The 57,671-nt window shown below is 73.6% G+C and carries 49 protein-coding genes (2 of these 49 only partly in view); 19 read left to right on the top strand and 30 right to left on the bottom strand.

Going from position 1 to position 57,671, the window contains the following annotated elements:
• The 4 genes from ACLQ14_RS11870 to ACLQ14_RS11855 form a co-directional block, all read right to left on the bottom strand.
• A protein-coding gene (locus ACLQ14_RS11870; RefSeq protein ID WP_425813197.1) for a xylulokinase crosses the window boundary here: on the bottom strand, positions 1-1,335 show its 5' portion. 273 nt of this gene lie to the left of the window's left edge; the window shows 1,335 of its 1,608 coding nt (coding positions 1-1,335); it begins with the start codon at positions 1,333-1,335; the stop codon falls past the left edge of the window.
• A 144-nt stretch (positions 1,336-1,479) separates the two neighbouring features.
• The gene (locus ACLQ14_RS11865) at positions 1,480-2,538 is read right to left on the bottom strand and encodes a LacI family DNA-binding transcriptional regulator (protein ID WP_425813195.1); all 1,059 of its coding nucleotides are present in this window, start codon (positions 2,536-2,538) and stop codon (positions 1,480-1,482) included.
• A 1-nt stretch (position 2,539) separates the two neighbouring features.
• Entirely contained in the window at positions 2,540-3,391 is an 852-nt protein-coding gene (proC, locus tag ACLQ14_RS11860) for a pyrroline-5-carboxylate reductase (protein ID WP_425813193.1), read from the bottom strand.
• Between the two features lie 62 nt (positions 3,392-3,453).
• The gene (locus ACLQ14_RS11855; RefSeq protein WP_425813191.1) at positions 3,454-4,101 is read right to left on the bottom strand and encodes a hypothetical protein; all 648 of its coding nucleotides are present in this window, start codon (positions 4,099-4,101) and stop codon (positions 3,454-3,456) included.
• Positions 4,102-4,207: 106 nt separating this feature from the next.
• On the opposite strand from ACLQ14_RS11855, the gene radA reads away from it, so the two are divergent.
• Positions 4,208-5,647, top strand: a complete 1,440-nt coding sequence (gene radA / locus ACLQ14_RS11850; RefSeq protein WP_425813189.1) for a DNA repair protein RadA — start codon at positions 4,208-4,210, stop codon at positions 5,645-5,647.
• Between the two features lie 71 nt (positions 5,648-5,718).
• Positions 5,719-6,801, top strand: a complete 1,083-nt coding sequence (gene disA, locus ACLQ14_RS11845) for a DNA integrity scanning diadenylate cyclase DisA (protein ID WP_425813187.1) — start codon at positions 5,719-5,721, stop codon at positions 6,799-6,801.
• 43 nt (positions 6,802-6,844) lie between these two features.
• On the opposite strand, the gene ACLQ14_RS11840 is transcribed toward disA, so the two are convergent.
• The gene (locus ACLQ14_RS11840) at positions 6,845-7,771 is read right to left on the bottom strand and encodes a hypothetical protein (protein WP_425813185.1); all 927 of its coding nucleotides are present in this window, start codon (positions 7,769-7,771) and stop codon (positions 6,845-6,847) included.
• Between the two features lie 119 nt (positions 7,772-7,890).
• Between ACLQ14_RS11840 and ACLQ14_RS11835 the strand changes: the two genes are divergently transcribed.
• Positions 7,891-8,793 (top strand): A/G-specific adenine glycosylase, encoded by a 903-nt coding sequence (locus ACLQ14_RS11835; RefSeq protein WP_425813183.1) that lies wholly within the window; start codon positions 7,891-7,893, stop codon positions 8,791-8,793.
• 52 nt (positions 8,794-8,845) lie between these two features.
• On the opposite strand, the gene ACLQ14_RS11830 is transcribed toward ACLQ14_RS11835, so the two are convergent.
• Positions 8,846-9,409, bottom strand: a complete 564-nt coding sequence (locus ACLQ14_RS11830) for an amino-acid N-acetyltransferase (RefSeq protein WP_425813181.1) — start codon at positions 9,407-9,409, stop codon at positions 8,846-8,848.
• A 69-nt stretch (positions 9,410-9,478) separates the two neighbouring features.
• Positions 9,479-10,465: a sugar-binding transcriptional regulator gene (locus ACLQ14_RS11825; protein WP_425813179.1), complete on the bottom strand. Its 987-nt coding sequence runs from the start codon at positions 10,463-10,465 to the stop codon at positions 9,479-9,481.
• A gap of 101 nt (positions 10,466-10,566) precedes the next feature.
• Between ACLQ14_RS11825 and ACLQ14_RS11820 the strand changes: the two genes are divergently transcribed.
• The 3 genes from ACLQ14_RS11820 (at position 10,567) to glpK (ending at position 14,770) form a co-directional block, all read left to right on the top strand.
• On the top strand, positions 10,567-12,345 hold the full coding sequence (locus tag ACLQ14_RS11820) for an FAD-dependent oxidoreductase (RefSeq protein WP_425813177.1): 1,779 nt from the start codon (positions 10,567-10,569) through the stop codon (positions 12,343-12,345).
• A 78-nt stretch (positions 12,346-12,423) separates the two neighbouring features.
• Positions 12,424-13,149, top strand: a complete 726-nt coding sequence (locus ACLQ14_RS11815) for an MIP/aquaporin family protein (protein ID WP_425813175.1) — start codon at positions 12,424-12,426, stop codon at positions 13,147-13,149.
• A gap of 100 nt (positions 13,150-13,249) precedes the next feature.
• Entirely contained in the window at positions 13,250-14,770 is a 1,521-nt protein-coding gene (gene glpK / locus ACLQ14_RS11810) for a glycerol kinase GlpK (RefSeq protein WP_425813173.1), read from the top strand.
• A gap of 89 nt (positions 14,771-14,859) precedes the next feature.
• Here glpK and ACLQ14_RS11805 read toward each other — a convergent pair whose 3' ends face one another.
• Together ACLQ14_RS11805 and ACLQ14_RS11800 are read right to left on the bottom strand one after the other, a co-directional pair.
• Positions 14,860-16,254 (bottom strand): uracil-xanthine permease family protein, encoded by a 1,395-nt coding sequence (locus ACLQ14_RS11805; RefSeq protein WP_425813171.1) that lies wholly within the window; start codon positions 16,252-16,254, stop codon positions 14,860-14,862.
• A gap of 40 nt (positions 16,255-16,294) precedes the next feature.
• Positions 16,295-17,659 carry an 8-oxoguanine deaminase gene (locus ACLQ14_RS11800; protein ID WP_425813169.1) on the bottom strand — a complete coding sequence of 455 codons (1,365 nt, stop codon included), beginning with the start codon at positions 17,657-17,659 and terminating at the stop codon, positions 16,295-16,297.
• 249 nt (positions 17,660-17,908) lie between these two features.
• On the opposite strand from ACLQ14_RS11800, the gene ACLQ14_RS11795 reads away from it, so the two are divergent.
• Entirely contained in the window at positions 17,909-18,697 is a 789-nt protein-coding gene (locus tag ACLQ14_RS11795) for an ABC transporter ATP-binding protein (protein WP_425813167.1), read from the top strand.
• A gap of 42 nt (positions 18,698-18,739) precedes the next feature.
• Here the strand turns inward: ACLQ14_RS11795 and ACLQ14_RS11790 are convergent, their stop codons facing one another.
• A complete protein-coding gene (locus ACLQ14_RS11790; RefSeq protein WP_425813165.1) occupies positions 18,740-20,203 on the bottom strand; it encodes a helix-turn-helix domain-containing protein in 1,464 nt (487 codons plus the stop codon).
• Between the two features lie 121 nt (positions 20,204-20,324).
• On the opposite strand from ACLQ14_RS11790, the gene ACLQ14_RS11785 reads away from it, so the two are divergent.
• The 3 genes from ACLQ14_RS11785 to ACLQ14_RS11775 all read left to right on the top strand — a co-directional run bounded on the left by ACLQ14_RS11785 (position 20,325) and on the right by ACLQ14_RS11775 (position 24,068).
• Positions 20,325-22,325: a phosphoenolpyruvate carboxykinase (GTP) gene (locus ACLQ14_RS11785; RefSeq protein ID WP_425813163.1), complete on the top strand. Its 2,001-nt coding sequence runs from the start codon at positions 20,325-20,327 to the stop codon at positions 22,323-22,325.
• A 64-nt stretch (positions 22,326-22,389) separates the two neighbouring features.
• Positions 22,390-23,454 carry a zinc-binding alcohol dehydrogenase family protein gene (locus ACLQ14_RS11780; protein WP_425813161.1) on the top strand — a complete coding sequence of 355 codons (1,065 nt, stop codon included), beginning with the start codon at positions 22,390-22,392 and terminating at the stop codon, positions 23,452-23,454.
• Between the two features lie 143 nt (positions 23,455-23,597).
• Positions 23,598-24,068: a tRNA (cytidine(34)-2'-O)-methyltransferase gene (locus tag ACLQ14_RS11775; RefSeq protein WP_425813159.1), complete on the top strand. Its 471-nt coding sequence runs from the start codon at positions 23,598-23,600 to the stop codon at positions 24,066-24,068.
• A 55-nt stretch (positions 24,069-24,123) separates the two neighbouring features.
• Here ACLQ14_RS11775 and ACLQ14_RS11770 read toward each other — a convergent pair whose 3' ends face one another.
• From ACLQ14_RS11770 to ACLQ14_RS11755, 4 genes are all read right to left on the bottom strand, one after another.
• Positions 24,124-25,194: an aldo/keto reductase gene (locus ACLQ14_RS11770; protein WP_425813963.1), complete on the bottom strand. Its 1,071-nt coding sequence runs from the start codon at positions 25,192-25,194 to the stop codon at positions 24,124-24,126.
• Positions 25,195-25,320: 126 nt separating this feature from the next.
• Entirely contained in the window at positions 25,321-26,352 is a 1,032-nt protein-coding gene (locus tag ACLQ14_RS11765; RefSeq protein WP_425813157.1) for a beta-ketoacyl-ACP synthase III, read from the bottom strand.
• Positions 26,353-26,466: 114 nt separating this feature from the next.
• On the bottom strand, positions 26,467-28,026 hold the full coding sequence (locus tag ACLQ14_RS11760; protein WP_425813155.1) for a mannitol dehydrogenase family protein: 1,560 nt from the start codon (positions 28,024-28,026) through the stop codon (positions 26,467-26,469).
• Positions 28,023-29,024, bottom strand: a complete 1,002-nt coding sequence (locus ACLQ14_RS11755) for a LacI family DNA-binding transcriptional regulator (protein ID WP_425813153.1) — start codon at positions 29,022-29,024, stop codon at positions 28,023-28,025. The genes ACLQ14_RS11760 and ACLQ14_RS11755 overlap by 4 nt, the downstream gene beginning before the upstream one ends.
• Before the next feature lie 143 nt (positions 29,025-29,167).
• Here ACLQ14_RS11755 and uxaC point away from each other — a divergent pair, with 143 nt between their 5' ends.
• The 4 genes from uxaC to ACLQ14_RS11735 are packed head-to-tail and all read left to right on the top strand — an operon-like array spanning position 29,168 to position 34,570.
• Complete coding sequence (gene uxaC, locus ACLQ14_RS11750; RefSeq protein ID WP_425813151.1) at positions 29,168-30,712, top strand: glucuronate isomerase; 1,545 nt, start codon at positions 29,168-29,170, stop codon at positions 30,710-30,712.
• Positions 30,713-30,732: 20 nt separating this feature from the next.
• Positions 30,733-31,974 carry a D-mannonate dehydratase ManD gene (gene manD, locus ACLQ14_RS11745; RefSeq protein ID WP_425813149.1) on the top strand — a complete coding sequence of 414 codons (1,242 nt, stop codon included), beginning with the start codon at positions 30,733-30,735 and terminating at the stop codon, positions 31,972-31,974.
• Positions 31,971-33,980: an alpha-glucuronidase gene (locus ACLQ14_RS11740; protein WP_425813147.1), complete on the top strand. Its 2,010-nt coding sequence runs from the start codon at positions 31,971-31,973 to the stop codon at positions 33,978-33,980. The genes manD and ACLQ14_RS11740 overlap by 4 nt, the downstream gene beginning before the upstream one ends.
• 53 nt (positions 33,981-34,033) lie before the next feature.
• Positions 34,034-34,570 carry an endonuclease V gene (locus tag ACLQ14_RS11735; RefSeq protein ID WP_425813145.1) on the top strand — a complete coding sequence of 179 codons (537 nt, stop codon included), beginning with the start codon at positions 34,034-34,036 and terminating at the stop codon, positions 34,568-34,570.
• Here the strand turns inward: ACLQ14_RS11735 and ACLQ14_RS11730 are convergent.
• The 9 genes from ACLQ14_RS11730 to ACLQ14_RS11690 form a co-directional block, all read right to left on the bottom strand.
• Entirely contained in the window at positions 34,559-34,996 is a 438-nt protein-coding gene (locus ACLQ14_RS11730; RefSeq protein ID WP_425813143.1) for a toxin-antitoxin system YwqK family antitoxin, read from the bottom strand. The genes ACLQ14_RS11735 and ACLQ14_RS11730 overlap by 12 nt on opposite strands.
• The gene (locus tag ACLQ14_RS11725) at positions 34,993-36,840 is read right to left on the bottom strand and encodes a polymorphic toxin-type HINT domain-containing protein (protein ID WP_425813141.1); all 1,848 of its coding nucleotides are present in this window, start codon (positions 36,838-36,840) and stop codon (positions 34,993-34,995) included. Before ACLQ14_RS11725 ends, ACLQ14_RS11730 begins: the two co-directional genes overlap by 4 nt.
• Positions 36,841-36,945: 105 nt before the next feature.
• Positions 36,946-38,985 (bottom strand): beta-galactosidase, encoded by a 2,040-nt coding sequence (locus ACLQ14_RS11720; RefSeq protein ID WP_425813139.1) that lies wholly within the window; start codon positions 38,983-38,985, stop codon positions 36,946-36,948.
• Between the two features lie 11 nt (positions 38,986-38,996).
• Positions 38,997-39,722 (bottom strand): DUF624 domain-containing protein, encoded by a 726-nt coding sequence (locus tag ACLQ14_RS11715; protein WP_425813137.1) that lies wholly within the window; start codon positions 39,720-39,722, stop codon positions 38,997-38,999.
• Positions 39,719-41,287: a GH39 family glycosyl hydrolase gene (locus tag ACLQ14_RS11710; RefSeq protein ID WP_425813135.1), complete on the bottom strand. Its 1,569-nt coding sequence runs from the start codon at positions 41,285-41,287 to the stop codon at positions 39,719-39,721. The genes ACLQ14_RS11715 and ACLQ14_RS11710 overlap by 4 nt, the downstream gene beginning before the upstream one ends.
• Before the next feature lie 75 nt (positions 41,288-41,362).
• Complete coding sequence (locus tag ACLQ14_RS11705; protein ID WP_425813133.1) at positions 41,363-43,030, bottom strand: extracellular solute-binding protein; 1,668 nt, start codon at positions 43,028-43,030, stop codon at positions 41,363-41,365.
• A gap of 65 nt (positions 43,031-43,095) precedes the next feature.
• Entirely contained in the window at positions 43,096-44,031 is a 936-nt protein-coding gene (locus tag ACLQ14_RS11700; protein WP_425813131.1) for a carbohydrate ABC transporter permease, read from the bottom strand.
• Complete coding sequence (locus ACLQ14_RS11695; RefSeq protein WP_425813129.1) at positions 44,025-45,080, bottom strand: ABC transporter permease; 1,056 nt, start codon at positions 45,078-45,080, stop codon at positions 44,025-44,027. Before ACLQ14_RS11695 ends, ACLQ14_RS11700 begins: the two co-directional genes overlap by 7 nt.
• A complete protein-coding gene (locus ACLQ14_RS11690; protein ID WP_425813127.1) occupies positions 45,077-47,476 on the bottom strand; it encodes a glycoside hydrolase family 3 N-terminal domain-containing protein in 2,400 nt (799 codons plus the stop codon). The genes ACLQ14_RS11695 and ACLQ14_RS11690 overlap by 4 nt, the downstream gene beginning before the upstream one ends.
• Before the next feature lie 317 nt (positions 47,477-47,793).
• Between ACLQ14_RS11690 and ACLQ14_RS11685 the strand changes: the two genes are divergently transcribed.
• The 4 genes from ACLQ14_RS11685 to ACLQ14_RS11670 all read left to right on the top strand — a co-directional run bounded on the left by ACLQ14_RS11685 (position 47,794) and on the right by ACLQ14_RS11670 (position 50,815).
• Positions 47,794-48,846 (top strand): LacI family DNA-binding transcriptional regulator, encoded by a 1,053-nt coding sequence (locus ACLQ14_RS11685; protein ID WP_425813125.1) that lies wholly within the window; start codon positions 47,794-47,796, stop codon positions 48,844-48,846.
• A gap of 261 nt (positions 48,847-49,107) precedes the next feature.
• Positions 49,108-49,449 (top strand): hypothetical protein, encoded by a 342-nt coding sequence (locus tag ACLQ14_RS11680; RefSeq protein ID WP_425813123.1) that lies wholly within the window; start codon positions 49,108-49,110, stop codon positions 49,447-49,449.
• The gene (locus ACLQ14_RS11675) at positions 49,431-50,618 is read left to right on the top strand and encodes a Gfo/Idh/MocA family protein (protein ID WP_425813121.1); all 1,188 of its coding nucleotides are present in this window, start codon (positions 49,431-49,433) and stop codon (positions 50,616-50,618) included. The genes ACLQ14_RS11680 and ACLQ14_RS11675 overlap by 19 nt, the downstream gene beginning before the upstream one ends.
• Complete coding sequence (locus ACLQ14_RS11670; protein ID WP_425813119.1) at positions 50,615-50,815, top strand: hypothetical protein; 201 nt, start codon at positions 50,615-50,617, stop codon at positions 50,813-50,815. Before ACLQ14_RS11675 ends, ACLQ14_RS11670 begins: the two co-directional genes overlap by 4 nt.
• Positions 50,816-50,857: 42 nt before the next feature.
• Here ACLQ14_RS11670 and ACLQ14_RS11665 read toward each other — a convergent pair whose 3' ends face one another.
• The 7 genes from ACLQ14_RS11665 to ACLQ14_RS11635 all read right to left on the bottom strand — a co-directional run bounded on the left by ACLQ14_RS11665 (position 50,858) and on the right by ACLQ14_RS11635 (position 57,284).
• Positions 50,858-51,778, bottom strand: coding sequence for a MurR/RpiR family transcriptional regulator (locus ACLQ14_RS11665; RefSeq protein WP_425813117.1), 921 nt, complete (start codon positions 51,776-51,778; stop codon positions 50,858-50,860).
• A complete protein-coding gene (locus ACLQ14_RS11660; RefSeq protein ID WP_425813115.1) occupies positions 51,775-52,668 on the bottom strand; it encodes a metallophosphoesterase in 894 nt (297 codons plus the stop codon). The genes ACLQ14_RS11665 and ACLQ14_RS11660 overlap by 4 nt, the downstream gene beginning before the upstream one ends.
• Before the next feature lie 5 nt (positions 52,669-52,673).
• Positions 52,674-53,618 carry a phosphonate ABC transporter, permease protein PhnE gene (gene phnE, locus ACLQ14_RS11655; RefSeq protein ID WP_425813113.1) on the bottom strand — a complete coding sequence of 315 codons (945 nt, stop codon included), beginning with the start codon at positions 53,616-53,618 and terminating at the stop codon, positions 52,674-52,676.
• Positions 53,615-54,406, bottom strand: a complete 792-nt coding sequence (gene phnE, locus ACLQ14_RS11650) for a phosphonate ABC transporter, permease protein PhnE (RefSeq protein WP_425813111.1) — start codon at positions 54,404-54,406, stop codon at positions 53,615-53,617. Before phnE (ACLQ14_RS11650) ends, phnE (ACLQ14_RS11655) begins: the two co-directional genes overlap by 4 nt.
• Positions 54,403-55,281 carry a phosphonate ABC transporter ATP-binding protein gene (gene phnC / locus ACLQ14_RS11645; protein WP_425813109.1) on the bottom strand — a complete coding sequence of 293 codons (879 nt, stop codon included), beginning with the start codon at positions 55,279-55,281 and terminating at the stop codon, positions 54,403-54,405. The genes phnE (ACLQ14_RS11650) and phnC overlap by 4 nt, the downstream gene beginning before the upstream one ends.
• 94 nt (positions 55,282-55,375) lie before the next feature.
• On the bottom strand, positions 55,376-56,416 hold the full coding sequence (gene phnD, locus ACLQ14_RS11640; protein WP_425813107.1) for a phosphate/phosphite/phosphonate ABC transporter substrate-binding protein: 1,041 nt from the start codon (positions 56,414-56,416) through the stop codon (positions 55,376-55,378).
• 79 nt (positions 56,417-56,495) lie between these two features.
• Positions 56,496-57,284, bottom strand: a complete 789-nt coding sequence (locus ACLQ14_RS11635) for an HAD family hydrolase (RefSeq protein WP_425813105.1) — start codon at positions 57,282-57,284, stop codon at positions 56,496-56,498.
• A gap of 100 nt (positions 57,285-57,384) precedes the next feature.
• Here ACLQ14_RS11635 and ACLQ14_RS11630 point away from each other — a divergent pair, with 100 nt between their 5' ends.
• Positions 57,385-57,671 carry the start of a uridine kinase family protein gene (locus ACLQ14_RS11630; protein ID WP_425813103.1) on the top strand. The gene runs 364 nt beyond the window's last position, so only the first 287 of its 651 coding nucleotides appear in the window; the start codon lies at positions 57,385-57,387; its stop codon lies off the right edge, out of view.

Below are 57,671 nucleotides of genomic sequence, written 5' to 3'. Positions count from 1 at the left end.
CACGCCCTGCGTCCGGAACAGGCCGCCGTGCGCGACCATCGTGTCGAGCCCGACGCCCTCGGCGTCGAGCACGCGCATCCCGAGGCTCAGCGCGCCGAACGCCGCATAGACCTGAGCCCGCACGAGGTTGGCGAGCGTGAAGGCGCTGTCTGGCCCGCGCACGAGCAGCGGACGCCCCTCGGTCAGGCCCGTGACGGGCTCGCCGGACAGGTAGTTGTAGGCGGTCAGGCCGCCCGCGTCGGCGTCGCCCTCGAGCGCCTCGCGCAGCAGCGTGGCGAACACGGCGTCGGCGTCGGGCGCCGCGCCGTCGGGGGCCACGAGCTCCGCGAACCGCCCGAAGAGACCGGCCCAGGCGCCGAGCTCGCTCGCGCCGTTGTTGCAGTGGACCATCGCAACGAGGTCGCCGGCGGGCGTCGTCACGAGGTCGAGCTCGGGATGGACGGTGTCGAGCGGCTTCTCGAGCACGACCATCGCGAAGATGCTCGTGCCGACGCTGACGTTCCCCGTCCGGGGCGCGACGGCGTGCGTGGCGACCATGCCCGTGCCCGCGTCGCCCTCGGGCGGGCAGAGCGGCACGCCGGGCCGCAGCGCGCCCGTGGGGTCGAGCAGCGCCGCGCCGTCGGCGGTGAGCGTGCCGGCCTCGTGCCCGGCGAGCAGGACCTCGGGCAGCAGCTCCTCGAGCGCGCGCACCGGGAGGCCGGGCCGGCGGTCGGCGACGAGCCGGTCGAACTGGTCGAGCATGCGGCGGTCGTACGTCTTGGCGGCCGGGTCGACCGGGAACATCCCCGACGCGTCGCCGATCCCGAGGACGTTGCGGCCGGTGAGGCGCCGGTGCACGTACCCGGCGAGCGTCGTGAGCGAGCGGACCTGCGGGACGTGGGGCTCGTCGTCGAGCACCGCCTGGTAGAGGTGAGCGACGGACCAGCGCAGCGGGACGTTGTGGCCGAAGAGTTCGGTGAGCTCCTCGGCGGCGCGCTCGGTGGTCGTGTCGCGCCAGGTCCGGAACGGGACGAGCAGCTCGCCCTCGGCGTCGAACGCGAGGTAGCCGTGCATCATCGCGGACACGCCGAGAGCCCGGTAGCTCGTGGGGCGGACGCCGTGACGACGCTCCGCGTCCTCGACGAGCGACGCGTAGCACTCCCGGAGCCCGGCCCAGACCGCGTCCAGGCCGTAGGTCCAGTGCCCGTCCTCGAGGCGGTTCTCCCAGGCGTGGTCGCCCGAGGCGAGCGGCGTCCCGTCGGGCGCGACGAGGCACGCCTTGATGCGCGTGGAGCCGAGCTCGATACCGAGCGTGGCGCCTCCGGCGGCGATTGTGTCGCGCGCTAGCTGGGCCATCCGAGCGTCCTCCTCGACTCTCCCCGGCTCCGGCACCGGGCTCTGCTGATGCTGCACTGGCGCCGACCGCGCCTGTTAGCGCTCACATTTCATCGGCGTGGCGATGTTAGCGCTCACACCCGCGGTGCTGTCAACCCGCGCGCCTCACGCGGAACGCGGCGGCCCGCTGCTCGCCCGCAGCACCAGCATCGGCTCGATCAGGAGGCGGCGCCCGACCTCCGCGCCCTCGATCGCCTCGGCGAGCGCCTGCAGGCACCGGCGCCCGAGCGACACGAACGGCTGGCTCACGGTCGTCAGCGACGGGACGAAGTACGCGGCGCCGTCGATGTCGTCGAAGCCGACGACCGACAGGTCGCCGGGCACGTCCACGCCCTGCTCCCACAGGGCCCGCAGGACGCCGAGCGCGAGCTGGTCGTTCGCCGCGAACACCGCGGTGGGCCCGCCGCCCGCGCGGACCCGCCGTCCCAGCCGCCGCGCCGCCTCGTAGCCCGAGCGCGCGGACCAGTCGCACCGGACGACGTCGGGCACCTCGCGCCCCCGCTCCTCGAGCGCCTCGCGCCAGCCGCGCTCGCGCTGGCGGGCGTCGAACCAGTCCACGGGACCGCCGAGGTGGACGACCGTGTCGTGCCCCAGGTCGAGCAGGTGCTGCGTGGCCCGGTAGGCGCCCAGGCGGTGGTCGACGGCGATCGCGATCGTCCCCGAGCGCGCCGGCTCGGAGTCGAGCGCCGCGATCATGACCACCGGGAGGCCGGTCTCGATGGACTCGACCGCCGCGGCGACGTCGTCCTGCGGGGCGATCACGACGATGCCCTCGACGCCCTGGCTCATGAAGTGGTCGAGCGCCTCGCGCAGCCGCGCGCGCTCGAAGCTGCGCACCGACGCCAGCGAGACGAAGTACCCCCGCTCGCGCGCGGCCTCCTCGACCGCGACCGCAGTGCTCGCAGGTCCGTAGAGGGCGGACCCGGTCGTGAGGATGCCGATCGTCCGGGTGCGGCGGGTCACGAGCGCGCGGGCGGCGCTGTTGCGGCGGTAGCCGAGCTGGGTGATCGCCTCGAGAACCCGCGTCCGGGTCTCCTCCCGCACGCTGGGGTGGTCGTTGAGGACACGCGAGACCGTCTGGTGCGAGACGCCGGCGACCTGCGCGACGTCGGTCATCGACGGCAGGCGACCCTCGACGCGCCCCTTCCCGGCCGTCTCGGTCACGTCAGCCCTCCGCGCGCGGGGCGTACGCGGCGGCGATCTCGGCGGAGCGGGCGTGCGCGGCCTCGAGCGCGTCGAGGAAGGCCGCGCGGACGCCGCCCGCGTCGAGCCGGCGCAGGGCGCGGATGGTCGTCCCGCCCGGCGACGACACCTTCTCCCTCAGGATCGCGGGGTGCTCGCCGGTCTCGTCGAGCAGGCGGCCCGCGCCGAGCACGGTCTGCGTGGCGATCTGCAGCGCGACCTGCCGGGTGAGCCCGAGGAGCACGCCCGCCTCGGCCAGCGCGTCGACGACGTAGAAGACGTAGGCGGGCCCAGAGCCGGAGACGGCGGAGACCGCGTCCTGGTCCTTCTCGGCGACCCGCACCACGAGGCCCGTCCCGGCGAGCAGCCGCTCGACGAGCGCGAGGTGCTCGTCGGTCGCGTGGGCGCCCGGGCTGATCGCCGTCACGCCCGCTCCCACCTGCGCCGGCGTGTTGGGCATCGTGCGGACGACGGGCGTGCCGGGCGGGAGCGCCGCCTCGAACGCCGCCGCCGGCAGCCCGGCGACCACGCTCACGACGACGGCGCCCGGGTCGAGCGCGCCGCCCACCTCGCGCAGCAGCGTGGTGACGTCCTTCGGCTTCACCGCCACGAGCACGACCCCGGCACCGCGGACCGCCTCGAGGTTGTCGGTCGTCGTGGCCACGCCGTGCGCCCGCTCGAGCTCCGCGGCACGCTCGGGCCGCCGCACGGTCGCGACGACGTCGTCCGCGGACCACCCGCCCGCGAGCGCCCCGGCGAGCACGGCCTCCCCCATGACGCCGGTGCCGAGGACCGCGAGGCGGGGCGAGGGCTGGACGGCGGTCGGGTCGGTCACGGGTTCCTCCGGGGGTGCTGCGCTGGACGTGCGGGTCGGGCGGGTCGGATCAGGCGGCGGGGTCACATCGGGAACGCGAGGTAGAAGGATCGGACGGCATCCTCGGGGCCGTCCGCCACGAGCACGGCGGTGCCGTTGCTCCAGACGACCTCCGCGTTCCCGTCCGATCCTGGCACGACGGCGTAGGTCCCGGCCTTCTTGCCGCCCACGACGACGTCGCCGGTGTCGCTGCTCGTCCCCGACCTCGCGGAGGCCGCGGCCGCGTCGGCGGCCTGCGCCGCGGTGTCGAACTGCGCGGTGCGGAGGACGACGGTCGTGTCGGCCCCGCCGTACGGGCCCCGGTAGGTCACGGTCCAGCCCTCGATCGCGTCGCCCGCTGCGGCGGGCTTCGCGGCGGTCCGCGCCCACGGCCCCACGGTGCCGGGCGTCGCCTTGAGGAACGCGGTCGCCCCCGACGGGAGGGCGGCGGCCCGGGCGGTCGCGGTGGGGGCCGGCTGCGTGACGGTGACGGTGGCGGCCGCGCCGGCGTCGTCGTCGGAGCGCGCGAAACCCGGCCATGCGTAGGCGAGGAACAGGACCACGAGCACCGCCAGGAGCGCGGCGGCGGTCCCGACGGCGATGCGCCGCCGTCGGTACACGGCGGGGTCCACCTTGCCGTGCCGGCGGTCGAGCGAGGCCGCCCGCAGGTCGTGCTGGTCGGTGTTGGCCACGTCTCGCCCCTTCTCGGTCCGTCCGTGCCGCCGTCGTCGCGACATCGGCGTCAGCGTAGTGTCCGCGCGGGGTGGGGTGTCGGACCCCGTGGCTACCGTGGCCGCCGTGACCACCACCAGCGCCCGCGGCGCGCGATCCCAGGCCCGCTCGCAGGCCAAGGCCGTCCGTCCCGCGTACGCGTGCACGGAGTGCGGCTGGACGACGGCCAAGTGGGTGGGGCGCTGCGGCGAGTGCCAGGAGTGGGGCACGGTCGCCGAGGTGGGCGCGGCCGGTGCGGGACCGCGGACCGTCGCGGTCGCCCCGACGCGCTCCACGGCCCGCGAGATCGGGCAGATCGAGGTCGACGCGGCCCGGCACGCCCCCACCGGCGTCGGCGAGCTCGACCGGGTGCTGGGCGGCGGGATCGTCCCAGGGGCCGTCGTCCTGCTGGCCGGCGAGCCGGGGGTGGGCAAGTCGACGCTGCTGCTGGCCGTCGCCTCGAACGTGGCGCGCGGTGTGGCCGCCGGCTCCGGACGGCCCGCTCGCGTCCTGTACGTCACGGGTGAGGAGTCCGCGGGCCAGGTGCGGCTGCGGGCCGAGCGGATCGGCGCGCTCGCCCCCGGGCTGCTGCTCGTGGCCGAGACCGACCTCGCGACGGTCCTGGGGCACGTCGAGCGGGAGGACCCCGACCTGCTCGTCCTCGACTCCGTCCAGACCGTGGCCTCGGCCGAGGTCGAGGGCTCGCCGGGCGGCCCGAGCCAGGTGCGCGAGGTCGCAGGCGCCATCATCGCGGCCGCGAAGTCGCGGGACCTGCCCGTGGTGCTCGTCGGGCACGTGACCAAGGACGGCTCGGTCGCCGGTCCCCGCACGCTCGAGCACCTCGTCGACGTGGTGTGCCAGTTCGAGGGCGACCGCCACTCCCGGCTCCGGCTCGTGCGCGCGGTCAAGAACCGGTACGGGCCCACCGACGAGGTCGGCTGCTTCGACCTCTCCGAGTCCGGGATCGTCGGGCTGCCGGACCCGAGCGGCCTGTTCCTCTCGAGCGCAGGCGCCGGGGTCCCGGGCTCGTGCGTGACGGTCACGCTCGAGGGGCGCCGCCCGATGGTCCTCGAGGTCCAGGCGCTCGTCGCACCGAGCGCGCTCGCGAACCCGCGCCGCGCGACGAGCGGGATCGACTCCTCGCGCCTGGCGATGAACCTCGCGGTGCTGCACCGTCACGTCGGCCTCCGCGTCATGGACCAGGACGTCTACGTCTCGACCATCGGCGGCGCGCGGGCGAGCGAGCCGTCGGCCGACCTCGCCGTCGCGCTCGCCGTGCTCTCGGCCCACCAGGACACCGCGCTGCCGGCGGGCACCGTCGCGTTCGGCGAGGTCGGGCTCGCCGGGGACCTCCGGCCCGTCGTCGGGCTGGAGCGGCGGCTCGCCGAGGCCGCGCGCCTCGGCTACACGCGCGCCGTCGTGCCCGCCGCGGCCGCCCTGGGCGACGGCGCCCTGCCCGCGGGGATGAAGGTCGCACGCGTCGGCTCGCTGCGGGAGGCGCTCGCGTCGGCGACGGCGGAGCGGTGAGCCGGAAGTTCGCAGCGGACGCGCGGGCTCTCCTCCGACGGCTCCCAGGCGCCTCGGCGTAGGATTCGCACGTGGCGCCGACCCCTCCCTCGACCGATCTCGTCCTGCGCGAGACGCTGGCCGCCGTCGCCCCCGGGACCGACCTGCGCGACAGTCTCGAACGGATCCTGCGCGGCCGGACGGGCGCCCTCATCGTGCTGGGGCTCGACAAGACCGTCGAGGCCATGTGCTCGGGCGGCTTCGTGCTCGACGTGGGATTCTCCGCGACCCGGCTGCGCGAGCTGTCGAAGATGGACGGCGCGGTCGTCCTCGACCGCGACGCGAGCCGCATCCTGCGCGCGGCCGTCCAGCTCCTCCCGGACTCCAGCATCGAGACGAGCGAGTCCGGCACGCGGCACCGCACCGCCGAGCGCGTCGCCAAGCAGACGGGCTTCCCCGTCATCTCGGTTTCCCAGTCGATGCGGATCGTCGCCCTGTACGTGGGCAGCGTCCGGCACGTGCTCGAGGACTCCGACACCATCCTGTCGCGCGCCAACCAGGCCCTCGCGACGCTCGAGCGCTACCGCTCGCGCCTCGACGAGGTGTCGGGCACGCTCTCCGCGCTCGAGATCGAGGACCTCGTGACGGTGCGCGACGTCTGCGCCGTCGTGCAGCGGCTCGAGATGGTCAGCCGCATCGCGGACGAGATCGCCGGCTACGTCATCGAGCTCGGCACGGACGGCCGGCTCCTCGCGCTGCAGCTCGACGAGCTCGTCAGCGGGATCGGCTCGGACCGCGACTCCGTGATCCGGGACTACGTCGACCTGTCGCGCGCCCGCACCCTCGCCGCCGTCCAGCGCGAGCTGGGCGCGCTGTCGTCCAACGAGCTCCTCGACCCGTCGAGCATCAGCAAGGTCCTCGACCTGCCCGGCGCGGGCGACACCCTGGACACCGCGGTCGCCCCGCACGGGTTCCGCCTGCTGTCGAAGGTCCCCCGCCTGCCCCCGACGATCGTCGACCGGCTCGTCTCCCACTTCGGCGGCCTCCAGAAGCTCCTGGCGGCGAGCGTCGACGACCTCATGCAGGTCGACGGCGTCGGCGAGCAGCGTGCCCGCGCCGTCCGCGAGGGCCTGTCGCGCCTCGCCGAGTCCAGCATCCTCGAGCGCTACGTCTGACCCGCGGCGCGTCCGCGCGTGGACCCGCCCCGGGTCGGTGCCGTCAGTCCCGCGCGGCTGACGTGCTGTCCGCGTCGCCGCTCCGCTTCGTCGTCGTGGCGGGTTCGGTCGCCTCGGTGGTCGCCTTCGTCGTCGGCGCGGTGGTCGTGCCCGACGGCGTCCGGCCGCCGCTCGGCGTCGTCGCGCCCGACGTGGGCGTCCCGCCACCGGCCGTGGTCGGCGATCCGGTCGGCGTCGTCGTGGGCGTCGGGTCGGGCTTGGCGGCGAGCGTCACGGGCGCGGGGTCGCTCGTGACGCCGAGCAGCCGCGACGTCACGGTGTAGCCCCCCGCCGTGACCGCGGCCTTGGTCGCCGCCGTCGTCGCGCAGCGCGTCGCCGAGCGGGTGCGGTCCCACGTGACCTTCTGCGTGTCGACGTCGCCGGGCCCGAGGAGCAGGAGCCGCTGGGTGGTCGCGGCGCAGTCGGCCGACGACCAGACCTTGGTGCTGCCCTTCGACACGACCACGGCGCGCGCGGCGTCGGACCCGTCGACCACGCACGACGCGGTGCCCACGTTGCGCACCTGGACCGTGAACGTGACGCCCTTGCCCCACACGACGATCGGTGTGGTCGGCACGACGCTCGTCGCGACGTCGGCGGGCGTGCAGTCGGCGGCAGGCCCGCCGGTCGGGCTCGGCGTGGTGGAGGCGGTCGCGTCGGTCGTGCCGGCGACGACGGGCTCGTCCCCGCCCCCGAGCGCGCTCGACACGGCGGGCACGACAGCCTTGACCACCAGCACGCCCACCACGACGGCCAGCGCGACCAGGCCGAGCGCGACGACGCGCCGCAGCCAGAACACGGCCCGGGGCGGCCGCCGCGGGCCCGCCCCGCGGGGGGCGGCGGAGGGCGCCCGCCCGCCCCCGGGTGCGCGTGAGCCGCTCGACGGCGATCCCCGTCGGGGGTCCCGGCCGTTCCCCGGGGGCTTGGTCACTGCGCGTCCTCCTCGTGCTCGCCCCTAACCTAAGCGGTCGCGCGCGCGTCGCGGACGAGGCGCGCCCGGGAGCCCGCGGCCCCGGGGCCACGGCTCCGGGCGGGGCGGAGAATGGCACCGTGACGACGACCGCCGACTCCCCCGCCGACGCGCTGCGCGACGCCGTGGTCGCCTGGTTCGACGAGGCCGCGCGCGACCTGCCCTGGCGCCGGCCCGACCGGACGCCGTGGGGCGTGCTCGTGAGCGAGACGATGCTCCAGCAGACTCCCGTGGCGCGGGTCGAGCCGGTCTGGCGCGCCTGGCTCGAGCGCTGGCCGACGCCCGCCGACCTCGCCGCCGCGCCCACCGCCGACGTCCTGCGGGCCTGGGGCCGGCTCGGCTACCCGCGCCGCGCGCTGCGCCTCCAGGAGTGCGCCCGGGCCCTGGTCCGGGACCACGGCGGCGAGGTGCCCGACGACGAGACCGCGCTGCGCGCGCTGCCCGGCGTGGGCGAGTACACGGCCGCCGCGGTGCGGGCGTTCGCGTTCGGGCGCCGCGCCGTCGTCGTGGACACGAACGTGCGCCGCGTGCTGGCCCGCGCCGTGGCGGGCGAGGCCCTACCCCGCCCGACCCCGACCGCGGCCGAGCGCGCGCTCGCGGCGGGCCTCGCGCCGTCGTCGGACGCGGAGGCCGCCCGGTGGGCCGCGGCGTCGATGGAGCTCGGCGCGCTCGTGTGCACCGCGCGCGCCCCCGACTGCGTGGCGTGCCCCGTGCGCGACCGGTGCGCATGGCGCGCCGCGGGGCACCCGGCCGACGCGCACGCCGCGCGACGCCGCACCCAGCCCTGGCACGGCACGGACCGGCAGGTGCGCGGGCGGCTCATGGCCGTCCTGCGCGACGCCGCGGGGCCGGTCGAGCGGGAGCGCCTGCTCCTCGTCGCGGACGACGCGGCGCAGGTGGGTCGGTGCCTCGCGAGCCTCGTCGAGGACGGCCTGGCCGAGACCCCGCCGGGCGAGCCGGACCTGTTCGCCCTCCCGGCCTGACCCGCCCTCCGCCGAGGTAGCCGGGCGGCCCGTCTCCCTCCGCGGGCATCGGTCAGAGCTCGATGAGCATCCGCGTGTTGCCGAGGGTGTTGGGCTTGACCCGCGCCAGGTCGAGGAACTCGGCGACGCCGTCGTCGTGGGAGCGCAGGAGCTCGGTGTACACGTCGGGCGTCACGGGCGTGCCCTCGATCGCGCGGAACCCGTGCCGCTCGAAGAAGGCGACCTCGAAGGTCAGGCAGAAGACGCGGTGCAGGCCGAGCAGGCGGGCGCGCTCGAGCAGGGCCACGACGAGCTCGTGCCCGACGCCGGTCCCCTTCCGCTCCGACCCGACGGCGAGCGTCCGGATCTCGGCCAGGTCGTCCCACATGACGTGCAGCGCCCCGCACCCCACGACGTGCGCCGGCGCACCCTCGGGCGCGGCGTCGGCGACGAGGAACTCCTGGACCGACTCGAAGTAGCCCACGAGCTCCTTCGCGAGCAGGATCCGCGCATCGGCGTAGGGCTCGACGAGCGCACGGATCGCCCGGACGTCCGACGGGAGGGCGGGCCGGATGCGGACAGGCGCCGCGGGGGTGGTCTGCTCGTCGGGGACGGCGTCGGTGGTGGCGTCGGGCACGTCGCCAATCTACGCCGACCGACATGCAGTCGCCATAGTCATGCACAACCCCGCATACTTTCGACCGGCTCAGCGCCCCCGGCGCACGCCGGACACCGCGCCGTCGCCGTCGGCGAACGAGTGGGCGGTCAGCTCGTCGATCACGAGGTGCGTCACCACCCCGGCGTGCAGCGCGGCCCGGAGCGGCGCGACCTTGTTGTCGCCCGCCACCGCGCAGACGCGCCGCGGCACCCGCTGGAGCTGGGCCGGCGTCGGACCGGTCGCCCGGTCGTTGAGCGGGATGTCGGAGTACGTCCCGTCCTCGCGCAGGAAGACCGTGCACACGTCGCCCACGACGTCCTCCGCCTCGAGCGTCGACAGGTCCTCGGGGTCGAGGTACCCGGCCGAGTACACGTGGCTCGGGAGCCCGCCGGACAGCGCCCCCACCGAGAACAGCGCGATGTCGCAGCGGATCTGGGTCTCGAGCACGCGCCGGATCGACCGCTCGCGCCACATCGCGTCCTTGGTCTCCGCGTAGTCGAAGAACGCGGGCACCGGGAAGTCGTAGAAGGTCGCGTCGAACGCGCCCGCGAAGCGCTGGACGAGCTCGCCCGCGTACTCGATCCCGGACGTGCGCGTGTTCGCGGCCCCGTTGAGCTGCACGACGACGCTGCCCCGGGTCGGCTTGGCGGTGAGCTGCCGCGCGATCGCCGCGAGCGTCGTCCCCCACGCGATGCCGAGGACCATGTCCGAGTCGAACCACGAGCCCAGCAGGCGCGCCGTCGTGAGCGCGACCTGGTCGAGGCGCTCGACCTCGCTCGACGTGTCCGGCACCGGCACGACGTAGACCTCGATGCCGTACGCGCGGGCGATCTGCTGGGCGAGGCCGGGCACGCGGTGCTCGGGGGTGCGCAGCGTGATCTCGACGAGCCCGGTCTCGCGGGCCCGCTTGACCAGGCGCGAGACGGTCGAGCGGGACGTGCCGAGGTGCTTGGCGATGGCCTCCATCTTCATGTCCTGGAGGTAGTACATCGACGCCGCGCGGACGATGTCTGCGTCACGGCCGTAGGGATCCATGACCCCATTCTGCACGTTCGTGCAGTCACGTTGCGCGTTCGTTCGGCTCGTGTTCCCCTGGAGGGACCGTCGTCACCCACCAGCCGATGGAGGCACACACCATGGCATCGAGCCGACTGTCCGCCGGATCGCGTCGCCGCGCTCTCGAGGTCCTCAAGGCCAGCAGCACGGCGCACAACGAGCTGGACGTGCTCGTCATCGGCGGCGGCGTGACCGGTGCCGGCATCGCGCTCGACGCCGCCACCCGCGGTCTGCACACCGCCGTCGTCGAGGCGCAGGACTGGGCCTCCGGGACGTCGAGCCGGTCGAGCAAGCTCGTCCACGGCGGACTCCGTTACCTCCAGATGCTCGACTTCCACCTGGTCCACGAGGCCCTGACCGAGCGCGACCGCCTCATCAGCTTCGTCGCCCCGCACCTCGTGCGCCCGGTCGCGTTCCTCTACCCGCTCACCCACCACGTGTGGGAGCGGGCGTACGTCGGCTCGGGCGTCGCGCTCTACGACGCCCTCGCGAGCGTCGCGCCCGGCAAGCGGGCCCTGCCCTACCACCGCCACCTGTCCAAGGCGGGCATGACGCGGGCCTTCCCCGACCTGGCGCACGACGCCGCCGTCGGCGCGATCCGCTACTTCGACGCGTCCGTCGACGACGCGCGGCTCGTCGTGACGCTCGTCCGCACGGCGACGTCGTACGGGGCGCACGCGGCGGCCCGGACCCAGGTCGTCGACCTGCTCAAGAACTCGACCGGCGCGGTCACCGGCGCCCGGCTCGTCGATCTCGAGACGGGCGAGGAATTCGACGTCCGCGCCCGCCACGTCATCAACGCGACCGGCGTCTGGACCGAGAAGACCGAGGCCCTGTCCGGCGGCGAGGGCGGCCTGCGGGTGCTGGCGTCGAAGGGCGTGCACATCGTCGTGCCCCGCGAGCGCATCCAGGGCAAGGTCGGCCTGATCCTGCAGACCGAGAAGTCGGTCCTGTTCGTGATCCCGTGGTCCCGGTACTGGATCATCGGCACCACCGACACGCCGTGGGACCTCGACCCGCAGCACCCCGTCGCGACGGCGGCCGACATCGACTACGTGCTCGAGCACGCCAACGCGGTGCTCGCCCACCCGCTCACGCGCGAGGACATCGTCGGCACCTACGCGGGCCTGCGGCCGCTGCTGCAGCCCGGCACCAAGGAGGGCACGAGCTCCGCCAAGGTGTCCCGCGAGCACACGGTCGCGTCGCCCGTCCCGGGCCTGATCGTGATCGCCGGCGGCAAGCTCACCACCTACCGGGTGATGGCCGAGGACGCCGTGGACTTCGCGATCGGCCGGGACCGCGCGTCGGGCCTGCCGTCGATCACCGACAAGATCCAGCTCCTCGGGGCCGAGGGGCTGGAGGCCGTGCGCCGCCAGGCCCGCACCTTCGCGACCCGCTACGGCTGGTCGCCCGCGACCATCGACCACCTGCTCCACCGGTACGGGTCGATGCTGCGCGACCTGGTCGACGCCTGCGTCGACGACCCGTCGCTCGCGAAGCCCCTGGAGCACGCGCCGGCGTACCTGCGAGCGGAGATCGCCTACGCCGTCACCCACGAGGGCGCGACCCACCTCGAGGACGTCCTGCTGCACCGCACCCGGCTCAACTACGAGGTCCGCGACCGCGGCCTCGCGGCGTGCCCGGAGATCGCGGACATCATGGCTCCGCTCCTCGGCTGGGACGACGCCACCAAGACCCGCGAGATCGACGCCTACCGCCAGCGCGCGGACGCCGAGGAGAACGCCGAGCAGCAGCCCGACGACTCCTCTGCCGAGCGCGTGCGGCTCGAGGCGTCCGAGCTCGAGCCGCTCCGCCCGCTGGGCGACACCGGCGACGGGAGGGGGACGGAAGGCGCCTGACCCAGGCGCACCCCGCCGCCGCGACGCTGCGACGGTGGACCTCGACAGTGATGTCAGAACAGAAACGGAGTCAACGACATGGGCTGGGACATCTTTTGGTCCGAGACCATCGGCACGGCCACCCTGCTCCTCCTCGGTGCGGGCGTCGTCGCGAACGTCATCCTGCCGAAGACCAAGGGCTTCGCGGGTGGCTGGCTGATGATCAGCTTCGGGTGGGGCTTAGCCGTCTTCGCCGGTGTCTTCGCCGCGTGGAAGTCCGGCGCCCACCTCAACCCCGCGGTCACCGTGGGGGTCTGGGCAAGCGGTGCGAAGGAGTTCGTCCCCGGTTTCGCGGTGACGTTCCCGCACATGCTCGTCTACTTCGCGGGTGAGCTCGTCGGGGCCTTCATCGGTGCCGTGCTGGCCTTCCTCGCCTACAAGAAGCACTTCGACCAGGACGCGGACCCCGCGGTCAAGCTCGGCGTCTTCTCGACCGGCCCCGAGCTGCGGTCGTACGCGTGGAACTTCCTCACCGAGGTCATCGCGACCTTCGTCCTCGTGTACTTCGTGGTCGTGTCCGGGCAGACCAAGTCCGGGCTCGGCCCGCTCGGGGTCGCGCTCATCGTGGTCGCGATCGGCGCGTCCCTCGGTGGTCCGACCGGCTACGCCATCAACCCTGCACGTGACCTGGCTCCCCGCATCGCGCACGCGGTGCTTCCCATCAAGGGGAAGGGCTCGAGCGACTGGGCCTACTCCTGGGTGCCGGTCTTCGGCCCGCTGGTCGGCGGGCTCCTCGCCGGCTGGCTGAGCCAGGCGACGATCTGACGCCGTCGCACCGCCGCTCCGTCGACGCAGGACCCGCGAGAAGGCGGCGTCCTGCGTCGACGGGGCACCACATCGAGAACACGAAGGACTGAGAGACACCATGGCTGCTGACTACGTCCTTGCCATCGACCAGGGGACCACGAGCTCCCGCGCGATCGTCTTCGACCACTCGGGCTCGATCGTCGCCGTCGGGCAGCTCGAGCACGACCAGATCTTCCCGCGTGCCGGCTGGGTCGAGCACAACCCCGAGCAGATCTGGAACAACGTCCGCGAGGTCGTCGGCGTGGCCCTCACCCGGGCCAACATCACCAAGGAGGACCTCGCTGCGGTCGGTATCACCAACCAGCGCGAGACCGCCGTCGTCTGGGACAAGACCACCGGCAAGCCCGTCTACAACGCGATCGTCTGGCAGGACACCCGCACCCAGAAGATCGTCGACGAGCTCGGCGGCTCCGAGGGCGCGGACAAGTACAAGGCACGCGTCGGCCTGCCGCTCGCGACCTACTTCTCCGGCCCCAAGGTCAAGTGGATCCTCGACAACGTCGAGGGCGCCCGCGCGGCCGCCGACCGTGGCGACCTCGTGTTCGGCAACACGGACACCTGGACCCTGTGGAACCTCACGGGCGGGGTCGACGGCGGCGTGCACGTCACGGACGTGACCAACGCGTCCCGCACGATGCTGATGGACCTCGACACGCTGTCCTGGGACGAGGACATCGCCCGCGACATGGGCATCCCGATGTCGATGCTCCCCGAGATCCGGTCGTCGTCCGAGGTGTACGGCAAGGGCCGGGCGCACGGCATGCTCGACGGCGTGCCGATCGCCGGGATCCTGGGCGACCAGCAGGCCGCGACCTTCGGGCAGGCGTGCTTCGAGGTGGGCTCCGCGAAGAACACCTACGGGACCGGCAACTTCATGCTCCTCAACACGGGCACGGAAAAGATCCCGTCCAAGAACGGCCTGCTGACCACCGTCTGCTACAAGATCGGCGACAACGCTCCGATCTACGCGCTCGAGGGGTCGATCGCGGTCACGGGCTCGCTGGTCCAGTGGCTCCGCGACAACCTCGGGATGTTCACGGACGCCCCGGACATCGAGTGGCTCGCCCACAAGGTCGACGACAACGGCGGCGCCTACTTCGTACCGGCGTTCTCCGGGCTCTTCGCGCCGTACTGGCGCCCCGACGCCCGCGGCGCGCTCGTCGGGCTGACGCGGTACGTCAACCGCAACCACATCGCCCGCGCGGCGCTCGAGGCGACGGCGTTCCAGACCCGCGAGGTCCTCGACGCCATGAACGCCGACTCGGGCGTCGACCTCACCGAGCTCAAGGTCGACGGCGGCATGACCGCCAACGAGCTGCTCATGCAGTTCCAGGCCGACCAGCTCGGCGTCCCGGTCGTGCGCCCGAAGGTCGCCGAGACGACCGCCCTCGGCGCCGCGTACGCCGCGGGCATCGCCGTCGGGTTCTGGAACGGCGAGCAGGACGTGATCGACAACTGGGCCGAGGACAAGCGCTGGACGCCGTCCATGGACCAGGGCGAGCGCGAGCGCCTCTACCGCAACTGGAAGAAGGCCGTCACCAAGACCCTCGACTGGGTCGACGGGGACGTGGAGCAGTGAGCCGCGTCTGACACCGCGAGCTGTCAGAACCTGGTGAGGGCCGACCCTCACCAGGTTCTGACATGTTCGGGGCCGACGACGGCGCAGCGTCAGACGCGCGCGGGCGCGGGCTCCGGCTCGGGCTCGGGCTCGGGCTCGGGCTCGGGCTCCGCGACGCGACGACGCCGCGGCGTCGCCAGGGACAGCGCCAGCTGCAGGACGACGGCCACCACCGTCCCGACGACGATCCCCTGCGCGGCGAGGTCGGCCAGGGCGCGCGGCCAGCCGTCCGTAAAGGCCGCGCCGAGGCCGGGGACGCCGAGGCCCGCCATGACCGCGACGCACGCGACGAGCACCTGGCGCTCGTCCCCGCGGACGGTCGCCACCGTCGAGATCCCGGTGAACACCACGCTCGCCGCCGCCGGGAGGAAGAGCCCTCCGACCACGGGCGCGGGCGTCGCCACCAGGACGGCGGCGACCTTGGGCAGGAACGCCAGGACGATCATGAGGACCGCCGCCACCCGCACGACGTGCCGGCTCGCGACGCCGGTCATCCGCATGAGCCCGAAGTTCTGGGCGTAGGCGGTCGTTCCGAATCCGCCGAGCAGGGCCGAGACCATCGTCCCCCCGGCCTCTCCCGCCACCCCGGCATCGATGCGGCGCGACGACAGCTCCTCGCGCGTGTACGCGGCGGTCGCCTGGTAGGTGCCCACGGCCTCCGCGACGGCCGCGAAGAAGATGATCGACATGGTCACCGTGAGGCCGAGGTCGAACCGGAGCGGGCCGTACGGCAGCAGGCTCGGGAGCCTGAACCACGGGGCGTCCGCGACCCCGGAGAAGTCGAGCCGTCCCACGAGCAGCGCGCCGACGTCCCCCACGAGCAGCCCGCACAGGAACGCGTAGCTCCGCAGGCGCGAGCCGCGTCGCCGGACGGACAGCCCGATCGTCGTCCCCGCGGTCAGGGCCGCGAGCACCAGGACCTCGGCGCTGCCGAAGTCCGGCGCCGACGAGTCGCCGCCCGCGACCTCGAGGAACGTGAACTGGGCGAGCAGCAGCCCGACGAGGAGGATGACGGTGCCGGTGACGGCCGGGGTGAACACGCGGCGGATGACCCGCATGGCGCCGGTCGCCGAGGCCAGCAGCGTGATCGCCGCCCCGATGAGCAGTCCCGTGGTCGCCGCCGCGAGCTGGCCGCTGCGTGCCGCGGCGATCGCCACCGTGTCGAACGCCGACGACGGCCCCTCCACCACGGGGAGCCGGACGAGCCGCGTGGTCTGGACGAGCGTCGCGAGACCCGCGGACAGGAAGGTGACGGCGACGAGGCCCGTCGAGAGGCCGACCGTCAGGCCGCCGACGGCGCCGATGAACAGCGGGTCGAGCCACACGTTCGACACGAGGAGCTGCTGGCCGCCCAGCGCGAGGCGTCGCCCGAGCGCCGGCTTGTCGTCGATGCCGATGGTCGGCGCCTCGTCCTCGGGAGCGACGGGGGTGGGAACGAGAGTCATGACGTACCTCCAGGTCAGAGGGGTGCGGAACGGGCGGCGGTCAGACGGCGACGGCCTGGAGCCGGCCGGCGATCCGCCGGTGGTCGCGGAGCGCGTCGGGCAGGCCCGGCAGCAGCGGCACGCCCTCCTCCACGAGCGTCCGGCCGGCGACGACGGTGCTCCACGCCCGCGACGGGCCGCAGCGCAGCCAGGCCTCCACGGGGTCCGTCAGCGCGCCGGCGAGCGCCACCTCCGACGTGTCCCACACGACGAGGTCGGCGGACGCGCCAGGCCGCAGGTGGCCGATGTCGTCGCGCCCGAGGCAGCGGGCGGAGCCGCGCGTCGCGACGTCGAGCACGTCGCGGCTCGTGAGCGCGCCCGGCCCACCGGTGAAACGGGCGAGCAGGAGCGCGGTCCGCGCCTCGAGCCACAGGGACGCGTGGTCGGTCGAGGCCGAGCCGTCGCAGCCCAGCCCGACCGGGAGCCCCAGGTCGCGCATGGCGCGCACCCGGGCGGTGCCGTTGCCGATGAGCATGTTGGAGCTCGGGCAGTGCGCGACGCCGACGCCGGCGGCCGCGAGGCGCGCCGTCTCCGCCTCGTCCGGGAAGATGCAGTGCGCCACCCAGCTCCGGTCGCTCATCCACCCGACGCTCTCGAAGTACTCGACCGGCCGGCAGCCGTAGGTCTCGAGGCAGTACGTGTCCTCGTCGTGGTCCTCGGCGAGGTGGGTGTGGAGCCGGACGTCGAGCCGCTCGGCGAGCTCGGCCGTCGCGACCATGAGCTCGCGGGTCACCGAGAACGGCGAGCACGGCGCGAGCGCGACCTGGACCATCGCGTGCGGACCACGCTGGTGGTACGCCCCGACGAGCCGCTCGCTGTCCGCGAGCACGGTGTCCTGGTCCTGGACGACCTCGCGCGGCGGCAGGCCGCCGTCGTCGACGCTCCGCGTCATCGAGCCGCGGGTCGCGTGGAAGCGGAACCCGATGTCGGTCGCCGCCTTGATCTGCGCGTCCACCAGCCCGGGGCGCGGGTGGACGTAGAGGTGGTCCGACGACGTCGTGCAGCCGCCCAGGAGGAGCTCGGCCATGCCGACGTACGACGAGACGTACGACGCCTCCTCGTCGAGGGCCGACCAGACCGGGTAGAGCGTGGTGAGCCAGTCGAAGAGCGAGCCCTGGATCGCCGGGGCGAACGAGCGCGTCAGGTTCTGGTAGATGTGATGGTGCGTGTTGACCAGGCCGGGGGTGACGAGTCGTCCGCCGGCGTCCAGGACCCGGTCGGCGGTGGGCTCGTCGCCGGGCGCCCCGACCGCGACGACGGCGCCGTCGCGGACGGCGACCCAGCCGCCGGGGATCTCGTACGAGGTGTCGACGACCAGGTGTCCGGCGTTGCGGATCAGCAGCTCGGCGTGCGGTTCGGGGTGCATGGGCCCTCCGTGTCCGTGGCGACGATGACGGGCGGGGCCGCAGCACGCTGCAGCCCCGAGCCCTGTCCTGGCGCGAACGCCAGATCGTCACCGCGGGTGCGGACGGGCCCTCGGTCGTCGACCGATGGGTGGTGTGTCGCGGACGACGCTAGGCGGCGGGTGTCACCGCCGGGTGCCGCGGACGTTTCGCGGGCGTAACGGCACCCGGGCCGGATGGTAAGCCCAGCCGTGCGCGGTAACGTCACGCCGATGAGCACGACGACCCCCGCCCCGCTGCTGCACGCGACCGGCCTGGTGGCCGACTACGGTGGCCCCGCCGTCCTGCGCGGCATCGAGCTGGCGCTGACGCCGGGGACGGCGCCGGTGGGCGTCCTCGGCGAGTCCGGGGCCGGGAAGTCGACCCTGGTCCGCGCGCTGCGGGGCCGGGTCCGGCCGCGCGGCGGGCACGTGACGTTCGAGGGGCGCGCGGTGTCCCGGCTCGGCCGGAGGGAGACCAAGCGGTTCCGCGCTGCCGTGCAGGTGGTCGCGCAGGGCGGCCTCGACACCGACCCGCGGTGGTCCGTCGAGCGGGCCCTCACCTCGGCCCTCACCGACGCCCGCAAGGCGGGCCGCACGAGCGGCCGCACGGTCGCGGACCTTCTCGATCTCGTCGCGCTCGAGCCGAGGTTCGCGGCGCGCACCGTGGGCTCCCTGTCCGGCGGCGAGAAGCAGCGCCTCGCCCTCGCCCTGGCGCTGGCCACCCGGCCGGACGTCCTGCTCCTCGACGAGCCGCTGACCGCGGTCGACCCGGCGATGCGCGGCCGGATCGCGGACCGGATCGCCGAGGAGGCCGCCGAGCACCGCACCGCCGTCCTGCTGGTGTCCCACGACGTCGAGCTCGTCCGACGGCTCTGCGCGTCGGTGCACGTGCTCGCGGACGGCACGTTCGTCGCCTCGGGGCCCCTGGCGGACGTCCTCCACCCGGCCGACGACGCCCACCCGGCCGTGCGCGGGCTGGCCGCCGCCGCGCCCCAGGTCGCGCAGCGCATCCGCGGCTGATCGATCGCGGGCTCGCCCGCGCGGGACGGCGCGGCCGCTCCCTCAGCGGGCCGCGGCCGGCCCGTGCCCGGCGTCGTCCGGTGCGTGCCTCGTCAGGAAGTCGTAGACGTCGGTCTGGTCCACGCCGGGGAACGCCCCGGTCGGGAGGGGCCCGAACACGTGCTGGCGCATCCGGGCGCTGGGCCACGAGGCCTCGCCCCAGCGAGCGGTGGCCGTGGCGGCCGGGCGGCGGCAGCACGCGTCGTCGGGACAGGTCGAGGTCCGCCGCGTCGTGGTGTCGCGGCCGCGGAACCACTTGGACTGCGCGAACGGGACGCCGATGGTGACGGTGAAGTCGCCCGACGCGGTGGCGCCCGCCTGCGTGGAGCACCAGTACGTGCCCGCGGGCGTGTCGGTGTACTGGTACCACTCGGTGCTCCGGTCGTGGCTCGTGAGCGCGGTCCGGGCGCCGAACCACCGGCACACGGGCTGCCCCTCGATCGCACCGGTGACGTCGGCGCGCAGCAGGAAGCCGTCGTTCTCGTACCCGCGATAGAGCGACCCGTCCTCCTGGACGCGCAGGAAGTGGCAGCGGATCCCGAGGACGACGGTCGCGAGGTTCGTGAACCGCCGCGCCGCCGCCTCGTGCGTCACGCCGAACGCGTCGCGGAAGTCCTCGATCGCAACGTCGCGGTCGTGCTTGCGCGCCTCGAGCCACGGCCCCGCCACGAAGCGGGGCACCAGGCACGCGGCCGCGAAGTAGTTGATCTCGTTCCGCTGGTTCAGGAACGCCTCGTACGACGCCGGACGCTCGTGCCCCAGCACGCGGTGCGCGATGGCCTGCAGCGCCAGCGAGCGCAGGCCGTGCCCGCCGGGGATCGACGACGACGGCAGGTAGATCCGCCGGCTCTCCAGGTCGGTGACGGTCCGGGTGGTGGGCGGGAGGTCGCCGACGTGGACGAGCTCGAACCCGAGCTGCTGCGCCATGACGGTGACCATGCGGTGGGTGAGCGCGCCGCCCTCGTAGCCGGCGCGGCGGACCATCTCCTCGGCGACGTCCTCGATCTCTGCGACGTGGTTGTCTCGCGCCTGCATCGCCAGGCGGACCGCCGTGTTGGCGCGACGCGCCTGCTCGGGGGTCGCGATCGACTCCGACTCGCGGCGCGCCAGCTCCCCGTGCAGGCCGACGAGCGACTCGAGGACCGGCATCGGGAGCTTCTGCGAGACCTTGACGGCGGGCAGCCCGAGCGCCGCGTAGAGCGGGCGGCGCTGCGCACGCTCGAGCGCGATCTCGAGGGCGTCGCGGGCGGTCGGGGCGTCGTCGGTGAGCAGGTCGGTGAGCGGCACGCCCAGCGCGTCCGCGATGCGCTGGAGCAGCGAGAGCCGCGGCTCGCGCCGCCCGTTCTCGACCTGCGACAGCTGGCTGGGCGCGGCGCCGGTCTGCGCGCTCAGCGCGTCGAGCGTCAGCCCGGCCTGCGTCCGGAAGTGCCGGACCCGGCGGCCGATCGTCAGCGGTTCGGTGGCCATCGCTTCACGATACGTGAAGATCGGCCGATCTTTACGCGCCTCCGCGCCGGAAGTCGCCGCCTGCGGGCGGCAGGGTGGAGGAAGAGCCCGCCCCGACCGCCCGACCTCCGAGGTGACGATCGTGACCCTGACCGCCGACCCCCGCTCCCGCACCATCGCGGCCCCCAGCACCGCCAGCCCGGGGCGCACCCGTCTCGGCGCGGACGCCGCGCCGTCAGGCGCGGAACGCCCCCGGACCGCCCACCGCGGCCCAGCGGGCCCCGACCCGCTCCCGGGTGCCCGGGGGCGCACCGCCGCCGAGTGGGTCGAGGCCGTCGCCGAGCTCACCCGGCCGGACGACGTCGTGTGGGTCGACGGGTCCGACGCGTGGCGCCGCGTCCTCACCGAGACGATGGTCGAGGCCGGCACGCTGATCCCGCTGAACCCCGAGCTGCGCCCCGGCTCCTACCTGGCCCGCTCGGCGCCGAGCGACGTCGCGCGCGTCGAGTCGCGCACGTTCATCTGCTCCGAGGACGAGGCCGACGCGGGCCCCACCAACAACTGGCGCGAGCCGACCGTCATGCGGGCGGAGCTGCGCGGGGCCTTCGACGGGTCGATGCGCGGCCGCACGATGTACGTCGTGCCGTTCTCGATGGGCCCGGTCGGCGGCGCCCTGTCGAAGCTCGGCGTGCAGGTCACCGACTCCCCGTACGCCGCGCTCTCCATGCTCACCATGACGCGCGTGAGCCCCGAGGTGCTGCGGCGCGTCGCCGCGGGCGAGGGCTTCGTGCCGTGCGTGCACTCGGTCGGGGCGCCGCTCGTCGCCGCCGACGGCACCCGCAGCGACGACGTCCCGTGGCCCTGCAACGACCTCAAGTACATCGTCCAGTTCCCGACGTCGCGCGAGATCTGGTCCTACGGGTCCGGCTACGGCGGCAACGCGCTGCTGGGCAAGAAGTGCTTCGCGCTGCGGATCGCGTCCGCCATGGCCCGGGACGAGGGCTGGCTGGCCGAGCACATGCTCCTGATCCGGGTCACGACGCCCGAGGGACGCCCGTACCACGTGGCCGCGGCGTTCCCCTCGGCGTGCGGCAAGACGAACCTGGCGATGCTGCAGCCGACGCTCCCGGGCTGGAAGGTCGAGACGCTCGGCGACGACATCGTCTGGATGCGGCCCGACGCCGACGGGCGCCTGCGCGCCGTCAACCCCGAGGCGGGGTTCTTCGGGGTCGCGCCCGGCACGGGCGAGACGACCAACCCTGTGGCGGTCGAGACCCTGCGCCGCGACGTGATCTTCACCAACGTGGCCCTGACGGACGACGGCGACGTGTGGTGGGAGGGCCTGACCGACGAGGCGCCCGAGCACCTCGTCGACTGGCAGGGGGACGACTGGACGCCGGCCGACGGTGCCGCCGGCCGACCCGCCGCGCACCCGAACTCCCGCTTCACCGTGGCCGCGGACCGGTGCCCGACCATCGCGGACGACTGGGAGAGCCCCGACGGCGTGCCCGTCGACGCGATCGTGTTCGGCGGGCGCCGCGCGTCGAACGTGCCGCTCGTCGCTCAGGCGTACTCGTGGTCGCACGGCGTGTTCCTCGGCGCGACCGTGTCGTCCGAGCGCACCGCCGCCGCCGAGGGCGCGGTCGGCGAGCTGCGTCGCGACCCGTTTGCGATGCTGCCCTTCGCCGGGTACAACATGGCCGACCACTGGGGGCACTGGCTGCGCGTCGGCGACGCCCTGACCCCCGAGGCCCGGCCGCAGGTGTTCCAGGTCAACTGGTTCCGCCGCGGCGCCGACGGCTCGTTCCTGTGGCCCGGGTTCCGCGAGAACGCGCGCGTCCTCGCGTGGATGGTGCGGCAGATCGAGCAGCGGCGCGCGGGCCGGCCCGACGGCGTCCGGTACCCGAGCGCGCGGCCGACCGCCGTCGGGCTCGTCCCCGAGACCGGCGCGCTCGACACCGACGGGCTCGACCTCCCCGACGGTGCCCTCGACGAGCTCTTCGCCGTCGATGCAGCGCGATGGCAGGCGGAGTGCGACCTGACCGAGGAGTTCTTCGACACCTTCGGCGACCGCGTGCCCGGCGCGCTCCGTGACCAGCTCGAGCACCTGCGCGCGCGGTTGGCGGACGAGCGGCTCGGGTGAGGTCGGGGGCTCCGGCCCGTTCCGCCGGGCGGCCGGGGACGGGGCGCGCGAGCACACTGGAGGCATGAGCGTGCCGACCACGTCCCTCCCCGGCACCATGCGGGCGTGGGTGGTCGCGCGGCCCGGGCCGCTCGAGACGCGTCCCCTCCGGCTCGTCGAGCTGCCGGTGCCGGAGCCCGGGCCCGGCGAGCTGCTCGTCCGGGTCCTGGCGTGCGGTGTCTGCCGGACGGACCTGCACGTCACCGAGGGCGACCTGCCCGTGCGCCGGCCGCGCGTCGTCCCGGGGCACGAGGTGGTCGGGGAGGTCGTGGCGGTCGGCCCGACGCCGGAGCGGCCGGACGCGCGGCGGCCCGCGGCCGACGGGACGCTCGCCGTCGGCGACCGGGTCGGCGTGGCATGGCTGCGGCACACCTGCGGGGAGTGCGCGTACTGCCGGCGCGGCGCCGAGAACCTCTGCCCCCGCTCCCGGTACGCCGGCTGGGACGCCGACGGCGGGTACGCCGAGTACACGACCGTGCCGGCCGCGTTCGCATACCGGCTGCCCGAGGCCTACGACGACGTCGACCTCGCGCCGCTGCTGTGCGCGGGGATCATCGGCTACCGCGCGCTGCGTCGCGCCTCGCTGCCGGACGGCGGCCGGCTCGGCCTGTACGGGTTCGGCGGGTCCGCACACCTCACCGCGCAGGTCGCCCTCGCGCAGGGCGCGACGCTGCACGTCCTGACCCGCGGCACGAAGGCGCAGGAGCTCGCGCGCCGGCTCGGGGCGTCGTCGGCGCGGGGCGCGTACGACGATCCGCCCGAGCCGCTCGACGCCGCGATCCTGTTCGCGCCCGTCGGGGACCTCGTGCCCGTCGCGATGCGCGCGCTCGACCGCGGCGGCGTCCTCGCCGTGGCCGGGATCCACCTGTCCGACGTGCCCGAGCTCGTCTACGAGACCGAGCTGTTCTACGAGAAGGAGCTGCGGTCCGTCACGTCGAACACCCGCGACGACGGCCGCGAGCTGCTCGGGTTCGCGGCCGATCACCCGCTGGACGTCGACGCGCACCCCTACCCGCTCGACCGCGCAGACGAGGCGCTCGCCGACCTCAAGGCCGGCGCGTTCGCGGGCGCGGCGGTCCTCGTCCCGTGACGGGCACCCCCCAGAACCTGACGGGCGTCTACCGCCGCCACGTTCTGACACGCGGCCCGGCCGGCGCCTCGGTCAGAACCTCGTCCGGGTATACCGCCGCCAGGTTCTGACAGGTCGCCGGTGCGACGACCGAGAATGGAGCCGTGACCCTTCCCGACCTCGCGTTCTTCGAGCCCCGCATCGCCGGCAACACCGGCAACGCTATCCGCCTGTCCGCCGTCACCGGCACGACGCTCCACCTCGTCGAGCCGCTCGGGTTCGACCTGTCCGAGCCCAAGCTGCGCCGGGCCGGGCTGGACTACCACGACCTGGCGAGCGTCGTCGTGCACACCGACTTCGAGGCGCTCCTCGCCGCCCGACCGGACGCGCGGGTCTACGCGTTCGAGGTCGACGCCACCACCCGCTACACCGACGTCACCTACGCGCCGGGCGACGTGCTGCTGTTCGGCCCCGAGCCGACGGGCCTGCCCGACGAGGTGGTCCACCACCCGCGCGTCACGGACCGGGTGAAGATCCCCATGATCGCCGGGCGCCGCTCGCTCAACCTGACGTCGAGCGCGTCGATCGCCATCTACGAGGCCTGGCGGCAGGTCGGGTTCGCCGACGGGCAGTGAGCCGTAGCGCGGCCTGCCCGGTCCGCGGGCGTCCGGGCCCGCGGACCGGGTGCGGTCAGCGACCGGTGCCGTCGACGGCGAGCGGCTCGATCGCGGCGAGCTCGTCGTCGGTGAGCGCGGGCCCCGCGACGGCGGCGACGTTCCCCTCGAGCTGTGCGACGCTGCTTGCGCCGACCAGCGCGGAGGTGATGCGCTCGTCGCGGAGCACCCACGACAGCGCGAGCTGCGCGAGCGTCTGCCCGCGTCCGGCGGCGATCTCGTTGAGCGCGCGCGCCCGCTCGAGGTACGTCTCCGAGAGGTTCTTCTCGGACAGGAACGGCGACGTCGTCGACGCGGCGCGGGAACCGGCAGGCGCCGAGCCGGACAGGTACCGGTCCGTCAGGAGGCCCTGCGCCAGCGGGGAGAACACGATGGTCCCGACGCCCAGGTCGCCCACGGCGTCGACGAGCGGCTCGCGCTGCCGGCCGTCGTAGCCGTCGTCGACGACGTTCTCGACGTGCCGGTTGAACATCGAGTAGCTGGGCTGGTGGATGGTGAGCGGCGTGCCCAGCTCGGCGAGGATGCCCGCGGCCTCGCGCGTGCGCGACGCCGAGTAGTTCGACACGCCGACGTAGAGCGCCTTGCCCGCCTTCACGACGTCGTGGAGCGCGGTCATCGTCTCCTCGAGCGGCGTCTCCGGGTCCGGACGGTGGTGGTAGAAGACGTCCACGTGGTCGAGCCCCATGCGCTGGAGCGACCGGTCGAGCGAGGACAGCAGGTACTTGCGCGATCCGCCGTCCTGGTACGGGCCGACGCCCATCCCGTAGCCGGCCTTGGTCGAGATGACCAGCTCGTCGCGGTACCGGCCGAGGCCCTGGGCGAGGTGCCGCCCGAAGTTCTCCTCGGCCGACCCGGCCACGGGGCCGTAGTTGTTGGCGAGGTCGAAGTGCGTCACGCCCAGGTCGAACGCGCGGTGCAGGACGGCGCGCTGCGTCTCGAAGCTGTCCACGCTCCCGAAGTTGTGCCACAGGCCGAGCGAGACGGCGGGCAGGACGAGGCCGCTGCGTCCGCTGCGGCGGTACGGCATGCGGCCGTCGTAGCGGCCCTCCTCGGCGAGGTAGCGGTCGGCGGGGTACTCGGGGCGCATCGGCGAGCTCTCAGGCATGCGGTCATCCTGCCACCGTCCGCCGACAGGACCGAAACGATTCGACCCGGGGTGGGCCCGCCCCCTCGCGAGGCACCGCTCCCGGAGGCCCACCTCGCGAGGTGTCCGTCAGCGTTCCGGCGTCAGCACGACCTGGCCGGCCCACGTGAACCCGCCGCCGAACCCGAACAGCAGGGCCGGCACGCCGCTGGGGATCTTGCCCGCGTGCCACCACTTGGACAGCCCGAGCGGGATGCTCGCGGCGGACGTATTACCCGACTCGGTGATGTCCGTGACGACGATCTTGTCCTCGAGACCGAGGCTCTTGGCGAGCGGCTCGATGATGCGCAGGTTCGCCTGGTGGGCCACGAGCACCTCGATGTCGTCGAGCTTCACGCCCGCGCGCTCGACGATGCCGCGAGCGCGGTCGGCGGCCTGGGTGATCGCCCACCGGAAGACCGCGCGGCCGTCCTGGGAGAACCGGTCGACGGGCGCCTCGATGCGCACCGACTCGGCGAGCTCCGGCTCCGAGCCCCACACCACCGGGCCGACGCCCGGGGTGTCCGTACCCTGCACGACGACGGCCCCCGCGCCGTCGGCGGTCAGGATGCAGGTGCTGCGGTCCGTCCAGTCGGTGACGGCGGTGAGCTTCTCCGAGCCGATGACGACGGCGGTGCGGGCGGAGCCCGCGCGGATCGCCTGGTCGGCGAGGCCCAGGCCGTACGCGAATCCCGAGCACGCGGTGTTGATGTCGATGATCCCCGGCCCGACGACGCCACGCAGGGACGCCGGAGGCGCCTCGCCGCTGCCGCCGCGCACCGGGACCTCGCCCGTGCGGAGCGCGTAGGCGACGCGCCCGGCGGTGTTCGGGCTCATGTCCCGCGCCGTCGTCGTGGCGACGATGACCAGGTCGACGTCCTCGGCCGGGACCTGGGCGTCGTCGAGCGCCTTCCGGGCGGCGTCGGCGGCCATGTCGGCGACGGCGACGTCGTCGGCGGCGACATGACGCGTGATGATCCCGGTGCGCGACCGGATCCACTCGTCGTTCGTCTCGACGAGCTCCGCGATGTCGTCGTTGGTGAGGGTCTTCTCCGGCTGGTGGTGGCCGAGCCCCAGGAGGCGCGTGCCCGCGGTGCCGGTGACGGTGCGCAGCGACTGCATCGTCCGATCATCCCGGACAGCGGGCTCAAGCCCAAACGCCGGCGTACGGGGCTCGCGTCGGAGCGTGTACAGAACGGCCGTGCTCGGCCGGTCCCGGTCGGGCTGGCGCGCCCGTCAGGCTCGGTCGCGCGCCAGGGCGTCGACCGTCCTGCGGGCACGGGCCACGCCCGCGACGATCCGCGCGTCCGTGCCGAGGCCGGCGGGCAGGAGGCCCGGGAGGGCCAGCAGCGAGGCGACCGCCTGGTCGCCGGTCACCGATCCGGCCACGACCGCGCGGAGCTCGTCGGCGCGCGGGTCGTCGAGGGGTGCGCCGCTCCGGGCGGCGCGAGCCACGAACGCGGTCCAGGCGGCGAGCCCGAAGAGGACGCCGTCGTCGGGCAGGGGGGACGCGCCGGGGCCCGGGAGCCCCGCGAGGGTCGGCCCCCAGCGCAGCGGGATCTTCTGGGTGCCGTCGGCGGCGACCTGCCGCGTCAGATGCCCGGTCGCCGGGTTCGCAAACCGCGCGAGCACCTCCTCGGCGTACCCGGCGAGGTCCGGGCCGGCGCCGTCGGACCGACCTCCGGCCGCGAGCGCCGCCCGCGCCTCGGCCTGGAGGGCACGGGCGTGACCGGCGAGGTGCGGGTCGCGGACGGCGTCGGCCATGGTCTCGTGGCCCGCGAGGGCGCCCGCGTAGGCGAGCAGCGAGTGGGTCGCGTTGAGCAGGAGGAGCTTGGCGTCCTCGAAGGGCGTGACGTCACGGACGAGCTGCACGCCCGCCGCCTCCCACGGGGGCCGGGGCCCGGCGAAGTCGTCCTCGATCACCCACTGGGCGTAAGGCTCCCCGACGACGAGCGCCTCGTCGTCCGCACCCAGCAGCTCGCGCTCGACGGCGCGGTGCACGTCGGTCGTGGCGGGGACGATGCGGTCGACGACGGAGCTGGGGAAGGTGACGGCGTCGTCGAGCCAGCGCGCGAGGCCCGCGACCGCGGACCGCACGGCCGCGCCGGCGCCGGGCCCCGCCAGGGCGCCGACGGCCTCGCGGACCAGCCCCGCGAGGACGCGCCCGTTGGCCGCGACGTTGTCGCAGGGCAGCACGGTGAGCGGCGCGCCACCCGCGCGGTGCCGGGCGACGAGCCCGCGCACGAGCAGCCCGACGGCGCTCGCGGACGGGGGCTCGGCCTCGCCGCCGGTCGTGGCGCCCGCCCGAGACCCCGCCACCAGCGCCCCGGCGGCGGCGTCGAGGTCGGGGCGCACGGCGTCGACGTCGAGGCCGCCGCCCGGCCGGCGGACGTACCCCTTCTCGGTCACGGTGAGGGTCACGACGTGGGTCGTCGGCGCGGCGATCGCGTCGAGCACCCGGGCGACGTCTCCCCCGGGTCCGGGATCGCCGGGAAACACCGCGTCGAGCACCGAGCCGACGACGCGCAGCGAGCGCTCCTGCGCCCCGAGCGTCAGGACGCCGTAGAGCCCCTCCTGCGGCCGGAGCTGCCGCAGGACCCGGTCCGAGCGCTGCGTGACGCCGAGGATCCCCCACCGGTCATCGCCGCTCGCGGCCGCGGCGTCCTCGGTCAGGACGGCCTGGTGCGCGCGGTGGAACGCGCCGATGCCGAGGTGCACGATCCCGACCTGGCGGGGGCGCGGCGCGGGCCCGCGCACCGACGAGGGGAGGACGGTCCGAGCGTCGAGGCGGGTCATGCGACCGCCGTCCCCGTGGACGCGCGGACGACCAGCTCGGTGGGCCGGACGACGTGGCCGACAGGGCCGTCGGGATCCCGCAGCCGTTCGACGAGCACGTCGACCGCGGAGGCGCCGACGGCCCGCAGGTCGGTGCCGACGCTGGTCAGCGGCGGCGACGCGAGGGTCGCGACGAACGTGTCGTCGAACCCGACGACGCTGACCTCGCCCGGCACGGAGATGCCGCGCTCGCGCAGGCGCTGCTCCACGCCGAGCGCGACGAGGTCGTTGTACGCGACGACGGCGGTCGCGCCCGCCCCGGTCGCGAGGTCCGCGGCCGAGTACCCGCCCTGCACGTGAGGGCGGAACGCGCCGAGGTCGACGACCTCGACGGGCTCGGCGCCGTCGCCCCCCGCCGCGGCGCGGCGCAGCCCCTCGCGGCGCATCCGGTCGGACCACGACGTCTCGGGCCCGCCGACGTAGGCGACCCTGCGGTGGCCGAGCGCGCGCAGGTGCCCGAGCGCGCGGACGGCCCCCGCGACGTCGTCGGCGGTCACGGACGGCACGCCCTCGATGCGCCGGTTCACGAGGACGGCCCGCCCGCGCGGGGCGGGCGCGACCAGGGCCACGAGCTCGTCGTCTGTGCCGCGCGGCGACGCCACGATCACGCCGTCGGTCTGCCGGAGCAGGGCGCGGACCTCGTCGGCCTCGTGGGACGCGTCCTCCTCGACGTCGACCACGAAGACGCCGTAGCCGTGATCGCGGGCGCGCGCCTGCACCCCCTTGGCGACGGAGGCGAAGTAGGGGTTCTCGAGGTCGGGCACGACGACGCCGAGCGTCGCGGTGCGCCCGCTGCGCAGCCCGGAGGCGGCGCGGTTCGGCTCGTAGCCGAGCTTCCGGGCGGCGGCGACCACGCGGTCGCGGGTGGCCGGCGCCACGCGCGACGGCTCGGCGAGCGCGCGCGAGACGGTCGAGATGGACACGCCGGACGCGCTGGCGACGTCACGCACGGTGACCACGGGCGACTCCTCGGCTCGGGATGACGATCGGCTGACCGACCGCTGTGCGAACGATTGTAGACGTACCGGCTCGCTTCCCACGGCTACCGGCGTGCGCTAACCTGCAAACGTTCGCACGACCGTGTGCTCGACGAGGAGGGACCGTGGCGACACCACCGACCACATCCGCGCAGGCCGCGCCCCCGACGGCGCCCCACGCCGCCCCGGCAGGGCCGGAGGCGACCGAGCCGCCCCGCTGGACGCTCCACGACGACCGCGCACTGCCCGCCGAGCCCGGCGTCCGCGCCGTCGCCCGCGAGATCTACGGCGCGACGCGCGGCCTGCCGATCGTGTCGATGCACGGCCACGTGGACGCCGGGATCCTGGCGTCCGACCGGCCGTTCGGCGACCCCGCCGACCTGTTCGTCACGCCCGACCACTACCTGACCCGCCTCCTGGTCTCGCAGGCCACGTCGCCGCGGGGCGTGCCGGGCGTCCGCGACGTCGGCGACGTCGGCGTCCCCCGCCTCCACGGGTCCGACGACGTCCCCGCGCCGCGCGAGGTCTGGCGGCGGTTCTGCACCGGCTGGCCGCTGCTGCGCGGCACCGCCACGCGCTACTGGCTCGAGCACGCGCTCGTCGAGGTGTTCGACGCCCCCGTGCGCCCGTCCGCCGAGACGGCCGACCTCCTGTTCGACCACCTGGTCGACCGGCTCGCGAGCCCCGAGATGCGGCCGCGCGCCCTGTTCGAACGGTTCGGCATCGAGCTGCTCGCCACGACCGACCTGCCGTCCTCGCCGCTCGCCGACCACGCGGCGCTGCGTGCGGAGGGCTGGGGCGAGCGCGTGGTGCCGACCTTCCGGCCCGACGTCGTCGTGCGGCTCGACCACCCGCGGTGGCGGGCCGAGCTCGAGGCCACCGCGCAGGCGGCCCGGCTCGAGGCGACGGACTACGCCTCGTACCTCGACGTCCTACGGCGCCGCCGGGCCGCCTTCGTGGCGGCCGGCGCCCGGGCCACCGACCACGGCATGCTGAGCGCCGGCACCACGCCGCTCGAGGCGGCCGACGCCTCCCGGCTCTTCGCCTCGGCCCTGCGCGGCGAGGTCACGGCCGCACAGGCCGACGCGTTCGCCGCCCACATGCTGTTCGAGATGGCGCGGATGTCGAGCGAGGACGGGCTGGTCATGCAGGTCCACCCGGGCGTCCTGCGCGACCACGACCGCCGGGTCCGGGCGTCGTTCGGCACCGACCGCGGCTACGACATCCCCGTGCCCACCGACTACGTCCACGGGCTGCGGCCGGTCCTCGAGGCGTTCGGGCACCACCCGCGGTTCCGGATGATCGCGTTCACGGTCGACGAGACCGTGTTCTCGCGCGAGCTCGCGCCCCTCGCCGGCGTCTACCCGGCGTTGCGCGTCGGCGCGCCGTGGTGGTTCCTCGACGCGCCCGACGCGATGCGGCGCTTCCGCGAGGCCGTCACCGAGACGGCGGGCTTCGCGAACACGAGCGGGTTCGTCGACGACACGCGCGCGTTCTGCTCGATCCCCGCCCGCCACGACCTCGCCCGGCGCACCGACGCCGGCTACCTCGCGCGGCTGGTCGCGGAGCACCGGCTCGAGCTCGACGAGGCGGTCGAGACCGCCGTCGACCTCGCCTACCGTCTCCCCCACGAGTCCTACCCCCGCCCCACCGCCCCGACCCCCCGCTGACCCCGCACCTGGAGCACCGCATGACCACCGGCACCGCCATCCGCACCGTCGAGGTGCTCGTCTCGAGCCCCGACCGCAACTTCGTCACCCTCCGCCTGACCACCGAGGACGGCGTCGTCGGGCTGGGCGACGCGACCCTCAACGGGCGCGAGCTCTCCGTCGCGTCGTACCTCAAGGACCACGTGGCGCCGCTGCTGGTCGGCCGCGACGCGCACCGCATCGAGGACACCTGGCAGTACCTCTACCGGGGCGCCTACTGGCGGCGGGGCCCCGTGACGATGGCCGCGATCGCGGCGGTCGACGTCGCACTGTGGGACATCAAGGCGAAGGTCGCGGGGCTGCCGCTGTACCAGCTCCTCGGGGGCGCGTCCCGGTTGGGCGCGCTGGCCTACGGGCACGCGTCGGGCCGCGACCTGCCCGAGCTGTTCGACTCGATCCGCCACCACCTCGGCCAGGGCTTCAAGGCGATCCGCGTCCAGACGTCGGTGCCCGGCCTGAACGCCGTCTACGGCGTCGCCGCGCAGCGCACGTCGACCGGTGCGCGGTACGACTACGAGCCGGCGCAGCGGACGGTCGTCCCCGCCGAGGAGGACTGGGACACCCGCTCCTACCTGCGGCACGTGCCGACGGTGTTCGAGGCGGTGCGGAACGAGTTCGGCCCCGAGCTCCCTCTGCTGCACGACGGCCACCACCGCATGACCCCCATCCAGGCGGCGAAGCTCGGCAAGGCCCTGGAGCCGTACGACCTGTTCTGGCTCGAGGACTGCACGCCGGCCGAGAACCAGGAGGCGCTGCGCCTCGTCCGCCAGCACACGACGACGCCGCTCGCCATCGGCGAGGTCTTCAACACCGTGTGGGACTACCAGACGATCATCCGCGAGCAGCTCATCGACTACGTGCGCTCCGCCGTCACGCACACCGGCGGCATCACCGCGCTCCGCAAGATCCTCGACTTCGCCGCGCAGTACCAGATCAAGTCCGGCATCCACGGGCCCACGGACATCTCGCCCGTCGGCATGGCGGCCGCGCTGCACCTCGACCTCGCGATCCACAACTTCGGGATCCAGGAGTACATGCAGCACGGCGCCCGGACCAACGAGGTGTTCCAGCAGTCCTTTACCTTCACGGACGGCCTGCTGCACCCGGGCGAGCAGCCGGGCCTCGGGGTCACCTACGACGACGACGCGGCGGCCGCCTACGAGTACCAGCCCGCGTACCTGCCGGTGAACCGGCTCCAGGACGGGACGGTGCACGACTGGTGAGCGAGAACTCCGTGAGCACGCCCGGGTGGCATGCTGCGTGGCTGCCCGACGACGCGTTCGCGCCCCTGGGCCGCCGGGTCGTCGCCGTCGTCGCCGGCCCCGGCGCGGGTCCGCTGGTCGCGACCGTCGTCAGGGAGGTCCGGACCGCCGCCGCGCGCTTCGGCGGTCGGATCCTCCTCGCCGACGCCGCGTCCGCCGGCGGTGAGGCGCGACCCGACCTCGTGCTCGCCCTCGAGCCCGGCGCCGGGCTGCCCGCGGAGGGCTACGCCGTCGTGCGCACCGACGGCACCACGCGCGTCACCACCTCCGACGACGCCGGGCTGCTCTACGGGCTCTTCCACGTCGTCCGCCTGGGCGAGGGCGCGTTCGACGACGCGCTCGCCCCGTCGCGGCACGCCCCGGCCCACGCGGTCCGCATGCTCGACCACTGGGACAACGTCGACGTGCACGACGTGATGGGCCAGGTCGAGCGCGGGTACGCGGGCGGCTCGATCTTCTACGCGGAGGGTGCGCTGCGCGCGGACCTCACCAGGGTCGAGGCCTACGCGCGGCTGCTCGCGGCGTCGGGCGTGAACCGTGTGGCCGTGAACAACGTGAACGTGCACCGCACGGAGGCGCGCCTGCTCACGGACCGGCTGGGCGACGTCGTCCGGCTCGCGGACGCGTTCCGGCCGTGGGGCATCCGCGTGCACCTGGCGGTGAGCTTCGCGGCGCCGATGACGCTCGGCGGGCTCGACACGTGCGACCCGCTCGACCCCGCGGTGGCGGCCTGGTGGGCCGAAGCGACGGCTCGGGTCTACGCGGCGATCCCGGACTTCGGCGGGTACGTCGTCAAGGCCGACTCGGAGGGGCAGCCCGGCCCGTTCGCCTACGGGCGCGACCACGCCGACGGCGCGAACGTCCTCGCGCGGGCCCTGTCCCCGCACGGGGGCAGGGTGCACTGGCGGGCGTTCGTGTACAACCACCACCAGGACTGGCGCGACCGGAAGACCGACCGCGCCCGCGCGGCCTACGACCACTTCACTCCCCTGGACGGGAAGTTCGACGAGAACGTCGTCGTGCAGGTGAAGTTCGGGCCGCTCGACTTCCAGGTGCGCGAACCCGTCTCGCCCGTGCTCGCCGCCATGCCGCGGACGCACCTCGCGCTCGAGCTCCAGGTCACGCAGGAGTACACGGGCCAGCAGAAGCACGTCTACTACCTGCCCGAGCAGTGGTCCGAGGTGCTGGGCTGGGAGCCGTGGGGGAACGGCCGGACGGTCGCCGGACGCGACGGCGTCGCGCGCGACGTGGTCGCCGTGTCGAACGTCGGGGACGACCGGTTCTGGACCGGGCACCCGCTCGCTCAGGCCAACCTGTACGGGTTCGGGCGGCTCGCGTGGGATCCGACGCTCTCGCCGTCGGACCTGCTCGACGAGTGGGTCGGGCTCACCTTCCCGGGCGCGGACCCGCGAGTGCGCGACATCCTGCGGGACCTCATGCTCGGCTCGCGCGCCACGTACGAGCAGTACACCGCTCCGCTCGGGGTGTGCTTCATGGTGGGTCCGGGGCACTACGGCCCGGGCGTCGACTTCTACGAGTACTCCCCCTGGGGCACCTACCACTTCGCCGACCGCGACGGCATCGGCGTGGACCGGACCCGCACGGCGGGCACCGGGTACAGCGGGCAGTACCCCGAGCCGTGGGCGACCACCTACGAGTCGCTCGACACCTGCCCCGACGAGCTGCTGCTGTTCTTCCACCACGTGCCGTACACGCACGTGCTGCGCTCGGGGAAGACGGTCGTGCAGCACGTGTACGACACCCACACCGACGGCGCCGCGCGCACCGAGGTCATGGCGCGGCGGTGGGAGGACGCCGACCGGCTCGTCGATGCCGAGCTGTTCGAGCGGGTGCGGGAGCTCCTGGCCGAGCAGGTGCGCAGCGCCGGCGAGTGGCGCGACCAGGTACGGACGTACTTCTGGCGCCACTCGGGGGTGCCCGACGAGCGGGGCGGACCGCTCTACTGAGCCGCCGCAGGGAACCGCACCGCCCCGCAGGGCGGTGCCCCTATGCTCGGACGGTGACCAAGACATTCGCGGTGGTCGACGTGCACTACCCGGACACCGGGGGGGCTCGCGCCGCCGCGATGCTCTCCAGCCGTGCGGACCTCGCGACCATCACGACAGCACGCACGGCGACGCTCGAGCACGTCGCCGAGTACCGACCCGGCAACTTCTACGAGCGGGAGCTGCCGGCCATCGCGGCCGTGCTCGACGAGCTCCCGCCGATCGACGTGCTCGTCATCGACGGCTACGTCGACCTCGATCCTGACGGGCGCCCTGGGCTCGGCATGCACGCCTGGCAGGAACAGCTCGCGCCCGTCGTGATCGGTGTGGCGAAGACGAGGTTCCACTCGGCCACGCACGCGGCGGAGGTGCGACGGGGCACCGCGACGAGCCCGCTCTACGTCACGTCGATCGGGATCGACCTCGCGGACGCCGCCGACCTCGTGCGGGGCATGAGCGGCGGCGCGAGGGTTCCCGACGCCCTGAGGCTCGTGGATCGGCTCGCGCGCGGAAAGCTCGAACCCTCCGACGTCGCGTCGTCAGTCGGCTGACGGCGACGGCTCAGGCGTGGGCCAGTGGAGCTCGCGCCGCCAGCGGTCGAGGAGGTCCGCCTCTGCGCTCCCGGCCGACACCTCGTCCCGCCAGTCCAGCTCGCCCGAGGCGTCGGCGGCTGCCGAGCGAACCAGGATGTTGTACTCGTACCAGGCTGCGCGGACGAGCCGTCCGTCGGCGTCGAACTCCCGGCTCAGGCCGTGGCGGGCGTTCTCGTGGTACGTGTCCTCTCCGATCAGGCGGCCGTCCGCGGTGAGGTCGCGGGCAGGACCCTGCTGGGAGCCGTCGACGTACGAGACCTCGGACACGACGCCGTCGGGCCCGTTCTCGAAGGCAGTCCCGGTGAAGAGCTCGCCGTGCCAGGTGTAGATCAGGTTCTCGTCGTAGTCGAGCTCGTCGTCGGGAACTCGAAGGGGTTCGCTCATGATTGCCTCACCAGGTCCGTTGCCCCCGCAGGTCCGAGGATGTTATCGCAGTTCGGGCACATGACCGCCGGATTGCCCTTCTCCGCACCCTTGATGCGCACGGTGTAGAAGCTGAAGTCCTCGATCTCGGACCCTTCGCGCGCCCAGAGTCCCTGATTGACGGCATAGAACTCCGAATGCGCGCCCGGCGTGCCCTTGAAAGGGGCAGGTTCCCCCTGGAAGTTGTCGATCGCGTTCTTCAGCTTGGGGTGAAGCCTCTCCGGAATGTCGACGGCATTCTGGCCGTAGTAGATCTCTCCGGTCTTCGTGTCCATGGCGCCCGTCAGCATGGGCCCCCGCACGCGGTTCGACTGCGTCGCCATGACCTCGTCCGCCTTGCCGTGGACCGCTGACTTGAATCTCCCGATCTCTGCCGCGTTGCCGTGAGCGTTGCTGTTGTGGACGAGAACGGGGTGGTCGCCGGCGAGGACGTAGTACGTGTGGTGGGTATGGACGTGGATGTTGTAGACGGTGACCGCGTCGGCCTCGCCGACGGTCTCGGGGTTGATCGCGTCGAGGACCACGGTCCCGTCCGGGGTGGTGAGCAGGTCGCCGGGGCGCAGGTCGGCGGCTTGGATCCAGCCCATCCCGGCGACCATGAACGGGTGCTCGGCGGTCGTGGTGACCCTCGACCCCCCGATGCTCAGGTGGATCAGGCGGGTGGTGGCCCGGACGAACGTCTCCTCGACCGTCTCCAGCAGCCGCACGCCGCTGGCCTGGTCGAACGTGTAGACCTTGTCCCCGGCCCGCAACGTCTCGATCGCCCGGTCCCCGTCGGGCGTGCTGACGAGGGTTCCCGCGGTGAAGCAGGTCCCGAACCCGACCTTGCAGAACGGCTCCTTCCCGAACCCCTTCAGCCCGCCCTTCAGCCCGCCCTTCAGGCCCACCATGGTCTCCCGGGCGCCGGCCTTGAACGCGGCCTTCGAGATCCCCGTCGCAGCCTTCGCCGCAGCACCCAGACCGATCACCGACAAGGCGGCGCCCGCGATCGCGATCCCCGCCTCACCCCACGACCGCTCACCCGTCGCAGCCAACGCGATGTTCGCCAACGCGCTGACGATCGCCGCGACGGCCGCCACCACGATCAGGACACCAGCCAGGGCGGTCCCCACCACCGGGATGAACGCCACCACCACCGCCAAGATCCCCGCGATCGTCGACACCAGGTCCGCGATGTCCGCGATCGCCGCGACCAGCTTCGAACCCCAGTTGTCCCACCACGAGTCGTTCAGATCATCGTGCGAGGTGATCTCGGTGATCTGATCCGCGGCACTGTCGGCGGCCCGGTCCCGCGTGGACACGGCGGCGTTGATGTCGTCCTGCGCCGCCGCGATCGTCGCGCGGGCAGCCGACGCACCATCCGCCGCCGTGGTCGCCTTGTGCTTGTACTGGGTCTTGGTCGCGGCATCGGTCTCCGACTCCGCCAGGTCCTGGTAGTAGTGCTCGGTGCGGGCCGCGTCAGCGGCGTCCGCATGCGCACCCCGCGCCCTCTGCAACGCGGCCAACGTGTCGGACTGGACCTGCTCCAACGTCGAGGCATACGACACCAGGGCCTCACCCGCCGCCTGGTACCGGGCGTGCGCCTTACGGACCTCGCTGATCGTGTCTTCCTTGCGGTCCATCAACGCGTCCACGGCCTGCGACACCGCACCCGCGACATCCAACCGGGCCATCGCAGCAGCAGCACCATCGATGCTGTCAGCGACGTCCAGATACTCCCGACCCCCGGACAGCACCAGCACCGGGTCACCCGGCGTCGGATCGATATCCAACCCCACCGGCGACCAGTCACTCGGACGCGACATCAGCAACCCCCTGCTTCATCGACACGACCACAGCACGCCCGCCGAGCATAACCACAGGTCACGGCCACACCTATGGGGAGTTCTCCCCATAGGCCTCTCGCGGGGTCAGGGGTGCTCGCGGAGGACGACGACGTCCGTCGGGTCGAGCCGCAGCGTCTCGCCGCGGCGGAGCTCGCGCCCCGTGAGCAGGTCCACCCCGGACGCGTGCGCCGCGACCTCCACGGGCTCGAGCCCGTGGTGCAGCAGGAACGCGGTCCGGACGCCGTCGCGCTCACGCACGGCGAGCTCCAGGTCGAGCACCCCGGCGTACGGGCCGACGAGCCCGTGCCGCTCGAGCACCTGCCCCACGACCCACGCGACGCCGGCGTCGTCGAGCGCAGTCGCGACGTACCAGCCCTCGCCGTCGCCGAACGCGTTGCGGGTGACCGCGGGCGTGCCGGCGTAGAAGTCGCTGCCGTACGTCCCGACGACCTCCGCCCCCTGCGGCAGGACGACCTCGAAGACCAGGCCGGCGCCGGACACGACCTCGGCTGCGCCGTCGTCGGCGGAACCGGGGACGCGCAGGGTGACGGGGTTCGTCGCGCCCGGCTCGGCGGAGTCGGTCTCGTCGACGCGCACCCCGAACAGAGCGCCCAGCGGGCCGGGGGCGTCCATGAGGTAGGCGTTGTCGTCCTCGTCGACGCGCCCCGCGTAGAACGTCGAGACGACGGTCCCCCCGCGGCGCGCGACCTCCTCCAGCCGCGCGGCCACGTCACCCTTGAGCAGGTGCAGCAACGGCGCGACGACGACGTCGTACCCGGACAGGTCCGCGGTCACCGGGACCACGTCGACGCCCGCGCCGGCCTGCCACAGCGCCCGGTAGTACTGCAGCACCGTCGGCACGTAGGACACGTGCCGGTTGAAGCCGTCGGTCATCTCGACGGCCCACCACGAGTCCCAGTCGAAGACGAGCGCCACGCGCGCCGGTGTGCGCGCCCCCACGACGGCGTCGCCCAGCGCCGCGAGCTCGGCGCCCAGCCCCGCCACCTCGCGGAAGGCGCGGGTGTCGGTCCGCCCCGCGTGGTCGAGGACGGCGCCGTGGTACTTCTCGCACGCGCCGCGCGACTGCCGCATCTGGAAGAACAGGGCGGCGTCGGCGCCGTGCGCGACCGCCTGCCACGTCCACAGCCGCATGACGCCGGGCCGCTTGACGGGGTTGACGTCGCGCGAGGCCGTGATGGTCGGCGTCTGCTCCATGAGCCAGAACGGCGCGCCGTCCTTGAGGCCGCGCATCAGGTCGTGCGCGAGCGCCATCCGCGCGTGCTCGCGCGTCCCGGGCGGGTAGTTGTCCCACGACGCGAGGTCGAGGTGCGGCGCCCAGCGGTGGTAGTCGATCGGCTGGTAGAGGCCCATGAAGTTCGTGGTCACGGGGGTGTCGGCGTCGACGGCCCGGATCGCGTCCTTCTCCGCGCGGAAGCAGGCGAGGAGCTGGTCGGACATGAAGCGGCGGTAGTCGAGCGTGATGCCCTGGAACGCGGTGTGGTTCGGCCCGCGCCAGTGCTCGCTCAGCGCGTTCGGCGGCACGACCTGCTCCCAGTCGGAGAACAGGTGCGACCAGAACGTCGCGTTCCACGCATCGTTGAGGCGCTCGATCGTGCCGTACCGCTCGCGCAGCCAGACCCGGAACGCGGCGGCGCAGTGCTCGCAGTAGCACGCGCCCCCGTACTCGTTGCCGACGTGCCAGGCGACCAGCCCCGGCGTGCCCGCGTACCGCTCGGCGGTCCGCCGGGCCAGCTCGACCGACAACCGGCGGAAGACCGGCGAGCTCGGGCAGAAGTTGTGCCGCTGCCCGTACACGTGGTGCCGGCCCTCGAAGTCGGTGCGGTTGACCTCGGGGTAGCGGTGCGCGAGCCACGGCGGCATCGCGCCCGTGGCGGTCGCGAGGACGATCGTCGCGTCGTGCGCGACGGCCTCGGCGACGATCTCGTCGAGCCGGCCGAAGTCGTACGTGTCCTCGTCGGGCTGCAGGTACGACCACGCGAAGACGCCGAGCGTCACCGTGTCGATCGACGCCTTGCCGAACGCCGACCAGTCCTCGTCCCGCACGGGACGCGGCCACTGCTCGGGGTTGTAGTCGCCGCCGAACGGGATCTTCCGGGTGGACATGAGTTCTCCTGTCAGTCTGCCGTCGTGAACCGGTCGCGGACGTCGTCGAGCAGGCGCTGGTCGCCGCGGTACCAGAACCACGCCCACACGCCGCCGACGAGGGCGAGCAGGACCTCGGTCCCGACCCAGACGGCGGCGCCGGCGACGACGACGAGCGACACGACGCCGAGGGACACGACCGGGAACCGGCCGAGGTAGAACGTCGCGAGGCGGGCGACGTCGCGCGTGCGGAAGTTGAAGAACGTCGCGATCGCGACGGCGTGCAGCGCCCACGTGAGGATCGCGACGGCGAGGACGCCGAGCACCACGGCGTACGGCCCGCTCACGCCCGCGGCGCCCGCGTTGACCAGCACCGTCCCGATGACCCCGAGCACGACGAGCGCCGGCACCCAGACGCGGAGCACGTCCGCGACGCCGAGCCGGTAGCCGCGGACGAACGACCGCGCGGGTGCGAGCTCGCCGTCGGCCTCGCCGGTGCGCTCGCGGTCGCGCATCGTGTACAGCGCGGCGGACAGCGCCGGCCCCACCGGGATCGCGGCGACGGCGACGAGGAGCACGTTGCCGGCCGAGCGGTCGAGGAGGAGCAGCAGGACGATCGTCGGCGACGCGGCGACCGCGAGCAGCACGGTCACGACCGCGAACCAGTAGACGACGGCGGTCAGACGCCCGAGCGCGCCGTGGCCCAGGTCGCCGGGGACGTGGGGGCCGGGCGGGTCGGGGTGGGTCACGTCGCTCATCGCCCCGCCCGCCCGAGGATCCGCGCGTCGTCGAGCCAGGCGGGGGTCTCGTCGACGACGGGGTCGAGCTCGACGAGCGTCACCCCGTGGCGGCGCAGCGTGAGAGCCAGGTCGACGCGCCCGTCCGTGACCGGCAGCGACGCGTGCGAGCGCACGGGCTCGGCGGCCTCGTGCAGCGTGTCGAGCTGCCGGAGCGTCGGCGAGGCGGGCCGGCCCAGGCGCTGCCACGCCGTGAACGCGTTGCCGGACTCGTCGTCGACGTCGCTGCGGTGCGCGTACGTCGTCGCCGGGGCCGTGCCTCCGGGGCGGGCCGGGCCGACCGGGACGGACAGCCGGACGGCGTGCGAGTCCGGCTCGGTCGGGTCGTCCGACCCGCCGACCGGCTGCCAGGCGAGCACGGTCACCCGGCCCGACGCCGCGTCCCGGGTCACGAGGTGGTCCTCGCCGCGCGCGAGGACGTCGGTCCCCATCCGCGCCAGGAACGCGTAGAGGTGGTACGTCGGCTTCTTGACCTGGCGGTGCGTGAGCATCCCGAAGCCGCCGTGGAAGATCGAGGTCGGGACGTTCTCCTCCTCGAAGACGTCGCAGAACGTCCAGTAGGAGAACGAGTCGACCAGGTCTCCCCCGCCCGCGAGCACGGGCGCCAGGTAGGCGGCGTTGAACGCGGTGTCGTGGACGGGGTTGTCGGGCCGGTAGGAGCTGTTGAACTCGGTGACGTGCGCGGGTTTGCCCGCGAGCGCCGTCCCCGCCAGCAGCTCGGCGGGCCGGCCGAACTGCTCGAGCAGCGCGTCCGGGCGGCGCAGCGTCTGGTAGGTCCCGAAGGGAACGTGCTCCGCGGGGCCGGTCGTGTACGCGTGGAAGGACACGAAGTCGCACGGGAGGTGCCGGTCGGCGACGAAGCCCGCGAACGGCGCCCACCAGTCGTCGGCTCCGGGCGAGATCGCCGGACCGCCCACCTGGAGGTCCGCGTCGACGTCCTTGACCGCGCCGGCCGTCGCCTCGTAGAGCCGGAAGTACGCGGCCTGGCGGTCGGCGGTCGTGCTGTCCCCGCCGAGCCAGAAGTTCACGAGGTTCGGCTCGTTCCACACCTCCACCGGCCAGGTGCGGACCTCCTCGATCCCGTACCGGTCGATCAGGTGGCGCAGCACCGCCTGCACGAGCGCTCTCCACTCGGCGTGGTCCCGCGGCGGCGTGATGTTGCCCTTCCACCAGAACACCGTGGCGTCGCCCGAGGCGAGGCCCGACGGCATGAACCCGAGCTCGAGGAACGGCTTGATGCCGAGCGCGAGGTACGCGTCGACGACCTGGTCGACGTAGGTGAACGCGTACAGCGTCCCTGTGTGCCCCGCGGTCCCGCTCGCCTCGTACGGGCGGTGCACGCCGACGTCGTCGGACAGGAGGCCGTGGCCCCGCACGTACCGGAAGCCGATCTCCCGCTGCACCAGCGCGAGCGAGTCCTGGTAGTCCCGGCGCAGCGCGAGGTTGAACCGGCCGGTGCCGACGCAGGTGCGCCAGGCGTCGGACAGCGTGCCGGTCGGTTCGGACGGGACGACGGTGGTGCTCACTGCTTGCTCCAGGGGAAGGTGCGGACGACGCCGCCCGGCCGGGTGGGCCGGGCGGCGCCGCGGGCGGTCAGGACGTCACTTGTCCTGCGTGCGCTGGTACGCGGTGTTGTACGTGTCGATGAGCTGGTCCGCGCCGAGGCCCTTGATCTGGGCGACGTACTTGTCCCAGTCGCTCAGCGGCGTCTGACCCGTGATGAACTTCGCGGTCGCCGCGTAGACGGCGTCCTTGATCTGCGAGTCGACCAGCGACGTCTGCTCGAGCTCGTCGTCGTTGAGCTGCGCGGCCGGCTGGACCGGGAGCACCTTCTTCTCGGAGAGGACGGCGTTGGTCCACTTCTTCGTCTCGGGCGACATCATCGACTGGAGCAGGTCCTTCGACGACCCGTTCGCGAGCAGGAAGACGCCGTTGCTGTAGCCGAAGTCGGCGTTGAGCTGCTTGGACGCGCCCGCGTTGAGGCCGTTCCAGTCGACGTCCTTGGCGAGGGTCCGCGTGCCGTCGGACGCCTTCGCGAAGGTCGTGCCCTCGACGCCCCACTGGGCGAACTCCATGCCCTGGTCGGAGTAGTACTGCCAGTCGATGTACTGCAGCAGCGCCTTGAAGTGCGGGTCCTTCGCGGCGTCGGCGGAGACCATCAGGCCCGAGGACAGGCGGCCGCCCGCGATGTAGTTGCCGGCAGGACCGTCGGGGATGGTGATCATGTGCATGGTCATGTCGCCCTTGGCGTCCTTGACCTTGGTCCGGTACGACGTGATCTCCTGCGTGTTGCCGGAGATCGCCGCGGACTGCCCGGTGATGAACTTCTGGGTCGCCTGGTCGTCGCTCTGCGTGATCTCGGGGTCGAGCACGCCCGACGACACGAGTCCCGCCGCGTAGGTGACGAGCTGCTTGTAGTTGTCGCTGATGCCGGTCAGCTCGAACTTCTTCGTGTCCTCGTTGAACCAGGTGTTGGAGTAGCCCCAGCCTGCGGCCGTGTTGAACCCGGCAGACGCCGTCTGGAGGAACGCGCCGAGCGTCGTCGTGTCGGTCCACCGGTCCGACATCGCGTACTTGAGGTTGTTCGCGTCCTTGACCTTCTTCAGGTCCTGCGCGAACTCGTCCCAGGTGGCCGGGTCGGTGGTGATCCCGGCCTTCTGCCACATCGCGTCGTTGACGACGACGGAGTACTGCACGTCCGGCACCTCGCGCACGCCCGGCAGGATGTAGTACTTGCCGTCGGCCTGACGATGGGTGTCGAGCTCCTCCTGGAGCCCCCAGTCCTTGATCTTCTGCTCGAAGTTCGGCATGTACTGGACGTAGTCCGACACGGGCAGCAGCTGGCCGCCCGACACGAACTGCGTCTCCTGGCCGGGGTACGTCACCGAGACGATCTCGGGGGTGTCGCCGGCGCCGATGAGCAGCGCCTTCTTCTTGTCCCAGTCGGCGAGGGGCACGTCGGTGCGCTTGAAGCTGACGTTCTGGTTCGTCTTCAGCTGCTGGAAGATCGACCAGTCGTTCTTGACCGGGTAGTTCGGGTGGTCACGGTAGAGCATCGAGAACTCGACGGGCTCCGACGCCTTGAACGTGCTGCCGGCCTTGAAGTCGGCCATGGCGCCCTTCGAGTGGGCGTCGTCGATGGACGCGGTCCCCGAGGAGCCGTCCGAGCCCTTGTCGTCGTCACCGCCACCCGAGCTGCACGCGGTCAGCGCGAGCGCGAGGGTGGCGAGGGTCGCCACGGCGGCGGTCCGCCTGCGGATGTTTCGCATCATTCTCCTTGAGGGGTTGAACGTCGTCGTTCGACGGTGGGAGTCGGGAAGGTGCGGACCTGCGCTCAGCCCTTGACGGAGCCGAGCATCACGCCCGAGACGAAGTACTTCTGGACGAACGGGTAGAGACAGACGATCGGCAGGACGGTGAGGAGCATCGTCACCGACTGGACGTTGGCGCCGATCTGGACGGCGTTGTCCTGGGAACCGGTGATCTCCTGCGAGCCGGTGGTCGCCGCGATGAGGTTGCGCAGGTAGACGGTGACCGGGAACAGGTCCTTCTTGTCGAGGTACAGGAACGCCCCGAACCACGAGTTCCACATGCTCACCGCGTAGAACAGGGTCATGGTCGCGAGCACGGCCTTGGACAGCGGCAGGACGATCTTGAGGAACACCCCGTACGTCGTCATCCCGTCGAGCGCGGCGGCCTCCTCGAGCTCCGCCGGGAAGTTCTCGAAGAACGACTTCATGACGAGCAGGTTGAACACGGAGATCGCGCCCGGCAGGACGATCGCCCACATCGTGTTCCTCATGTGGAGCACGTTCGCGACGAGGATGTAGTTGGGGATCAGGCCGCCGCCGAAGAACATCGTGAAGAGCGCGATCCCCGTGAAGAACCCGCGCCCCTTGAGGTTGGTGCGGCTCAGCGCGTACGCGTACGTCGTGGTGAGGGCCATCGCGATGACGGTCCCGACGACGGTGTACACGACCGTGTTCTTGTAGTTGGTCCAGAACATCGGGTCGCTGACGACGGCGTTGAACGTCGTGAGGTTGAACCCGCGCGGGACGAGGTTCACCTTCCCGGCCGCGATGTAGCCCTCGGACGAGAACGACTTCGCGACCAGGTTGACGAACGGGTAGAGCGTGATCGCTGCGATGAGCGTCAGCACGACCGCGTTGACGACGCGGAAGATCGCGTAGCCGCGCGTGTCCTTCACGACGCCGGCGGTGGTGACGGTCCGCACGGCGGACACGTCGGGGGTGGTCGTCTCGGTCACCACAGGGAGGCTCCAACCAGGCGGCGCGACGCGAAGTTCGCGCTGAGGACGAGGACCAGGCCGATGACGGACTCGAACAGGCCGATCGCGGCCGCGTACGAGAACTGCGCGGACTGGATGCCCACCCGGTACAGGTAGGTCGAGATGACGTCGGCGGTCGAGTAGATGAGCGGGTTCTGCAGCAGCAGGACCTTCTCGAATCCCACGGCCATGAAGGAGCCGATGTTGAGGATGAGGAGGACCATCATCGTGGGCCGGATCCCGGGCAGGGTGACGTGCCACGTCTGCTGCCAGCGGTTCGCGCCGTCGATCCGGGCGGCCTCGTAGAGCTGGTCGTCGACGGTGGTCAGCGCGGCGAGGTAGAGGATCGTGCCCCAGCCGACGGTCTGCCAGACCTCCGAGCTGACGTAGATCGACCGGAACCAGCCCGGCTCCTGCATGAACGGGATCGCGTCCCCGCCGACCGCGCGGACCACCTGGTTCACGGTGCCGTCGACGGACACGAGCTGCAGGACGATGCCGGCCACGATGACGATCGACATGAAGTGCGGCAGGTACGTGATCGTCTGGACGACCTTCTTGAACCGTCGCGACCGGAGCTCGTTGAGCATGAGCGCCAGAACGATCGGCAGCGGGAAGCAGATCGCCAGCGTGAGCCCGCCGAGGATCACCGTGTTCCAGAACACCGTCCAGAACTGCTGGTTGTGGATGAACTGGTCGAAGTAGTGGAACCCGACCCACTCGTCCCCGAACGGGTTGCCGCCGGGCCGGAACTTGCGGAACGCGATGACGTTCCCGGCCATCGGCACGTATTTGAAGACGAGCAGGAAGACCAGCGGCAGCACGAGGAACGTGTAGAGCCGCCAGTCGCGCCGCAGGGCGACGCGCCACGAGGTCTTGCCCTGCATGCGCAGCCGCTGCTCGCGGCTCGGCCTGTCCCTGCCGTCGGGCGCCCCGTTGCGCGGGGGCCTGCCGGGCACGCGCGGGGGCGTGAGCGGGACGTCGGCGAGCTCGGGGTCCGACGTCAGGCTGACGGGGTCCTGCAGGCTCATGCGGTCACCTCCTGAGGGTCGCTGCGGGTCGGGCTGGGCTGCACGACGACGTCGCTCACGAGCCGGCGCCCGTGCCCGACCTCGCGCTCGGGCCCGGTGAGGCGGACGGCGAGCGTCGCGACGACGTCGGCGCTCGACCGGGCGAGCCGGAGCTCGACGTCTCCCGGCTCGACGACGCGCACGCCCCGCCGGCCGGTGAAGGACGTGAGGTCGGCGTGGAGCGTGAGCTCGACGTCCGCGCTCTCGCCGGGCCCGAGGTCGACGCGGGCGTACCCGACGAGGCGGACCTCGGGCTGCACGCGCTGCGCGACCGGGTCGTGCAGGTAGAGCTGGACGACGTCGGTGCCGGCCCGCTCCCCCGTGTTGCGCACGGTGAGGCGGACCCGGGTCTCGCCGTCGGTGGCCCAGGTCGCGTCGTCGAGGTGGGCGTCGTCCCAGGCGAAGCGCGTGTAGGACAGGCCGTGCCCGAACGGGTAGAGGGGCGTCGGGTCGACCGAGGAGACCCCGGTCCGGCGGGCGAGCGGCTCCGCGAGGTACGTGCCGGGCTGACCGCCGGGGTGGGCGGGGACGCTCACCGGGAGCCGCCCGGACGGGTTGGTCTCGCCCGCGAGCACCTCGGCGACGGCCTGGCCACCCCGCTGGCCGGGGAAGAACCCCTGGACGATCGCGGCGGCGCGGCCGGCGACCTCGCCCAGCGCGTACGGCCGCCCGGTCAGCAGCACGACGACGACCGGCGTGCCCGTCGCGAGGAGCGCGTCGAGCAGCTCGGCCTGGACGCCCGGGAGGCGCAGGTCCTCGGCGTCGCAGCCCTCGCCGGAGGTCCCGCGGCCGAACAGGCCGGCCCGGTCGCCGACCACAGCGACGCAGACGTCGGCGTCACGGGCGGCGTCGATGGCCGCGGCGAAGCCCTCGCGGGACGGGTCGGTGACGCCGCAGCCGGCGTGGACGCTCACCTCCGCGAACCGCGCGCGCAGCTCGTCGGCGACCGTGGGGATCTCGATGCCGATCGGCACCTCGGGGTGCTGGGCCCCGACGTGCGCGGGGAACGAGTAGCAGCCCAGCATCGCCATCGGGTCCGCCGCGAGCGGCCCGACGACGGCGAGCCGGGTGGACGGCGCGAGCGGGAGCGCGGGCGCGCCGTCGGCGTCGGAGGCGCCGTTCGCCAGCAGCACGACGGACTCGCGGGCGAGCCGGAGCGCGAGCTCGCGGGCGGCGGGCTCGTCGAGCGTCAGGTCGTCGAGGCCCGCGAGCGGCGCGTCGGGCGACCAGTCGGCGTCGAGCAGGCCGAGGTCGAGCTTCTGCCGGAGCACGCGGCGCAGGGCGCGGTCCACGAGGAGCTCGTCGATCTCGCCCGCCCGCACGGCGTCGGCGACGACCCCGAACGCGTCCACCGTGGGCAGCTCGACGTCGACCCCGGCCTCGAGCGCGAGCCGCGACGCCTCGGCGCGGTCGGCCGCGACGCGGTGCAGCGTCTCGAGGAACCGGACGCCGAAGTAGTCGGCGACGACCGTCCCCTCGAAGCCCCAGGTCTCCCGCAGCAGCTCGGTCAGCAGCGTCGCGTCGGCCGCCGCAGGCACGCCGTCGACCGCCGCGTACGAGTGCATGACCGAGCGCGCACCACCGAGCCGCAGCGCCGCCTCGAACGGCGGCAGGACGACGTCGGCGAACGCGGCCGGCCCGAGGTCGACCGGGGCGAGGTTCCGCCCGGCGCGCGACGCCGCGTAGCCGGCGAAGTGCTTGAGGGTCGCGACGACGCCCGCGTCCTCGAGCCCGCGCACGTAGGAGGCGCCGACCGTCGCGACGAGGTACGGGTCCTCGCCGATGGTCTCCTCGGTGCGGCCCCAGCGCGGGTCGCGCGTCACGTCGAGCACCGGCGCGAGCCCCTGGTGGACGCCGACGGCGCGCATCGAGCCCCCGATGGTCCGCGCCATCTCGCGGACGAGGGCGGGGTCGAACGACGCGCCCCACGACAGCGGGACCGGGTACGCGGTCGCCTGCCATGCGGCGAAGCCGGCGAGGCACTCCTCGTGGACCTGCGCCGGGATGCCGAACCGGCTGCGGGCGACGATGTCGCGCTGCGACGCCGCGAGAGACCGGGCGCCGGAGGCAGGGTCGACCGGCGCCGTTCCGAACGGGCGCGTGAGCTGCCCGAGGCCGTCGCGGATCACGTGCTCCCAGGTCGGGACGTTCCCCGTCATGTCGGCCTGGTGCGGGGCGACGCCCCCGCCCGACGCGTCCGCGCCGACCCACACGCCCACGAGCTGCGCGACCTTCTCCTCGAGCGTCATGCGCTCGACGAGGTGCTCGACGCGATCGTCGGAGGTGCGGGTCGCGTCCTGCCAGACCCGCGGCTCCTGCGTGGGTCCGTCAGACCGGACGGTGGTCGGTGCGCTCATGCCATCCCTCTCGGGCCACGTCGTCGTGGACCGCGGCCTGCGCCGCGCGCCACGACCGTGTGGCGTCGAAACTCTCGTATCTCGACCGAAAGATATCGGCTGCGATGACCCTAGGGCGGGGTTCTCGAGGCGTCAAGACGACCCAGGTCTCGGTTCGATCACGGAACAAATCCCGGCGCGGCGGGTGGATTCTGAGCGGACGCGCCGTGCCGCGGCACCGTCGACGTCGCTCCGGGCCACGCCCGGGGCAGCGGCCGTGCGATGCTAGGTTCTCCGGGATCACCCCGCGAAAGTTGCGACCAGAATTGCGAGCCATCATGACGACCTCGGCCACGCCGTCGAGCGAGACCTCCGCCGCGCCGCGCCAGCGACGCGGGTCGACGATCGCCTCGATCGCCGAGGAGACGGGCGTCTCCGTGCCCACCGTCTCCAAGGTGCTGAACGGCCGCCCCGACGTCGCCCCCGACACCCGGGCCCGGGTCGAGGCGGCGCTCGAGCGGCACCAGTACCGCCGTCGCACGCCCCGCGCTGCCACCGAGTCGTCGCTCGTCGAGCTCGTCTTCCACCAGCTCGACTCCGCCTGGTCCATCCAGATCATCCAGGGCGTCGAGGCCGCCGCGGCCGCCGAGAACGTCGAGGTCGTGCTCTCCGAGCTCGGCGGCGAGCACCGCCCGCCGCAGCACTGGCTCGACAACGTCGTCGCCCGACGTCCCCTCGGCGTGATCTTCGTGCTCTCCGGCGTCGACCCGGGCCAGCGCCAGCAGCTCGACGCGCGGTCCATCCCGTACGTCGTCGTCGACACCGCGGGCGAGCCCCTGCCGGGCGTGCCGACCGTCGGGTCCAACAACTGGGCGGGCGGCCTCGCCGCGACGCGCCACCTCCTCCGCCTCGGCCACCGGAGGATCGCCATGATCTCCGGACCCGCGGACGTGTTGTGCTCCAAGGCCCGCATCGACGGCTTCCGCACCGCCCACGAGGAGGCGGGCCTGACCGTCGACCCCGCCCTCGTGCGGCACGGGAACTTCTACGTCGACGGCGGCTTCCGGCACGGCATCGAGCTGCTCTCCCGTGAGGACCGGCCCACCGCGGTGTTCGCCGGCTCCGACATGCAGGCGCTCGGGGTGCTCCGCGCCGCCCGCGAGCTCCGGCTCCGCGTGCCCGAGGACGTGAGCGTCGTCGGGTACGACGACCTGCCGCTCGCCGAGTGGATCGGGCCGTCCCTCACGACCGTGCGGCAGCCGCTCGCCGACATGGCCGGGACCGCGACGCGCATGCTGCTCGGCCTGGCGCGAGGCGAGCAGCCCTCGACGCCGCAGATCGACCTTGCGACCGAGCTCGTCGTGCGCGAGAGCACGTCGCCGCCGCGCTGAGGACGTGCCGGCCGGGCTGGGTGCCGTGGCTGCTGCAGGAGGTTCGGGGGTGTGGCGGCGGACCGTGTGACCCCGGCCCGTGCCGGCCGAGATACCGAGTCCGGGCCGAGATACCGAGTCTGCATCGGTGACTCGAGCGCATCTCGGTGTCTCACGGCCGACGACGACGCCGCGCGCCCGGGCTGCCGAGGCGAGGCGGCGTCACCCTCGGCGAACGCAGTAGGCTCGCGCCGACCAGCCCGCAGCTCGCATGGAGGCACCGTGGCCGAGGACGACACCACCCGCGGGCCGGTCGGCGGGCACGCGCCCGCGCCCGCGCCGGGGAGCATGCGCCCCGTGCACGACGGCGCGGACCCGGAGGGCGAGGCACGTGCGCGGGCAGAGGCGAGTGTCCGCACCGTGCTGTCCTGGTCGACGACGGCGGTCGGTGCCGTGATCCTCTTCGTGTCCCTCGGCGTGCTCCCCGGCTTGGCGGGGTGGGTGTTTGGCCTGGCCGTCGGAATTGCGGTGACCTTCACGCTCCAGCTCGTCGCGTGGCCGCCGATCGTGCGGCGCGCGACGCCGTGGCTGGTGGAGCGCCGGTCGTGGAAGTCGGCCCGATGACCGCGTCGGTCGCGCTCGTCGGCTTCCGCGGGTACGGCGCGTCCTACCTCCCGCGGCTGGCGGCGCTCGAGGCGGCGGGCGCCGCGCGGCTGGGCGCCGTCGTCGGCCCGACGCCGCCGCGCGACTCGGACCCCGACGCCGCCCGCACGGTCCCGTGGTTCGCGTCGCTCGCCGACCTGCTGGAGCGCGAGGTGCCGGACATCGTCGTGGTCTGCACGCCCATCCCGACGCACCTCCCGCTGGCGCTCGAGGCGCTCCGCGCTGGCGCGGACGTCCTGGTCGAGAAGCCGACGGCCGCGTCGCTCGCCGGACACGCCGAGCTCGTCGCGACCGCTCGTGAGACGGGGCGGCTGTGCCAGGTCGGGTTCCAGACCTTCGGGTCGAGCGCTCTCGACGCCGTCCGGGCCGCCGTCGCCGACGGCGAGATCGGCGAGCTCACGGGGGCGGGCGCGGTCGGCGCCTGGACGCGCACCGCCGGCTACTGGGCCCGGTCCGCCTGGGCCGGCCGCCGCACGCTCGACGGTCACGACGTCGTCGACGGCGTGGTGACGAACCCGCTCGCGCACGCGGTCGCGACCACCCTGCACGTGGTCGGCGCGACCCGCACCGACCACGTCGCGGAGGTCGTCACCGATCTGTACCGCGCCAACCCGATCGAGGCGGACGACACGTCCGCGGTCCGGGTCACGACCGCGAGCGGGCTGCCCGTCGGCTTCGGGTTCACGCTCTGTGCCCCCGGGCAGACGCCCGCGCGCGTCCTGCTGCGGGGCACCGACGGCGAGATCACGCTCCGGTACGAGCGTGACGAGGCCGTCGTGTCGGGGAGGCGCGGCGAGCGGACGGTCCGCGGGGAGCGCGCGGACCTGCTCACCGATCTGCTCGAGGCGCGGAGGGACGGCCGCGGCCTCCGCTGCGACGTCGCCGACACGGGCGCGTTCATGCGCGTGCTCGAGGCCGTCCGCACCGCGCCCGGGCCGCGCGTCGTCGGCGGGGAGCACGTGACCTGGGAGGGTGAGGGCGACGGCAGGCACCCCGTCGTGCGCGACGTCGCCGGGTGGTGCGAACGGGTCGCGCGCGAGCAGCGGACGTTCGCCGAGCTCGGGGCGCCGTGGGCCGCACCGCGGGTCGAGGGGCACGTCGGACGCCGCGGCGCTACGGTCGCTCCATGAGCGATGGCATCCGCATGAGCCGCGAGCAGCTCGAGAACGAGCTCGCCGCGCTGCGCGAGGTGGGCTGGACGCCGGACCGCGTCAAGGCCGGGAGCCTGCGCGTCGACGAGGTGAGCGGCGCCTACCGGTTCGACGAGGCGAACGACGGCGAGCAGACCTACGCCGACCTCGCGAAGGACGTCGGCGTCCCCCTCTGACCGCGCGGTATACCGGCCGCCCGTCTACTTCGCGGAGGGGGGCTACTCGGCGAGGTTGTCGCTGATCGCGTCGAGCGCGAGCGCCTTCGCGCGGACCGCGGCCTCGCCCAGGCGCGCGGTCACGGCGGCGACGAGCCCCTCGACGAGGATGGCCTGCGGCAGCCGGGTCGCGAGCGTGATCTCGTCGCGGAACGTCAGGTCGGGCATGGTGACGACGAGGTTCGTGCCCGCGAGCTGGCTCAGGGGGCTGCGGGCGAACGCCGTCACGGCGATCACGGTCGCCCCGGCGGCGACGGCCGCGTCGGCGGCGCGCAGGCTCGCCGCGTTCGACCCCGACCCCGAGACCACGAGCAGCACGTCCCCGGGCTCGAGCAGGCGCGCGGTGATCTGCTGGTTGATGACGTCGAACGGCGCCTCGGCGGCCCGCCCCGCCCCGGTCAGCCGGGCGGCGGCGTCGAGCGCGAGCGGCCCGGACAGCCCGTTCCCGACGACGACGACGCGCCGCGCGGTCGCGAGCGCCTCCACCGCGGCCGCCACCTCGTCGCCGTCGAGGAGGGCCATCATGCCCGCGACACCAGCCGCGACCTGTCGGAATGTGTCCTCGACGATGCCGGACGCGGTGCGCGTCGCCGGCGTGCCGTTCGGTCCACCCTCGCGGGACGCGCCGTCGACGCCGGACGGCGAGCCCCGCCCCGCGCCGTCCTGCGCGGTCGCGGCGAACGCGGCGTCGCGGGCGAGCAGGACGCGGAGCTGCTGGTAGCCGGAGAACCCGAGGCTCTGGCAGGTGCGGACGACGGTCGCCCGCGAAGCGCCCGCGAGCTCGGCCACCTGCTGCGAGCTGAGCTCGACGATCTCCGCGGACCGCGCGAGCAGCACCTGCGCGACCGCCTGCTCGGTGGGCAGCAGCGACGGCAGCAGCGAGCGGATGGTCGCGATGACCTCGCCCGGCCGCGACGGCGTCACGACGACGCCCCCGGGCCGGCGGCCGCCGCGATCCGCGCGACCTCGTCGGGGGCGAGGTCGAAGAGCTCGGTCCCGTCGGCGGCGTCGGACGCGTGCGGCACGGGCACGACGACGACGCTCACCTGGCCTTCGCTCGCCACGTCGACGACGACGAAGCCCGCGCCGACCTCGGCGCGCTCGTGCCCGCAGGGCGCGAGCGGGTCGGAGGTGTTGGCGACGCCGGGCGCGACGACGACGGGCACCCCGCCGGCCGTCGTCGTGAGCGCGTGGTGGTAGTGCCCGGCGAGCACCGCGCCGACCGCGCCGGAAGCCTCGCACGCCTCGAGGAACGCGCCCGGGTCCTGCAGCTCGAGCGCCGCGAGCAGCGCGGACCGCGCGGGGACGGGCGGGTGGTGCATGACGACGACGGTCCGCCGGAGCGGCACGTAGGTCGTCTCCGCGGGCCAGGTGCGGCGGTCGGGATCCTCCATCCCTGCGAGCGCGCCGCGCAGCCGGTCGAGCTGGGCGGGGTCGAGCCGCCCGTACCCGGCGCCGGGCACGGACGTGTCGACGGTGACGATCCGGAAGCCGCGCACCAGCACCGTCCGCTCGCGCTCGCCCAGCACCTCCTCGAACCCGGCGGCGAGGTCGTGGTTGCCCATGGCGGGCACGACGACGGCACCGCGCTCGGCGGCCCAGGGCTCGACCAGGCCGAGGAGGGCCCGGTAGGACGCGGGCGTGCCGTCGTCGGACAGGTCTCCCGACAGCACGACGACGTCCACGTCCGCCACCGTGGACGCCCGGGCGAGGACGGACCGCAGCGCGGCGGTGGTGTCGACGACGCCGTAGTGCCGGGTCCCGTCGCCGAACAGGTGCGTGTCGGACAGGTGGAGGATCCGCAGCGGGCGCACGTCGGTCACCCTACGGCCCCGGGGCCGCCCGAGCGCACGTCGTCCTCGAGCACGCTGGGAGACGCCTCGCGGCGCGCGGCGCGCGCGGACCGGCGCCGCAGCGCGGTGACGACGGGCAGCTCCCAGCGGCCGGTGATGATGCGGTGCCGCACGGTCCCCGAGACCTGGTCGATGAGCATCGTCACGACCACAACGACGAGCATCAGCACCCCGACGACGTCCCACACGCGGAACTGGATGTTGTCGACGAGCATCTTGCCGATGCCGCCGGCGCCGATGAGGCCGAGGATCGCCGAGGCGCGCACGGAGATCTCGAACCGGTAGAGCCAGAACGCGAGGACCTCGGGCTGCGCGTTGGGCCAGACGCCCCACCGCATCACCTGGGCGCGCGACGCCCCGGCGGCGGTCGCGGCCTCGGTCGCGCCGCCGTCGACGGCCTCGAACGCCTCGTAGCCCCACTTGCCGAGCGTCCCGATCGAGCCGATCGCGATGGCGAGCGCGCCGGTGAACGCGGTCAGGCCGGTCACCGACAGCATGAGCACCGCGATCACGACCTCGGGGACGGCGCGGAGCAGCGCGAACACGGCCCGCAGCGGCCAGCGCACGCCGACGGGCGCGAGCCCGCGCGTCGCGAGGAGGCTGAGCGGGAACGAGATCACGATCCCGAGCGCGGTCCCGAACCACGCCATCGCGACCGACAGCATGGTCGCGGACAGCGCCTCGGGAAGCTGGGACCACGCCGGCGGCAGGAACATCAGGCCGAGGTAGTGCCAGAGCTTGCCGGGCATGCCCCACAGGGCGTCCCAGGAGATGTCGACGGACCAGAACGCGGCGACGACGACGGCCACCACCACGACCCAGAGCACCGTGCGCGCGGCGTGCGCGGGCTTGCGCGGCCGTTCCTGCGTCGCCGTGCGGCCGGGCGCGACCCGGGTGTCGACGGCGCTCATCGGACGAGCCTCTTGCGCGCGGCCGAGCTGAGGAGCTCGAGCAGGAGGACCAGGACGAGGATCTCGAGGATCACGAGCGACAGGTAGTGGTACTGGTAGAACGTGCGCACCCGGTCGATGAGCATGCCGAGGCCGCCCGCGCCGACGAGGCCGATGACCGTCGACGCGCGGATGTTGAGCTCGAGCACGTAGATCGACTGCGAGACGTACTGCGGCGCGACCTCGGGGAGCATCGCCACCCGGTCCGCCTGGACCCACGTCGCGCCCGACGCGAGCGCCGCCTCCTGTCCTCCGCGGTCGACGCCGTCGAGCGCCTCGGAGACGAGCTTGACCAGGATGCCGAGGTTGAACAGCACGAGGGACAGCACGCCCGACAGGGCCCCCGTCCCGACGACGGTCACGAAGATCGACGCGTACAGCAGGTCGGGGACGGACCGGACGACGTTCATCACGGTCCGCACGAACCCGAGCAGCGGGCCGTTCGGGTTGGTCGCGCGCGAGGCGAGGAACGACAGCGGCAGCGAGACGGCGCAGCCCACGGCTGTCCCGATCACGGCCATCTGCACCGTCTCGAGCAGGGGCTGGAGCGTCTCCCCGAAGAACGAGTAGTCCGGCTGGAAGAGCTGGACGAGGGTGTTCTGCGCGTTGCTGAAGTTCGTCGCGAGGGCACCGAGGTCGACGTCGACCGCGACCCATGACCACGCCGTGATCACGACGAGCACCGCGAGCACGACGACGCGCGCCGGCCAGCGGCGGGGCCTGGCCGGGCGCACGACGACGGCGCTCACTCCAGCACCGCCGGCGCGTCCAGGACGTCCTCCGCGGTGAGCGAGCGGCCGTAGATCTCCTCGAGGACCCGCTCGTCGGCGTCGGCGGCCGGGCCGTCGTAGACGACCTCGCCCGCGCGCAGGCCGATCATGCGCTGGCCGTAGCGGCGGGCCAGGTCGAGGAAGTGGAGGTTCACGACGACGGTGATCCCCAGCTCGGCGTTGATGCGCTGCAGGTCGCGCATCACCACGTGCGAGGTCGGCGGGTCGAGCGAGGCGACGGGCTCGTCGGCGAGGATGACGCGCGCCTGCTGCGCGAGCGTGCGCGCGATCGCGACGCGCTGCTGCTGTCCGCCCGAGAGCTCGGACGCGTTCGAGTACGCCTTCTGGACGATCTCGACCCGCTCGAGCGCCTGCATCGCGAGCTCGACGTCGTCGGCGCGCCACGCTCCGAGCAGGCTGCGCCACGTCGGCGTGTGGTGCAGGCGCCCGACGAGCACGTTGTTGAGGACCGTCGTACGGCGCGCGAGGTTGAAGCTCTGGAAGACCATCCCGACCTCCGAGCGCAGCCGGCGCTGGGCCGCGCCCCGCAGGCCGGACAGGCGGTAGGTCGCCCCGGGCGCCGCTGCGTCGTCGTCGCCGGGAGCGCTCACGTCACCGACGGTGATCTCGCCCGACGTGATGGGGACCAGGCCGTTGATCGTCCGCACGAGCGTGGACTTGCCCGCGCCCGAGAGCCCGACGACCGCGACCATCTCCCCCGGCTCGATGGTCAGCGACACGTCGCGCAGGCCCTGGTAGCCGTTCGGGTACGTGACGTTCACGTGCTCGAAGCGGATGCCCGCGCCGGTCCGGGCGGCCGCGCCGGCCGAGCCCTCGAACTGCTCCCCGCTCATGGGGTCTTCCTTCCTGAAGCGTGCTCCGGGCCGCTCGGCCCGGGACCGTCCGGCAGGGGCGCCCCGAGATCGTCGGGGCGCCCCTGCCGGGGTGTCAGCCGAGGCCGATCGACGCGGCCACGCGCTGAGTCTCGCTCAGCTTGGCCGGGTCGGCGTCGACGAGACCGGTGATCTGGTAGATCGCCGTCAGGGCCTTCACGCCGTCGGGCGTGGAGGCGTAGTCCTTCATCGCGTCCGCGATCTTCGTCTGCCACTCCTTGCTCAGGCCGGACGAGAGCGAGACGCCGTCGTTCGGGATCTCGTCCGTGAGGGCGAAGACCACGACCTTGCTGCCGACGTCGGGGGTGTCGCCCTCGACGACGGACCGTGCGTCCCAGTAGCTCGTCCCGACCTCGGCGTCGCCGTTGTAGACGGCGAGCACGCTCGCGTCGTTCGCGGTCACCTGGACGACCTTGACGTCCTTGTCGACGTCGAGGCCCGCGGTCTTCATCGCGGCCACCGGGAAGATGTACCCCGCGGGGGACGCCGCCTGGAGGAGCGAGACGGTCGCGCCCTTCATCTTCGGGAGCGAGTCGAGCCCCGCGGGGCCCGTGCCGGACTCGGTGCCGTTGCAGTACAGCATCCCGTTCTCGCCCTTGACGGGGGTGTCGGCGCAGTACTTGTCGGGGTTGTTCGTCATGAACTGGGCGGCGTACGTCGACTTGCCGTTCCGCTGCGTCTGCAGCGCGGGGACGGCGCCGTACTTGTCGCAGGCCTGGCTCATCTGCAGGCTCGGCAGCATGCCGATCTGCGCCTGGTTCGAGCCGATCGCCTCGACGGCGGCCTGGTAGTCCTGCGTGATGACGCCCTTGACGGGGATCCCGAGGCGCGACGTCAGCGCCTCCTCGAGCGGCTTGACCGTCTCGACGAGCTTCTTCGCGTCGCCCGAGGGGACGAGCGCGAGGGTGAGCTGCGTGGGGGCCTTGGCGCCGTCGTCGGCCTTGCCGGTGCAGGCCGCCGAGGCGCCCGCGGTGCCGGTGCCGGAGCCCCCGGCCGACGCGTCCTCCTGGGAGGCGCCGCAGCCGGCGAGGACGAGGGACGTGGCGAGCGCCGCGGCGCCGACGAGCCCCGCGAGTCGTGCACGTGCGATGTTCATGGCGTTCCCGTTCTGTTCTGTCCCGCCGGGGTGACGGGGGTTGCTGTTCGGGTCGGTTCGGTGGGTCGTGCGGTCCGGCTCAGGCGACGGCCGCGAGGCCGTGGACCACGGGCTCGTGGCGGCCGACGAACCCGGTGGGGTCGGCCGCCCACTCCCGGATCGCCGGGAAGAGCTCCTCGAAGGTCCGGGCGGCCGCGTGCGCGGGCCCGGGTCGGTGACCGAAGCGGTCGATGAGCGCGGTGGCGCAGCCGGCGGCGAGCGGGGGCTCGACGTCGTTGCGCCACACGTCGCCGACGGCGAGCACGGCCGCGGGGGGCCGGCCGGCGAGGTACGCGGGGAGGATGCCGTCCCAGCCCGCGGGCTTGGCTGCCGACGTGACGACGTCGTCGAGCACGTCCGCGAGGCCGAGCCTCGCGAGGGTCTCGGTGACGCCGCGCGGCGGGGCGTTGGTGACGAGGACCCGCTCCACCTGCGGGCCGAGTTCGTCGAGGAGGGCGACGAGGCCCTCGGGGGCGGCCACCTCGAGGCCGGACGTCGCGAGGGCCTCGCGCGACGCCGTGTACGCGGCGTCGAGCTGCGCGGGCGTGGCGTAGCGAGCGGCGAGGGCTGCGACGGCGGCGTATCCGTCCACGGGGGTGTCGGCCGTCGCGGCGGCCGCGGCGGAGTCGAGGTAGGCCTCGAGCCCCTGGCGCAGCTCGTCGGACAGGGCGCGCCCCGCGGCGCGGTCGGCGTCGGTGGTGGCGGCGTCGGTCGTGGTGGCGGCGTCGAGGACGCCGGCGACGACGGCCTCGGCGTAGGCGCGGACGGGTCCGTCGCCGACGCAGACGGTGCCGTCGAAGTCGAGCAGGAGCACAGCAGGGCGGTTCACGGCAGCGATGCTAGCCCGGCCATGGACGCTTCGTTCACGAAATCCGGCTCCACGGAACAACTGTTCACAGATCGTTAACGTGCGCTGAGACAATGCGACGGTGACCGAGGCCGCCGACCGCACCGACTCCGAGCCCGCGCTCTTCCCCCTGCCCGACGGCGCCCGCGTCCCCGCGCGGCGCGTCGTCCTCCTCACCGGGGCCTCGGGCTCGGGCAAGACGTCGCTCACCCGCCGGCTCGGGCTCCCCGTCGTCGAGCTCGACGACTTCTACCACGACGGCGACCACCCCGACCTGCCGCACCGGTTCGGCATCGTCGACTGGGACGACCCCGCGAGCTGGGACGGCGCCGCCGCCCTCGTGGCACTGGATCGGCTCTGCCGCGACGG

The organism is Luteimicrobium sp. DT211 (assembly GCF_049844995.1).
Lineage (GTDB): Bacteria > Actinomycetota > Actinomycetes > Actinomycetales > Cellulomonadaceae > Luteimicrobium.
The sequence above is the reverse complement of the archived record's forward strand: the minus strand, read 5'-3'. Positions and strand labels throughout refer to the sequence as shown.

What these genes read in the sequence shown, in the direction of transcription:
- ACLQ14_RS11825 (WP_425813179.1), bottom strand. Translation starts at nt 10,465, where the DNA reads ATGGATCCCTACGGCCGTGACGCAGACATCGTCCGCGCGGCGTCGATG.
- ACLQ14_RS11820 (WP_425813177.1), top strand. Translation starts at nt 10,567, where the DNA reads ATGGCATCGAGCCGACTGTCCGCCGGATCGCGTCGCCGCGCTCTCGAG.
- ACLQ14_RS11815 (WP_425813175.1), top strand. Translation starts at nt 12,424, where the DNA reads ATGGGCTGGGACATCTTTTGGTCCGAGACCATCGGCACGGCCACCCTG.
- glpK (WP_425813173.1), top strand. Translation starts at nt 13,250, where the DNA reads ATGGCTGCTGACTACGTCCTTGCCATCGACCAGGGGACCACGAGCTCC.
- ACLQ14_RS11805 (WP_425813171.1), bottom strand. Translation starts at nt 16,254, where the DNA reads ATGACTCTCGTTCCCACCCCCGTCGCTCCCGAGGACGAGGCGCCGACC.
- ACLQ14_RS11800 (WP_425813169.1), bottom strand. Translation starts at nt 17,659, where the DNA reads ATGCACCCCGAACCGCACGCCGAGCTGCTGATCCGCAACGCCGGACAC.
- ACLQ14_RS11795 (WP_425813167.1), top strand. Translation starts at nt 17,909, where the DNA reads ATGAGCACGACGACCCCCGCCCCGCTGCTGCACGCGACCGGCCTGGTG.
- ACLQ14_RS11790 (WP_425813165.1), bottom strand. Translation starts at nt 20,203, where the DNA reads ATGGCCACCGAACCGCTGACGATCGGCCGCCGGGTCCGGCACTTCCGG.
- ACLQ14_RS11780 (WP_425813161.1), top strand. Translation starts at nt 22,390, where the DNA reads ATGAGCGTGCCGACCACGTCCCTCCCCGGCACCATGCGGGCGTGGGTG.
- ACLQ14_RS11770 (WP_425813963.1), bottom strand. Translation starts at nt 25,194, where the DNA reads ATGCGCCCCGAGTACCCCGCCGACCGCTACCTCGCCGAGGAGGGCCGC.
- ACLQ14_RS11765 (WP_425813157.1), bottom strand. Translation starts at nt 26,352, where the DNA reads ATGCAGTCGCTGCGCACCGTCACCGGCACCGCGGGCACGCGCCTCCTG.
- ACLQ14_RS11760 (WP_425813155.1), bottom strand. Translation starts at nt 28,026, where the DNA reads ATGACCCGCCTCGACGCTCGGACCGTCCTCCCCTCGTCGGTGCGCGGG.
- manD (WP_425813149.1), top strand. Translation starts at nt 30,733, where the DNA reads ATGACCACCGGCACCGCCATCCGCACCGTCGAGGTGCTCGTCTCGAGC.
- ACLQ14_RS11730 (WP_425813143.1), bottom strand. Translation starts at nt 34,996, where the DNA reads ATGAGCGAACCCCTTCGAGTTCCCGACGACGAGCTCGACTACGACGAG.
- ACLQ14_RS11725 (WP_425813141.1), bottom strand. Translation starts at nt 36,840, where the DNA reads ATGTCGCGTCCGAGTGACTGGTCGCCGGTGGGGTTGGATATCGATCCG.
- ACLQ14_RS11720 (WP_425813139.1), bottom strand. Translation starts at nt 38,985, where the DNA reads ATGTCCACCCGGAAGATCCCGTTCGGCGGCGACTACAACCCCGAGCAG.
- ACLQ14_RS11715 (WP_425813137.1), bottom strand. Translation starts at nt 39,722, where the DNA reads ATGAGCGACGTGACCCACCCCGACCCGCCCGGCCCCCACGTCCCCGGC.
- ACLQ14_RS11705 (WP_425813133.1), bottom strand. Translation starts at nt 43,030, where the DNA reads ATGCGAAACATCCGCAGGCGGACCGCCGCCGTGGCGACCCTCGCCACC.
- ACLQ14_RS11695 (WP_425813129.1), bottom strand. Translation starts at nt 45,080, where the DNA reads ATGAGCCTGCAGGACCCCGTCAGCCTGACGTCGGACCCCGAGCTCGCC.
- ACLQ14_RS11690 (WP_425813127.1), bottom strand. Translation starts at nt 47,476, where the DNA reads ATGAGCGCACCGACCACCGTCCGGTCTGACGGACCCACGCAGGAGCCG.
- ACLQ14_RS11685 (WP_425813125.1), top strand. Translation starts at nt 47,794, where the DNA reads ATGACGACCTCGGCCACGCCGTCGAGCGAGACCTCCGCCGCGCCGCGC.
- ACLQ14_RS11670 (WP_425813119.1), top strand. Translation starts at nt 50,615, where the DNA reads ATGAGCGATGGCATCCGCATGAGCCGCGAGCAGCTCGAGAACGAGCTC.
- phnE (WP_425813113.1), bottom strand. Translation starts at nt 53,618, where the DNA reads ATGAGCGCCGTCGACACCCGGGTCGCGCCCGGCCGCACGGCGACGCAG.
- phnC (WP_425813109.1), bottom strand. Translation starts at nt 55,281, where the DNA reads ATGAGCGGGGAGCAGTTCGAGGGCTCGGCCGGCGCGGCCGCCCGGACC.
- phnD (WP_425813107.1), bottom strand. Translation starts at nt 56,416, where the DNA reads ATGAACATCGCACGTGCACGACTCGCGGGGCTCGTCGGCGCCGCGGCG.